Source organism: Streptomyces sp. NPDC058086, assembly GCF_042885015.1.
In the GTDB taxonomy this organism is placed as follows: Bacteria; Actinomycetota; Actinomycetes; order Streptomycetales; family Streptomycetaceae; genus Streptomyces.
In genome coordinates this window covers 1-57,518 of the sequence record NZ_JBHVST010000049.1, presented here as the reverse complement: position 1 = coordinate 57,518, position 57,518 = coordinate 1, and the positions used below count along the sequence as shown (strand labels likewise).

General features: G+C 69.3%; 52 protein-coding genes and 3 pseudogenes. 38 read left to right on the top strand and 17 right to left on the bottom strand.

Translation table 11 applies throughout. From position 1 onward, the window contains the following. Positions 1–292 precede the first annotated feature (292 nt). Together ACFVWD_RS31840 and ACFVWD_RS31835 are read left to right on the top strand one after the other, a co-directional pair. A complete protein-coding gene (locus tag ACFVWD_RS31840; RefSeq protein WP_389601067.1) occupies positions 293–1,741 on the top strand; it encodes a helix-turn-helix domain-containing protein in 1,449 nt (482 codons plus the stop codon). A gap of 9 nt (positions 1,742–1,750) precedes the next feature. Then, entirely contained in the window at positions 1,751–2,245 is a 495-nt protein-coding gene (locus tag ACFVWD_RS31835; RefSeq protein ID WP_389601065.1) for a hypothetical protein, read from the top strand. A gap of 102 nt (positions 2,246–2,347) precedes the next feature. Here the strand turns inward: ACFVWD_RS31835 and ACFVWD_RS31830 are convergent, their stop codons facing one another. Continuing rightward, positions 2,348–2,611, bottom strand: a complete 264-nt coding sequence (locus ACFVWD_RS31830; RefSeq protein WP_389601063.1) for a hypothetical protein — start codon at positions 2,609–2,611, stop codon at positions 2,348–2,350. A 466-nt stretch (positions 2,612–3,077) separates the two neighbouring features. Between ACFVWD_RS31830 and ACFVWD_RS31825 the strand changes: the two genes are divergently transcribed. Continuing rightward, entirely contained in the window at positions 3,078–4,487 is a 1,410-nt protein-coding gene (locus ACFVWD_RS31825) for an IS701 family transposase (protein ID WP_389601061.1), read from the top strand. A gap of 23 nt (positions 4,488–4,510) precedes the next feature. On the opposite strand, the gene ACFVWD_RS31820 is transcribed toward ACFVWD_RS31825, so the two are convergent. Both ACFVWD_RS31820 and ACFVWD_RS31815 read right to left on the bottom strand, forming a co-directional pair. After that, positions 4,511–5,770 (bottom strand): hypothetical protein, encoded by a 1,260-nt coding sequence (locus tag ACFVWD_RS31820; RefSeq protein WP_389601060.1) that lies wholly within the window; start codon positions 5,768–5,770, stop codon positions 4,511–4,513. A gap of 885 nt (positions 5,771–6,655) precedes the next feature. Further along, positions 6,656–7,492, bottom strand: coding sequence for a hypothetical protein (locus tag ACFVWD_RS31815; RefSeq protein ID WP_389601058.1), 837 nt, complete (start codon positions 7,490–7,492; stop codon positions 6,656–6,658). A gap of 447 nt (positions 7,493–7,939) precedes the next feature. On the opposite strand from ACFVWD_RS31815, the gene ACFVWD_RS31810 reads away from it, so the two are divergent. The 3 genes from ACFVWD_RS31810 to ACFVWD_RS31800 all read left to right on the top strand — a co-directional run bounded on the left by ACFVWD_RS31810 (position 7,940) and on the right by ACFVWD_RS31800 (position 13,396). Continuing rightward, positions 7,940–9,022, top strand: a complete 1,083-nt coding sequence (locus ACFVWD_RS31810; RefSeq protein ID WP_389601125.1) for a helix-turn-helix domain-containing protein — start codon at positions 7,940–7,942, stop codon at positions 9,020–9,022. 1,009 nt (positions 9,023–10,031) lie between these two features. Next, positions 10,032–11,621, top strand: coding sequence for a peroxidase family protein (locus tag ACFVWD_RS31805; RefSeq protein ID WP_389601056.1), 1,590 nt, complete (start codon positions 10,032–10,034; stop codon positions 11,619–11,621). Positions 11,622–12,373: 752 nt separating this feature from the next. Next, positions 12,374–13,396: an LLM class flavin-dependent oxidoreductase gene (locus ACFVWD_RS31800; RefSeq protein WP_389601055.1), complete on the top strand. Its 1,023-nt coding sequence runs from the start codon at positions 12,374–12,376 to the stop codon at positions 13,394–13,396. Between the two features lie 64 nt (positions 13,397–13,460). Here ACFVWD_RS31800 and ACFVWD_RS31795 read toward each other — a convergent pair whose 3' ends face one another. Genes ACFVWD_RS31795 through ACFVWD_RS31785 form a run of 3 tightly spaced genes read right to left on the bottom strand, consistent with a single transcriptional unit; the run spans position 13,461 to position 15,018 of the window. Next, complete coding sequence (locus ACFVWD_RS31795; protein WP_389601123.1) at positions 13,461–13,586, bottom strand: transposase; 126 nt, start codon at positions 13,584–13,586, stop codon at positions 13,461–13,463. A gap of 24 nt (positions 13,587–13,610) precedes the next feature. After that, positions 13,611–14,120, bottom strand: a complete 510-nt coding sequence (locus ACFVWD_RS31790; protein WP_389601054.1) for a hypothetical protein — start codon at positions 14,118–14,120, stop codon at positions 13,611–13,613. Then, entirely contained in the window at positions 14,035–15,018 is a 984-nt protein-coding gene (locus tag ACFVWD_RS31785; RefSeq protein ID WP_389601052.1) for an ISL3 family transposase, read from the bottom strand. Before ACFVWD_RS31785 ends, ACFVWD_RS31790 begins: the two co-directional genes overlap by 86 nt. Before the next feature lie 158 nt (positions 15,019–15,176). Between ACFVWD_RS31785 and ACFVWD_RS31780 the strand changes: the two are divergent. From ACFVWD_RS31780 to ACFVWD_RS31770, 3 genes and pseudogenes are all read left to right on the top strand, one after another. Then, positions 15,177–15,488 (top strand): annotated as a pseudogene (locus ACFVWD_RS31780) (transposase); the annotation flags it as partial. Between the two features lie 41 nt (positions 15,489–15,529). Beyond that, positions 15,530–16,186 carry a hypothetical protein gene (locus tag ACFVWD_RS31775; protein WP_389601050.1) on the top strand — a complete coding sequence of 219 codons (657 nt, stop codon included), beginning with the start codon at positions 15,530–15,532 and terminating at the stop codon, positions 16,184–16,186. Between the two features lie 120 nt (positions 16,187–16,306). Next, positions 16,307–16,768: a hypothetical protein gene (locus ACFVWD_RS31770; RefSeq protein ID WP_389601048.1), complete on the top strand. Its 462-nt coding sequence runs from the start codon at positions 16,307–16,309 to the stop codon at positions 16,766–16,768. An 808-nt stretch (positions 16,769–17,576) separates the two neighbouring features. Here ACFVWD_RS31770 and ACFVWD_RS31765 read toward each other — a convergent pair. Continuing rightward, positions 17,577–19,313: an immunity 49 family protein gene (locus ACFVWD_RS31765; protein ID WP_389601121.1), complete on the bottom strand. Its 1,737-nt coding sequence runs from the start codon at positions 19,311–19,313 to the stop codon at positions 17,577–17,579. A 254-nt stretch (positions 19,314–19,567) separates the two neighbouring features. Next, entirely contained in the window at positions 19,568–20,404 is an 837-nt protein-coding gene (locus tag ACFVWD_RS31760; RefSeq protein ID WP_389601046.1) for an IS982 family transposase, read from the bottom strand. Between the two features lie 169 nt (positions 20,405–20,573). On the opposite strand from ACFVWD_RS31760, the gene ACFVWD_RS31755 reads away from it, so the two are divergent. Then, positions 20,574–21,098, top strand: a complete 525-nt coding sequence (locus ACFVWD_RS31755; protein WP_389601044.1) for a MepB family protein — start codon at positions 20,574–20,576, stop codon at positions 21,096–21,098. Here ACFVWD_RS31755 and ACFVWD_RS31750 read toward each other — a convergent pair. Further along, positions 21,086–21,220 (bottom strand): hypothetical protein, encoded by a 135-nt coding sequence (locus ACFVWD_RS31750; protein WP_389601042.1) that lies wholly within the window; start codon positions 21,218–21,220, stop codon positions 21,086–21,088. The two genes, ACFVWD_RS31755 and ACFVWD_RS31750, sit on opposite strands and share 13 nt — an antisense overlap. Before the next feature lie 292 nt (positions 21,221–21,512). Here ACFVWD_RS31750 and ACFVWD_RS31745 point away from each other — a divergent pair. Further along, positions 21,513–22,033 (top strand): annotated as a pseudogene (locus ACFVWD_RS31745) (hypothetical protein); the annotation flags it as partial. Positions 22,034–22,049: 16 nt separating this feature from the next. Beyond that, the gene (locus tag ACFVWD_RS31740; RefSeq protein ID WP_389601040.1) at positions 22,050–22,211 is read left to right on the top strand and encodes a hypothetical protein; all 162 of its coding nucleotides are present in this window, start codon (positions 22,050–22,052) and stop codon (positions 22,209–22,211) included. Between the two features lie 121 nt (positions 22,212–22,332). On the opposite strand, the gene ACFVWD_RS31735 is transcribed toward ACFVWD_RS31740, so the two are convergent. Further along, on the bottom strand, positions 22,333–23,628 hold the full coding sequence (locus tag ACFVWD_RS31735) for an MFS transporter (protein WP_389601039.1): 1,296 nt from the start codon (positions 23,626–23,628) through the stop codon (positions 22,333–22,335). A gap of 179 nt (positions 23,629–23,807) precedes the next feature. On the opposite strand from ACFVWD_RS31735, the gene ACFVWD_RS31730 reads away from it, so the two are divergent. Then, entirely contained in the window at positions 23,808–24,329 is a 522-nt protein-coding gene (locus ACFVWD_RS31730) for a hypothetical protein (protein ID WP_389601038.1), read from the top strand. Positions 24,330–24,378: 49 nt separating this feature from the next. Here the strand turns inward: ACFVWD_RS31730 and ACFVWD_RS31725 are convergent. Both ACFVWD_RS31725 and ACFVWD_RS31720 read right to left on the bottom strand, forming a co-directional pair. After that, positions 24,379–24,577 (bottom strand): annotated as a pseudogene (locus ACFVWD_RS31725) (SDR family oxidoreductase); the annotation flags it as partial. 57 nt (positions 24,578–24,634) lie between these two features. Next, positions 24,635–25,639 (bottom strand): ArsR/SmtB family transcription factor, encoded by a 1,005-nt coding sequence (locus ACFVWD_RS31720; protein WP_389601036.1) that lies wholly within the window; start codon positions 25,637–25,639, stop codon positions 24,635–24,637. 140 nt (positions 25,640–25,779) lie between these two features. Between ACFVWD_RS31720 and ACFVWD_RS31715 the strand changes: the two genes are divergently transcribed. Together ACFVWD_RS31715 and ACFVWD_RS31710 are read left to right on the top strand one after the other, a co-directional pair. Further along, positions 25,780–26,160 (top strand): peptidase inhibitor family I36 protein, encoded by a 381-nt coding sequence (locus ACFVWD_RS31715; protein ID WP_389601034.1) that lies wholly within the window; start codon positions 25,780–25,782, stop codon positions 26,158–26,160. Between the two features lie 700 nt (positions 26,161–26,860). Further along, the gene (locus ACFVWD_RS31710) at positions 26,861–27,157 is read left to right on the top strand and encodes an integrase core domain-containing protein (protein WP_389601119.1); all 297 of its coding nucleotides are present in this window, start codon (positions 26,861–26,863) and stop codon (positions 27,155–27,157) included. A gap of 187 nt (positions 27,158–27,344) precedes the next feature. Here the strand turns inward: ACFVWD_RS31710 and ACFVWD_RS31705 are convergent, their stop codons facing one another. Beyond that, a complete protein-coding gene (locus ACFVWD_RS31705; RefSeq protein ID WP_389601033.1) occupies positions 27,345–28,793 on the bottom strand; it encodes a hypothetical protein in 1,449 nt (482 codons plus the stop codon). 25 nt (positions 28,794–28,818) lie between these two features. Next, positions 28,819–30,249 carry a hypothetical protein gene (locus tag ACFVWD_RS31700; RefSeq protein ID WP_389601031.1) on the bottom strand — a complete coding sequence of 477 codons (1,431 nt, stop codon included), beginning with the start codon at positions 30,247–30,249 and terminating at the stop codon, positions 28,819–28,821. 709 nt (positions 30,250–30,958) lie between these two features. On the opposite strand from ACFVWD_RS31700, the gene ACFVWD_RS31695 reads away from it, so the two are divergent. From ACFVWD_RS31695 to ACFVWD_RS31600, 20 genes are all read left to right on the top strand, one after another. Then, entirely contained in the window at positions 30,959–31,894 is a 936-nt protein-coding gene (locus tag ACFVWD_RS31695; RefSeq protein WP_389601030.1) for a conjugal transfer protein, read from the top strand. Continuing rightward, positions 31,891–32,232, top strand: coding sequence for a hypothetical protein (locus tag ACFVWD_RS31690; protein ID WP_351831264.1), 342 nt, complete (start codon positions 31,891–31,893; stop codon positions 32,230–32,232). Before ACFVWD_RS31695 ends, ACFVWD_RS31690 begins: the two co-directional genes overlap by 4 nt. 20 nt (positions 32,233–32,252) lie before the next feature. Beyond that, entirely contained in the window at positions 32,253–32,822 is a 570-nt protein-coding gene (locus ACFVWD_RS31685) for a hypothetical protein (RefSeq protein ID WP_389601118.1), read from the top strand. Next, positions 32,819–35,503, top strand: coding sequence for an ATP-binding protein (locus ACFVWD_RS31680; RefSeq protein ID WP_389601028.1), 2,685 nt, complete (start codon positions 32,819–32,821; stop codon positions 35,501–35,503). The genes ACFVWD_RS31685 and ACFVWD_RS31680 overlap by 4 nt, the downstream gene beginning before the upstream one ends. After that, the gene (locus tag ACFVWD_RS31675; RefSeq protein ID WP_389601027.1) at positions 35,500–35,853 is read left to right on the top strand and encodes a hypothetical protein; all 354 of its coding nucleotides are present in this window, start codon (positions 35,500–35,502) and stop codon (positions 35,851–35,853) included. The genes ACFVWD_RS31680 and ACFVWD_RS31675 overlap by 4 nt, the downstream gene beginning before the upstream one ends. Before the next feature lie 3 nt (positions 35,854–35,856). After that, the gene (locus ACFVWD_RS31670; protein WP_389601026.1) at positions 35,857–38,610 is read left to right on the top strand and encodes a hypothetical protein; all 2,754 of its coding nucleotides are present in this window, start codon (positions 35,857–35,859) and stop codon (positions 38,608–38,610) included. Then, positions 38,607–39,758: a C40 family peptidase gene (locus tag ACFVWD_RS31665; RefSeq protein WP_389601024.1), complete on the top strand. Its 1,152-nt coding sequence runs from the start codon at positions 38,607–38,609 to the stop codon at positions 39,756–39,758. The genes ACFVWD_RS31670 and ACFVWD_RS31665 overlap by 4 nt, the downstream gene beginning before the upstream one ends. Further along, a complete protein-coding gene (locus tag ACFVWD_RS31660; protein ID WP_389601022.1) occupies positions 39,755–40,396 on the top strand; it encodes a hypothetical protein in 642 nt (213 codons plus the stop codon). The genes ACFVWD_RS31665 and ACFVWD_RS31660 overlap by 4 nt, the downstream gene beginning before the upstream one ends. After that, the gene (locus ACFVWD_RS31655) at positions 40,372–42,993 is read left to right on the top strand and encodes an ATP/GTP-binding protein (protein ID WP_389601020.1); all 2,622 of its coding nucleotides are present in this window, start codon (positions 40,372–40,374) and stop codon (positions 42,991–42,993) included. The genes ACFVWD_RS31660 and ACFVWD_RS31655 overlap by 25 nt, the downstream gene beginning before the upstream one ends. Continuing rightward, the gene (locus ACFVWD_RS31650; RefSeq protein ID WP_389601018.1) at positions 42,990–43,916 is read left to right on the top strand and encodes a replication-relaxation family protein; all 927 of its coding nucleotides are present in this window, start codon (positions 42,990–42,992) and stop codon (positions 43,914–43,916) included. Before ACFVWD_RS31655 ends, ACFVWD_RS31650 begins: the two co-directional genes overlap by 4 nt. 290 nt (positions 43,917–44,206) lie before the next feature. Then, complete coding sequence (locus tag ACFVWD_RS31645; protein ID WP_389601016.1) at positions 44,207–44,821, top strand: hypothetical protein; 615 nt, start codon at positions 44,207–44,209, stop codon at positions 44,819–44,821. Then, positions 44,815–45,654 carry an ATP/GTP-binding protein gene (locus ACFVWD_RS31640; protein ID WP_389601014.1) on the top strand — a complete coding sequence of 280 codons (840 nt, stop codon included), beginning with the start codon at positions 44,815–44,817 and terminating at the stop codon, positions 45,652–45,654. The genes ACFVWD_RS31645 and ACFVWD_RS31640 overlap by 7 nt, the downstream gene beginning before the upstream one ends. A 21-nt stretch (positions 45,655–45,675) precedes the next feature. Then, the gene (locus ACFVWD_RS31635; RefSeq protein WP_389601012.1) at positions 45,676–46,383 is read left to right on the top strand and encodes an SAF domain-containing protein; all 708 of its coding nucleotides are present in this window, start codon (positions 45,676–45,678) and stop codon (positions 46,381–46,383) included. Next, positions 46,383–47,210: a hypothetical protein gene (locus tag ACFVWD_RS31630; RefSeq protein ID WP_389601010.1), complete on the top strand. Its 828-nt coding sequence runs from the start codon at positions 46,383–46,385 to the stop codon at positions 47,208–47,210. Before ACFVWD_RS31635 ends, ACFVWD_RS31630 begins: the two co-directional genes overlap by 1 nt. After that, the gene (locus ACFVWD_RS31625; protein ID WP_389601008.1) at positions 47,200–48,690 is read left to right on the top strand and encodes a CpaF family protein; all 1,491 of its coding nucleotides are present in this window, start codon (positions 47,200–47,202) and stop codon (positions 48,688–48,690) included. The genes ACFVWD_RS31630 and ACFVWD_RS31625 overlap by 11 nt, the downstream gene beginning before the upstream one ends. Next, positions 48,687–49,637, top strand: a complete 951-nt coding sequence (locus tag ACFVWD_RS31620; RefSeq protein ID WP_389601006.1) for a type II secretion system F family protein — start codon at positions 48,687–48,689, stop codon at positions 49,635–49,637. Before ACFVWD_RS31625 ends, ACFVWD_RS31620 begins: the two co-directional genes overlap by 4 nt. Beyond that, positions 49,634–50,518, top strand: a complete 885-nt coding sequence (locus tag ACFVWD_RS31615; protein ID WP_389601004.1) for a type II secretion system F family protein — start codon at positions 49,634–49,636, stop codon at positions 50,516–50,518. Before ACFVWD_RS31620 ends, ACFVWD_RS31615 begins: the two co-directional genes overlap by 4 nt. A gap of 47 nt (positions 50,519–50,565) precedes the next feature. Next, positions 50,566–50,781, top strand: coding sequence for a hypothetical protein (locus tag ACFVWD_RS31610; protein ID WP_389601002.1), 216 nt, complete (start codon positions 50,566–50,568; stop codon positions 50,779–50,781). Positions 50,782–50,787: 6 nt separating this feature from the next. Next, positions 50,788–51,213, top strand: coding sequence for a TadE/TadG family type IV pilus assembly protein (locus tag ACFVWD_RS31605; protein WP_389601117.1), 426 nt, complete (start codon positions 50,788–50,790; stop codon positions 51,211–51,213). A gap of 14 nt (positions 51,214–51,227) precedes the next feature. Next, complete coding sequence (locus tag ACFVWD_RS31600; protein WP_389601115.1) at positions 51,228–51,728, top strand: TadE/TadG family type IV pilus assembly protein; 501 nt, start codon at positions 51,228–51,230, stop codon at positions 51,726–51,728. Positions 51,729–51,748: 20 nt separating this feature from the next. On the opposite strand, the gene ACFVWD_RS31595 is transcribed toward ACFVWD_RS31600, so the two are convergent. The 3 genes from ACFVWD_RS31595 to ACFVWD_RS31585 are packed head-to-tail and all read right to left on the bottom strand — an operon-like array spanning position 51,749 to position 53,221. After that, positions 51,749–52,084: a hypothetical protein gene (locus tag ACFVWD_RS31595; protein ID WP_389601000.1), complete on the bottom strand. Its 336-nt coding sequence runs from the start codon at positions 52,082–52,084 to the stop codon at positions 51,749–51,751. Between the two features lie 57 nt (positions 52,085–52,141). Continuing rightward, a complete protein-coding gene (locus ACFVWD_RS31590) occupies positions 52,142–52,651 on the bottom strand; it encodes a hypothetical protein (protein ID WP_389600998.1) in 510 nt (169 codons plus the stop codon). A gap of 24 nt (positions 52,652–52,675) precedes the next feature. Continuing rightward, positions 52,676–53,221, bottom strand: a complete 546-nt coding sequence (locus ACFVWD_RS31585; protein ID WP_389600996.1) for a hypothetical protein — start codon at positions 53,219–53,221, stop codon at positions 52,676–52,678. A gap of 113 nt (positions 53,222–53,334) precedes the next feature. On the opposite strand from ACFVWD_RS31585, the gene ACFVWD_RS31580 reads away from it, so the two are divergent. From ACFVWD_RS31580 to ACFVWD_RS31570, 3 genes are all read left to right on the top strand, one after another. Next, positions 53,335–53,787, top strand: a complete 453-nt coding sequence (locus tag ACFVWD_RS31580) for a pilus assembly protein TadG-related protein (protein ID WP_389600994.1) — start codon at positions 53,335–53,337, stop codon at positions 53,785–53,787. After that, positions 53,787–57,233 (top strand): hypothetical protein, encoded by a 3,447-nt coding sequence (locus tag ACFVWD_RS31575; RefSeq protein ID WP_389600993.1) that lies wholly within the window; start codon positions 53,787–53,789, stop codon positions 57,231–57,233. The genes ACFVWD_RS31580 and ACFVWD_RS31575 overlap by 1 nt, the downstream gene beginning before the upstream one ends. A gap of 112 nt (positions 57,234–57,345) precedes the next feature. After that, positions 57,346–57,518: DUF2637 domain-containing protein (locus tag ACFVWD_RS31570; protein ID WP_389601113.1), on the top strand; the 173-nt coding region annotated here is incomplete at its 3' end.

Sequence of the window (57,518 nt, the reverse complement as noted above, 5' to 3'; positions counted from 1 at the left end):
ATAAGGCCCTGCCTCGTTACCGAGTAGACGCGCAATGTCATCGTGGAACCCTGAGCCTCTGGCTCTCGGGCGGTACCGTTCGTCATGTCGACGCTCCCTCGCTGGTTTGAGCGTTGGCCATGCCCCCGGGACCGGTCGCTCGGTTACCGGGGTACTTTCTGTTCACGCATCGAGATTCGCCCTCGGCGTGCAACTCCGCGATGACCGGCAGGTGTTACCGAGGCGGTAATACACTCGTTCCTGGTTCGGTATGGGCCGCCTCAACGCCTACGATCAACCCGGAGGTTGCACCATGGACGCCACCACCCCCGGCCCGCTCGCCCCTGAAGTCCTCGACAGGGAAGACCTCAGAAGAGCCTTGGCAGAGCACGACTTCGCAGCCGCCTTCGCACTGATCAAGAAGTGGGGCGGCCTCTCCCAGAACCGCATCGCGTCTGCCTGCCAGCTCACCCCCGGCAAGGTCTCCACGGTCATCAGCGGCCAGCAGCAGGTCACGAGCTTCGACGTCATCTGCCGCATCGCCGACGGACTGCGTATCCCGGGCCGAATGGTGGGACTCGCCGACCGTCCATGGGAGCAGCAACCCGACAGCCCCGAACCGCCAAACCCGCCAGCAGCAGAGTCGCCCGAAGACGACACCCCGTGGCGCCCCGACGCGACCGTGCAGCTGGCCTCTGACCTGACCCGGAGCGATCTCGTGATGGACCGCCGCGCGGCGACGCGCGCTCTGGCTGGTGCCGCGATCGGCGGTGCCGCTCTACTCGATCCGTTAGAAGCATGGCTCCTGCCCGCGGGTCCGACAGCTGAGCCGGGCCGGCGCGGACGACTCGGCAAACGCGACGTCGACGAGCTGGAGACGACGGCGCGCGCGTTCCGGGCGTGGGACCACAAGTTCGGCGGCGGCCTGCGCCGCAAAGCTGTCGTCGGTCAGCTCAACGAGGTCGCCGCCCACCTTGAGGACCACCAGTCGCCTGTCATCGAGCAGCGCCTCTACCAGGTCATGGCCCAGCTCGGAGGCACGGCCGCCACGATGGCCTGGGACTCGGGGCACCAGCGGCAAGCCCAGCAGTACTACAAGCTCGCCCTGCGCGCGGCGCACGCCGGGGGTGATACGGCGTTCGGCGCCAACGTGCTCGCGGGCATGGCCCGGCAGATGCTCTACCGAGACCGGCCGCAGGACGCTCTCGAACTGGTCCACCTCGCGCAGAAGGGCGCGCGCGACAGCGCAGGCCCACGGCTACTGGCGATGCTGCACACCCGTGAGGCATGGGCATACGCCGCACTCGGCAGAGCCGCAGCCTTCCAACGGGCCACCAGTGAAGGCACCGAAGCCCTCGCCGACGTCGGAGCCGGAGAAGATCCTTACTGGATCGCTTACTTCGACAGCGCCGAACTCGCCGGCGTCACCGGCGGCCGTCTGCTCGACCTCGCCCGCAAGGACCCGCAGCACCACGCCGAAACTGCCGCCCACTCCATCAGCGAAGCCCTCGCGGCGCGCGGCCCAGAGGCCGGCCGGAGTCACGCCCTGGACCTCATCGGCCTGGCCGAGTGCCACTTCCTCATCGGCGATACGCCGGCAGCCGTGACGCACACACACAAGGCTGCAGAAGCTGCGGCTCGTACGCAGTCGAGCCGGGTTCGTGCGCAACTCGGGCAGCTCTACCCGTACACGGTGGGTCGGTCTGCATCGCGTACGGTCGGCGAGGCGCGGGCAAGGATCCGCGAAGTCCTGTCGAGTTGAAGGAGCAACGTGACGACCATCGCCGTGACCGGGCACATGGACCTGGCAGACAGCAGTGTGCCCCTGGTGCGCGACGCCTTGCGGCAGACGCTGAAGCCGTACGCAGGGGACGGCGCCCTTGTCGGCGTGTCGTGCATCGCGAAGGGCAGCGACTCCATCTTCGCCGAAGTCGTGCTGGAACTCGGTGGACGCCTGGTAGCGGTCATCCCGTCACAGGACTACCGGCAGAACAAGGTCAGGCCCGACCACGCCGACACCTTCGACCGGCTCACCGAGGCCGCTGACGAGGTCCTCGTCCTGGACCACGAGACCGCGAACCGGTCCGCGTACGAGGATGCCAATCGGACCCTGCTCCGGCGGGCCGAGCGTCTCGTCGCCGTCTGGAACGGGGAGCCTCCGTCCGGGAAGGGCGGCGGCACTGCGGACACGGTGATCGAGGCGCGCGACGCGGGTCTGTCGGTCGATGTCGTCTGGCCGAGCGGCGCCGCACGGCAGGGCTCTTGAGTTCTCGGCCATCGCTCGCGCCCACGGCGCCGAGCCGCTGAACGAGTGACCCCGGACACAACGAAACGGCCCCCTCCCGCCCGAAGGCGAGAGGGGGCCGTTTCAACGGGCGACCAACGACAGCACACCCGTCGCCGCGCCAGCCACACCAGTCAGCGCGCCGACCGCAGCCAGCGGCCACCGGTTCTTCTTCAAGGCCTCGACATCGGCGCGGAGGTCGGCCATGTCCTTCTCGGTGTCCTCGCGGAGCTGCGCCAGGTCCCGCTCGTTGCGGGCTGACCGCTCGACGAGCACAGCCAGCGACCCTTTGACCTCGGCGAAGCCCGTGGCGACCGTGCCGCGGAGCCGCTCCAACTCCACGGCCACGGACGCCTCCGGCACGGTCACTCTCTGCCCGCCACGTCGTCTGTACGGAGCCAGCCCGGCAGCAGCAACTGCACGCTGGGCAGCGCCATGACGCGGGCGAACCCGCCGGCCATCGCTAGTGCTGGATTCCTCAAAGGAAGTACACATAGCGGCGGCGTAAGCGCCTGGTGGGTGGTGCGGGTCTGCCCCAGATCCAGAGTCGGGCGCGGGCGTTGAGCTGGGCTGTGGCCACTTCGGTGGCGTGGGTGATGTGGTCGCGGTCGCCGAAGGAGCGTCCGGCCAGGGCGGTCTTGCGGAAGATGCGCCACCAGCCCTCTTGGAGGTTGAGCCAGCAGGCGCCGACTGGGATGAATGCATGCTGGATGCGGGCGGTAGTTCGTTGAATCCGGTGGTGGCGTGGGTTGACGGCAGGTCGGGTTGGTCGTAGGCCGGTGGTAGGAGTCAACTGCCTTGCTGGGGGCTGAAGATGACCGCTCGCCGTCCGTTTCCGCCTGCGCCGGGTCCGTTGGAGGAGTACGCCGCCCGGTTCGACGACCTCTTCTTCAGCCTGGCTCAGCGGCGGGGGTTTCGCGAGTACCTGACCGGGCTCCTGGCGCCGCGGGAGCGGAACAAGACGATCACCTGCCTGGCAGGGGCGGAACCGATGGCAGGTGCGGGGATGCCGGGGGTGCAGCGGCTGCAGTTCTTCCTGTCCGAGTCGCCCTGGGAGGCCGAGCTGGTCAACGACCGGCGGCTTGAGCTGCTGCGCGAAGAGCCGGCGACGGCTCCGCACGATGGCGGGGTCATCGTGATCGACGACTCTGGGGACCGCAAGGACGGCACGGCGACCGCGCACGTGGGCAGGCAGTGGCTGGGCCGGCTGGGCAAGACGGACAACGGCATCGTCACGGTGACCACGGTGTGGACCGACGGCCGCGTGTACTACCCGCTGCACGCGACTCCCTACACCCCCGCCCACCACTTCGCCCGCGGCCGGTCCGATCCGGCCTTCCGTACGAAACCGCAGCTGGCCGCTGCCCTCGCGGACCGAGGCAAGGAGGCGGGCTTCGGCTGCCGCGCGGTGGTCGCCGACTGCGCCTACTCCGTCAGTGACGACTGGTACCTCGCACTGCGCGAGGCCGGCCTGGCCTACGTGGTGGCACTCAAGCCGCACCGCGGCACCTGGGCCCGGGCCGACCAGCCGCACACCCCCATCGAAGCCGCCCACGCCCTCACCTGGAAGGATGCCAGGCGTCCGGGCGACTGGACGGCTGTGGAGCGTCACTTCCGTGACGGGCATACCGAGACCTGGTGGGCGGCCGATGCCCGCCTGGGCGGCTACGGACCCGACTCGCCCTGCCGGCTGGTCGTGGCCACCACCGACCCGGCCCGGCTGCCGGAGAAGGCCACCTGGTACCTGGCCACCAACCTGCCCCACCCCGACGCACCCCACGCCACCACCAGCCCGCACCCGCCGGCCGACCTGGCCGAGATCGTCCGCCTCTACGGCCTGCGGCCGTGGATCGAGCAGAGCTACAAACAGGTCAAGGACGAACTCGGCTGGGCCGACTTCCAAGTCCGCTCCGCCCGCGCCATCCGCCGCCACCAGACCCTGGTCAACTGCGCCTTCTCCTTCTGCTGGGACCAGTGGTTCGCCCCACCCGGACCCCTGGATGCCACCGCGCCGGACCCGTGCCCCGACGAGGCGCCAGAGAGGGGGACCGGCCTTATCCCACCGGCCCCAACAGCCTTGCTGGCCCAGGGCCTTACGCGCCATCCGTTCCTGGCTCACCCCCGCCATCACCCTCAACCGATGGTGGCAAGCCTGGACGGACACAGACCCACCCACCGAGCTCCAGGCCCTGATCGACGCAGTCACCACCGGACACGGCCTTGACCTCTACCGCCGGATTTAACGAACTACCGGTAGCTGAGTGAGGTGAGGAGGGTGTTGAGTGCCTTGACCTCGGTGGCCTTGTCGGGGTTCGAAGCGCGCAGTGCCTTCAGGACGTGGTCGATCTCGCTGTCGAGGAAGTGCCAGGACTGCTCACTCTTGGGCTCAAGGGTGGGCTGACCATCGTCCCAGGCGGTCTCGAGGTCGGTCACTCGGGTGGTCGCGGCTTGCTGGTTGCCCGAGTTGAGTTTGGCCAGGGTGTCAGCTGTGATCGTGCGGAACTTCGCGATCTCAGCCGGAGGGAACGGCGACGTCGCCTGCTTCGGAGTGAGGTGGGCGGTCACAGGTGCCGGGGTGTCGGACTCGCTGGCCGCGGCCGCGTGGGGCTGGTGGTGTGCCCAGATGAGAAGAGCCGCAGTTGCGACCGCTACGACGGCGTAGTAACCGAGCATGATCCGCTCACGCGCTGGGTTCAGCGCTCGTGGGGTATCGGTGAGATCGTCGGTCTCGATGACATCGCTGCGGCTGAGCGTGAGGTACACGACCGTGGCGAGGATCGCGGCCAGGAAGATCACGCTGGTCGCCGCGGTGCCGAGGCCCAGGCCGCCGTCGCCGCTGGGCGAGCCGAGCCAGTCGCCGAGGTTGGCGCCGAGCGGGCGGGTGAGGATGTAAGCCAGCCAGAAGGAGAGCACCGCGTTGGCACCGAGGCGCCATGCGAGGACGATCGAGACAATCAACCCGAGAGGCAGGAGCACGGAGACGCCCGGGGTCCAGCCGGTCAGTTCCAGGGTCCAGTCGCCGGTCGCGGTGCCGAGGGCAAAAGTGACCAGGACCGCGAGCCAGTAGAAGAGCTCACGGGGGCGGGTGGTGATGGTGTGGACCGACAGGGTCCGCTCGCGGGCGTACCAGATCCCGAAGACAACGGCGAGGATCCCGGCGAACACGCTACTGCTCAGCGCGAGGGGAACGCCCTGGCTGTCGGTGAGGATGTCGGTGTAAAGCGTGCCGGTCACGCTCACCACCACAACGGTGAGCCAGTACACGAACGGGACATAGCGTTTGGTGGTGAGTTGCCAGCCCAGGACACCGGCCAGAACCGCGGTGAAGATCAATGAGGTGTTGATCAGGCCGACGCCGAGGTTCATGTTGATCCAGTCGGCGAAGCTTTCGCCGACCGTGGTGCACAAGATCTTGATGATCCAGAACCAGATCGTGACCTCGGGAACCTTGTTCAGCATCTGCTTGACATGCGTCCGAGAGCTCTCGGGCGTAGTCACAGTTGTCATGTAACCCTCACATAGAACGGCGACAGCACAGAGGGGGCGCCCCTCACGTCTGCGGAACGGTAACTGTCTACACCTGTGTAGACAAGCGCAGCCTCGGATCCGCAGGACGGCGGGATGACTTCGATTGCTCGCCAAGCCCGCCCGGGCCGCGCCGCCGGGGGGCGATATCCGCGGCACGGTTCGCATTCCCGGAATGATCTCTGCTTTTATTCTTTCCTTGGCCTGCGCAAGGACTTTCTGTACACCTGTTATGACCCGGGGGCGACATACCTTATAGGCGGGATCTCGAGATTGCCCCGCGTGATACAGGACACACCTATGGCCGAAATTCTGGGAACTTCGTCCCAGAATTCAATCTGCGGAGCGCGTGAATTCGCGTCGCCCGATCCTCCGTGCGGCCTGCCCCTCCCGGCCGCGCAAAGGCTCTCCTGTCACTCCCTACCCAGTGCCGGAGAGGCGGTGTGGGCCCGCCTCGGCCGGTTGCTCGCCGACTCGCTGCCGGTCTCCTTGCTGGGTGCCCGCCTCTGGAACCACCTGGCCCTCAGACGTTTCATTGGTCATACTGCTCGACTGTGCCAGCGGGAACCTGAACGCATCCTGACTACCACCGTGTATCACTCGTGCAGCACGAGCAGCATGGCTCCATGCACACACGCACCTCTCCTCCGTAACGGTCGTCCCCCACTCTCGGCGGGCCGAACTCTGGTTCAACCGCCGCCGACACTCCACTCTCCCGACGACCAGCAGCGCCGTCCTCTCGGCGCCTGTTGGCTGAACTCCCCTGCCTTCGCTCGACCACCTGTGCGTGCTTCTCCACGGGTGGGATGAACCAGCAGTCGAGCGCGGCCGCAGCTGATGGCAGGAAGTATCGGACTGGCTCGTGGCTCAGGCCGCGTATCCCGACGGGTGCTCCGGTTCGGCGACATCCCTGCGGGTGACGGAGAGGTAGGTGACCAGCCCGAGGATGACCGCCAGGAACAGAGCGCTGGTCACGACGGCGCCCAGGTCGAGGCCGCCGCTACTGGTGGGCTGGGAGAGGTAGTCGCCGATCGAGGCACCCAGCGGGCGGGTCAGGATGTAGGCGATCCAGAAACTCCACACCGCGTCCAGATCCAGCGCAAAGTGTGCGATGGCCACCGCGGCGATGGCCATCGCGAAGAGCACGGCGGACAGCCAGTAGCCGAGGTCTATGCGCTCGGACACCAGGTCACCGGCTGCGGTGCCAAGTGCGAAGGTGAACAGGACCGCCAGCCAGTAGAAGGACTCACGGCTGGTGGTGTCGATGTGGTGGATGGACAGGGTCCGCTCGCGCCGGTGCCAGACGGCGAACACGACCGCGAGGACGACCGCGAAGACCGTGGTGCTCGTCTCCAGCGGCACGCCCATGTTGTCGGTGAGGTTGTCGCTGATCAGCGTGCCGACGACGCTGATCAGCCCCACCGCCGACCAGTACACGCCCGGCCGGTAGGCGCTGGAGCGGAACTGGACCACCACGACGACGGCCAGCAGGGCACTCATCAGCCCCGACACACCGGTCAGCCCGAGACCCGCCTTCTCGTTCAGCAGGTCCGCCGCGGTCTCGCCGACCGTCGTGCACAGCACCTTGATGATCCAGAAGTAGACGGTGACCTCGGGCACCTTGTTGGAACGCAGCCGGCCCCGAGAACCGGAGGGCTGACCGGCCTGCGGAACCACCTGACTCTCAGACGTTTCATAGGTCACGTTGTCCGACCGTGCCACCGGGCACCTGAACGCATCCTGACTGCTGGCGCGCTTCACCCGCCCCGCCCGTCCCGCACGGGCACCATGGCGCCATGCATGCACATATCGCCCACTTCCCTATAGCGGGCCTGTGTCCCTCCCCTGCCCACGCGACGGAAGAGAACCGCCTTGAACACTCCGAGCACCGCTCCAGCGCCCACTGACCGCGCGACCGCCTGGCTGCGGCGTCGACTGGGTCGGGCCGTCGTCATACCGAGGCCCTGCTCCTGGCAGTCACCGGGCTGGCCGGAGGCATCCTCATCGGCTGGGCTCTGTCGGAAATGCTGGTCAAGGTCCTCACCGGCGTCTTCGACCTGTGGGTGCCGAAAACGCCATCCATAGTGTGTGACGTGCAGGTTCTTCCGAACGGCCGTTGATCGCCAGGCGGGCGTGTCAGGCTGGTTGATCGTGCTGCTGCGACTGCCCTACCTCGCCGTGTCGAGCGTGTTCGCCTTCATCCGGCTGCTGCCGATGAGCGACGTGGACAAGAACATCGAGATATTGACGCTACGTCACCAGTTGGCGGTCCTGCAGCGGCAGAGCGACAGGCCGCGCGTCACTTCAGCAGACCGCGCTTTCCTTGCTGCACTCCTCCACAGGCTGCCTCGCGCCCGACTACGGCAGCTGCACCTGATCGTCTCACCGGACACGGTCCTGCGGTGGCACCGCGACCTCATGCGCCGCCGCCACGCCCACATCTCCCACCGCAAGCAGCCCGGCCGTCCACCGACCCGCCGCGCCATCCAGACTCTGATCCTGCGCCTGGCCCGCGAGAACCCAGGCTGGGGCTACCGGCGAATTCATGGCGAACTCGCCGTACTGGGCATCAAGGTCGCACCCTCCACCGTATGGGAGATCCTCCGAGCCCACGGGATCGACCCCGCTCCCGAACGCGACCGCCACACCTGGGCCGCGTTCCTGCGCGGCCAGGCCCACGCGATCCTCGCCTGCGACTTCTTCACCGCCACCACCCTGAACGGCGCGACGCTGTACGTCTTCGCCGTCATCGAGCACACCAACCGCCGCATCCGAGTCCAGGGCGCGACCGCCCATCCCACCGCTGACTGGGTCACCCAGGCCGCAAGGAACCTCGTCATGGACGTGCAGGACACCGGCGCCACCGTCCGATACCTGATCAGGGACCGCGACAGCAAGTTCACCCGCGCGTTCGACGCCGTCTTCGAGGCCGAAAGCATCGAGGTCGTCACCACCAGCATCCGCGTGCCCCGCATGAACTCGGTCATGGAACGGTGGGTGCAGACCTGCAGACACGAGCTCCTCGACCGCACCTTGATCTGGAACCAGGCCCACCTGCTCCACGCACTCGCCCAGTTCGAAGCCTTCTACAACCAGCACCGGCGCCACCGCACCCTGCACAGCGCTGCACCCCTGCGGCCCGTCCCCGAACCGATCACCGACCCCGACCGACTGGACATCCATCTGCGTGACCGCCTCGGCGGCATCCTCCACGAATACACACACGCGACCTGACCTGCCCGGACGTAATAATCGGCACCCGCAAGGTGTGCGGCGGGCTGGCCCGATAGAGGACAACGTCGTCCAGGTTGCCCACCTGGTCGACACCGACACCGACACCGACAACCGGGTTGGGTGTGCGGAGGGCAGCGTCCCGCAGTGCTGTGACGCAGCCCTGCCAGGCCCATAGCCACTGGTATTTATCGCCGGCAATCCGCACACCGGTGGGACCGGGGGCCAGGAGTTCAGGCATGAAGGTCCGCTCCGTGATCTTGGAGGTGAGCCGGAGCTCTCCATCAGGGTGGCCGAATATTCGTCGTTCACGAGTCGCCCTGGGCATCGCAGCAACTCCGGGCTGCACGCTCCTGACACGTCAATACGGGCACGTTCCTCGAACACTTCACCAGACACGGCTCCGCTCTTCCCCTCCAGCAGCACCCTGCGAGTGATGGGGTCAAAGGATCTTGGAGCGTCACGGCCTATGACGCGACTCTGCCCTCACTCTGTGTCCCTATCCTGTGCTCCCGAAACCCGAGCCGCTCTGCAATCATGCAGGTTCGAGGACTTCGACTTCCCATTGCACGGGGTGGTCGATATCGAAGCCGTAGCGGCGGACGACGGTCGGCCATCACAGGTCGTCGCGCTCTGCCCGCGGCCGCGGGCAGAGCGTGCTGCCGGGCCTGGTCGTGGGTGAGCAGGCCCCGAGGGCCCCGGCTCCAGCAGCCGGTGCGTTCCACCCGGTCGCGTTCGACGTCCTCGCCTGAACAGTCGAGGTCGCCGACGTTTCTCCGGGGCGCCGTAAGCGTGCGGTTCGAGTTCACGCAGCTCAGAAGCGGTCAACACGACCTTAGCCGGTGCAACACCTGTGGTGCACGCTTCAGCTGACGAAGTTCACTCGTCGGATGGACAAGGGCTGGCGGCGTCTGTTCACCGGCGCCGGTGTGGCGCGCCTCACGTCGCGCGTGCGGCGCTTAGGCTTCCCCCAGCGCGCTCGGCCGACGACCCATCGAGGAGACGCGACATCATGCTCGTTCCCCGCCTGCCGTCGCTGGTGAGCCGGTACCTACCAAACATCGTCGGCCCCCTCGGCCTCAGCGGCATCCCGCCAATCCGCCGGTTCGTCAGCCGGGCGGTGACCAACAATTTCGGCTATATGACGACCCTACGGCCGCGGGCCCTGTCGCTGGCCGGCGACTACACCAGCTGGCAGAGCCTCACCGATCGCACGTTCTCCGGGCGGCACCTACCGCCCGTCACGCCTGAGGCGCAGGCAACGCTTCCGCCAGAGACCGAGGTCGTCGCGCTCTACCGGCGCGAGCACTTCGTCGCGTCGACCGACACCAGCGTGATGTTCATGTTCTTCGCGCAGTGGTTCACCGACAGCTTCCTGCGCACGAGCCTCACCGACTACCGCAAGAACGAGTCCAACCACGAGATCGACCTCTGCCAGATCTACGGCGTGAACCGCGACAAGACAAAGTTGCTGCGCGCACATCAGGGCGGACGCCTCAAGAGCCAGATCATCGCGGGCGAGGAGTACCCCGTCTTCCTCTTCAAGCCGCGCAAGGCCGGCGACCCGCTGGTGTTCAAGACGGAGTTCGAGGGACTCCACGATCCTGCGTTTATCACCGACGTGATCCTCCGCAGCGCACCGGAGGAGCAGAAGGACACGTTCTTCGCCGTCGGCCTCGAGCACGGTAACTCGACCATCGGCAACACGGCCATGAACATCGTGTTCCTGCGTGAGCACAACCGCGTCGCCTCCATCCTCGCGGCGGAGAATCCCGATTGGGACGACGACCGGATCTTCGAGACGACGCGCAACATCATGATTGTCGTGCTGCTCAAGCTCGTCGTCGAGGAGTACATCGTGCACATCGCACCCTTCGAGTTCGCCCTCGAAGTGGTCCCGTTCCTCGCCGACGAGGAACGCTGGAACCGGACCAACTGGTGCGCGATCGAATTCAACCTGCTGTACCGCTGGCACCCGCTCGTCCCGGACACGATCGGCACGGAGTCCGAGCAGCTCGATGCCACGGGCTTCCGCAACAACAACCCGCTCGTGCTCTCCGAAGGCGTGGAGGCGCTGATGGCGCGATGCTCCAGGGCGAGCGCTGGCAAGATCGCACTGGGCAACACGCCGGCCTTCCTGGTCGACCGCTCGGCCCCGGACTGGCCCTCCGTCGAAGAGGTCACGGTCGATCTCATGCGCAAGGCCCGGCTGCAGTCGTTCAACGAGTACCGCAAGGCATACAACCTACGACCGCTGAAGAGCTTCGAGGAGCTGACGGCCGACGCAAAGATCCGGGAGCGCTTGAAGGCGCTCTACGGGCACATCGACCAGCTCGAATGGTACGTGGGTATCTTCGCCGAGGACTATCCCGACTACATGATGATGGGCGAGCTGATGACCGCCATAGTCGCCAACGACGCCTTCACGCAAGCACTCACCAACCCACTGCTGGCGCGCAACGTCTTCACCGAGGCCACCTTCACGAAGACCGGCATGAAGGTCATCGCCGATACCGGCTCGTTGCAGAAGATTGTCGCCCGGAACTCCAAGTCACCGACATCGGCGCACGTCAGCTTCCGCCACGACTCCACGCAAGCTTGAACCGACTTACGTCTGAAGACCGCCCCACCCCCACCGCAGCATGTCCGCACCCGGCGCGACGACGGCGTCCTCGGCCGATTACACCGGTCGCAGCGTGACGCGGCCCTCCGCGATCTCCCGGGTCCGGTCCACGACGACCGGCCACCGGATCCGTTCACGCGCCATACCGGTACTTGCACCCCTCGCCAGCGCGAAACTCGGGCCGGCCGCCGAGGTCGAAGCAGCCGTAGCCAAGGCTCACGCGCGCGGACGATGTTGTCGCCGACGATGACGCTGCCCGGCCGGGTGAGCTGCGGACGGCGGCACCTCTGGAACCCGACGACGAGGATGTGGAAGGCGGTCGCCTGATTGCCTCAGCCGACGACGCTCTTGACGCGCTCATCGCTGCCGAGACCAGCACAGGGGCAGTGCGACGACGGTGGGTGAACGAAAGCGTCGCTCAGGATGAGTGCCGGGACTTCGTACGCGCGGGGCGCCCGCCCGACGCTTCACCCCAAGCGCACCCTTGGCCTGCACCGCAAACCGGCCGCTGAAGGCCAGCATCACCTATGGCGGCCGGAGCCCCCTTCGAAGAGCGCCAACACCCCGGTCGTATCTCCACTCACCTCGACCGCCACAAAAGCAATCACTCGCTTTCGGCGTTGCAAGCCTGCCCGTAGCCGCAGAGCTGGTGGAGGTCACCGGCCGTTCGGCCTGGCCGCACCGTGCCAACGCGGGGAATCAAACACGGCCGCCGGACGCTTTGACCTCGAGTGAAGAAGATAGGTTTCCTCTCGTTCGGCCACTGGTCGCCGAGCGCGCACTCCCAGACCCGGTCCGCAGCCGACTTCCTGCACCAGTCCATCGACCTGGCGGTCGCTGCGGAGGAGCTCGGCGTGGACGGCGCGTACTTCCGAGTGCACCACTTCGCGCAGCAGGCCGCCAGCCCGTTCCCGCTGCTCTCGGCCATCGGCGCACGGACCTCGAAGATCGAGATCGGCACCGGCGTGATCGACATGCGCTATGAGAACCCGCTGTACATGGCCGAGGACGCCGGCGCTGCCGACCTCATCTCCGGCGGCCGGCTGCAACTCGGCATCAGCCGCGGATCACCGGAACAGGTGATCGACGGCTGGCGTCACTTCGGGTACACCCCCGCGGAGGGCGAGACCGGCACGGACATGGCCCGCCGACACACCGAGACCTTCCTCAAGGTGCTCGAGGGCGAGGGCTTCGCGAAGCCGAACCCGCGGCCGATGTTCCCCAACCCGCCGGGACTGCTGCGCATCGAACCGCACTCCGAGGGACTGCGCGAGCGGATCTGGTGGGGCTCCGGCTCGAACGCGACCGCCGTCTGGGCCGCGAAGCTGGGCACGAACCTGCAGAGTTCCACACTGAAGGACGACGAGACGGGCGAACCCTTGCACGTCCAGCAGCGCAAGCAGATCGAGGCGTACCGCGCGGCGTACAAGGAGGCAGGCCACACGCGAGAACCGCGTGTGTCGGTCAGCCGCAGCGTCTTTGCCCTGACCAACGACCTGGACCGGGCCTACTTCGGCCACGACCGCAACTCGCGGGACCAGCTCGGCATGATCGACGACACGACCAGGGCGATCTTCGGACGCTCGTACGCCGCCGAACCGGACGTACTGGTGAAGCAACTCCAAGAAGACGAGGCCATCCAAGCCGCGGACACCCTGTTGCTGACCATCCCGAACCAGCTCGGTGTCGACTACAACGCCCATGCACTGGAGAGCATCCTCACCCACGTAGCACCGGAGCTCGGCTGGCGCTGAGTGTTCTGCCACCCAGCTGTGGACAACGGCGTTATTCGGCTCTGGCGACGATCACGTGACGCGGTCAAGGTGTCAGCAGTATTCGTAGTCTGAGAAGGTCGAAGTTCGCTCGCCCGTAGCACTGGCGTTTGAGGGCCTTGATGCGTGTCACGGCGCCCTCAACTGCGCCTGAGTTGTGTTCCAGGGTCAGTCCGTTGATGACGGCATTCAGGTCTCAGCGTAGGCCGGTGGCGAGCGTGTGCAGTGCCGGGAGGTCGTCGGCGTCCACGGTGTCCAGCCAGGCCGGAAGAGCGGCGCCACGGCGCTGCTTCATGATGGTTGCGAACGTGCGGATGTGGCTGTGCAGGCGTTCGAGATGCTCGCAGCTGGATACTACGGTTTTCAGCCCGAGCGCGTCGTCCTCGTCGAGATGGTCGGGATGGGTGAGCATCCAGCGGCTGACCAGGCGTGGTTTGGGGATCGCCGGGGTGGTCTGTGCGGACTTTCCGGGGCCGCGTTTGCGTCCGTCGCCGTGCGGACGTAACGGCCGTAGGTAGCGGCGGACGATCTGAACGCTGCCGGTGAAACCCAGGACGCGGAGTTCGGCGGTAATGTCCTGGGCGTTGGTCACTCCGGCGTTCCAGCACTGGTTGACCACGTCACGCCACGGATCCAGCTGACTCGCCCGGTGCTCGGCCTTGGCCAGCAGTTCCTCGACGGTGGTGGCGTCGGCGAAGCGGCGCACGGTCTGGATGTCGAGGTTCAACTCGCGGCCGACCGCAGCCCTGGACAAACCGCGGGCCAGGTTCCTCCACGTCGGCGTAGCGTTGTCGGGTTCGGGCGGCCAGCGGATAGTCACGGCTCGGCGGACCAGTGATCTCCGGCGAAGGCGCGTGCTCCTCAGGTTGGACTTCGGCCTCGGCGCGAACTGCCTGCCGTAGGCAGCCGTGGTGTGCCACGACCGTCTTCTGCGCTGCTTCGCAGAGGTTCTTCCACAGATGAAAACGGTCCGCGACCTGTAGAGCGTCCGGTGCACCGGCCCGGACGCCCTCGGCGTAGGCGCCGCCGCGGTCTCGGCACACGATCTTGACGCCGGGATGTCTTGTCAGCCAATCGGCCAGCGTCTGAACCTCGCGGTCCGGCAAGACGTCGATCGGCCGGTGCGTTTCCATGTCGATCAGGATGGTGTTGTAGGTGTGCCGGCGCCGGATCGCAAAGTCGTCGACGCCGAGCACGGTCACCGCCGGAACCTTGGGCGCAGGCTGTTGACGGATCAGTCTAATGAGCAGGTCACGCCCCCAGGGCATACCCAGTTGAGTGGCGAGCCGGGAGCCGGCACGGCCTGCCAGCGACAGCGCTATCGACACCAAAGCCTTGGTCAGCGTCGGCGTCCGCCGGGCGAACAGCACGGTGAGTTCCGGGATCTGCTCACTGAACGTCGTCTGGGAGCACGCATCGTTGACGCATTTGAAGCGGCGCACCGTCACTACAAGCTTCGCCCCGCGTCCGGCAACCGGCGAGTCCGCCAGCGAACGACGGTAGCGACCGTGGACTCGCGAGGACTTCGCTCCGCAGCCGGAACACCCCGCGACCGACGCGGAAGACCGCACGGACAACGTCACTGACACCCCGTCGGACTCCATCCCATCGACGACAACAGCGTTCAGATGCGGAAACAGATCCTCAACACACCGCGATAAGCACGCCGGTCATCCTCTCCGATCACACAAGGCCCGGTGCGCCACGGCGCCTCGACCTGGGCACTTCACGTGATCGTCGCCAGAGCCGAATTACATGACCGCTGACAAATTACGGCACCCGCAAGACACCGGCGATCAAGTCCTGGCTGGCCAAACACCCGCGGTTCGAGCTGCACTTCACCCCGACCGGCTCCTCCTGGATCAACCAGGTCGAGCGGTGGTTCGGCTACCTGGACCACCAGATGATCCGCCGAGGCGCACACAAGAACATCCAGGCCCTCGAAGCCGACATCCGGGCATGGGTCAAGGACTGGAACGAAGACCCCAAGCCGTTCATCTGGACCAAGACAGCCGAAGAGATCCTCGACTCCCTCGCCCGCTTCTGCCGACGGATCTCTGGCTCAGGACACTAGCTGGAAGGGGTTTCCCTTCTCCCTCGCGATACGGTGCTGCCATGTCTCGATCAGTCGAAACCGGATCAGTCTTGTCTCCCGTCACCGCGAACGACGTCGACCTTGCCGTGCGGCTCGCCGTGGGCATCCTTCGTGACGCACCCCCGGAGGGGTGGGCCGGTAAGGCCGGTTCGCTGGAGTGGGACTGCTGGGAGACCGTCGAGCACCTCGCCGATGACCTGTTCTACTACGCCGTGCAGCTGGGGCCGCAGAGCCCGCCGCTGGACACCCCTGTGCCTTTCGCGTTGAGCCAGAAGAGGCCGGACGGACCCGCGAACTTCCTCTTCGCGGACCGTGATGCGGGTCCGGCCGGCCTGGTGCAGGTGCTGGAGGCGTGCGGCGCGCTGCTGGTCGCCATGGTGCGCACGACGCCGCCCCGGGTCCGCGCCCACCACGGCGCCGGGGTGTCGGACCCCGAAGGCTTCGCGGCGATGGGGGTGGTAGAGACACTGGTACACATGCACGATGTGACGGAAGGCTTCGGGCTTGCCTGGACCCCGCCCTCCGCTCTCTGCTCGCGGGTGCTCGCCCGTCTGTTTCCAGAGGCTCCGGGCGGCGCGGATCCCTGGCTCACCCTGTTGTGGGCCACCGGCCGCGCCGAACTGCCGGGGCACCCTCGTCTCACCACGTGGCGCTGGGACAGCACACCGCGGTCATAGGAGCGGATCGGCTTCAGCCGCCGGCAGGCTGATGATCGTGCCCTTACCGAGGCGAGAGCGCACCGGGCCACCCGTCCCAACCCTGACAACGAGCGGCAGCGGTGGACGCTGGATCCGTTCGTGAGCGTGGGCCCGCTGAGTTTCGGCATGAACCCCGACGAGGTATCGCAGGCTCTGATGGCCGTCTCGGCCGTCGGGCGCTTGGGGCTGGTCGGGCATCAGCTGACCATGCGGGTCACGGACTGCGAAGCGTCCGCGCCGGCCACGACATCCTGGGGCGGCGGTCATCCCGACCTCGATTGCAGGGGGTTCGTAGATCCAGCGCAGACCTCTGACGGCGGGAAGCACTGGATCACGGCGACCGGTTTCCCCTCCAAGCCCGTCTTCGGCGCGCCCCTGGAAGTGGCCAAGGAACCGTGGGGGTCTTGGGTGCCGGTGGATCAGGGCGGCTGGAACCGGCTGGGCCGCGCGCTCTCCCCGCTGATCCCGCTCGCCTTCGCGGGCTTGTTCGCCAAGGTGGCCCTGGCCGCTTACCGCGGCTGGAGGAAGTCAAGGCGGTTGCCCGCGGGTGCCTCGGCGTAGAAGGGGCTGCGCGCCCGAAGTTGGCGCAGGGCTCATCGGGCAGGGGCGACGTCCGGCGACGTACTCGGTCGCCTGGGGAGCCCCAGTTCGTCGGTTGCCCTCAGCAGGCGGCAGGTGCGACGGCGGCCTCAGGCCTCCTTCGGCGGTGGCTCGCGCTCACGCGGTGGATCGGCGGGCACGGCGCCGTGTCGTCCCCGCCCCCGCGGGGGCATATCGGAGGTACCCCATCTTGCCCGCCGAACTCACCGCGTAGCCTCAAGACGAGATCACCGAGTGGCCGTCGATACACCATTCGAGCGGACGTGCCCCGAGGGCAGCATCGCCTGCCCGGCCCTCGCGCGCGGCCCCGCCGTCGCGCGTGAGAAGACAGAACGGCGCCCGATCCCCTCGCCCGCCGCCCAAGCTCCCGCCCCACCTCCCTTTCCTTTCCTCCTGGTGTTCGTGGCGGTCGTGGGTGGCGTAGAGGGGATGTCAGGGGAAGTGGAATCGCCCGACCATGCGGGCCACCTGGAGCGACAACACGCACCGGACTCCGGACACCGCAACATTTGTGGCAACACTCAACACAACGGATGCCGCACCCCCGACCACGGCGGCGCGACACGGTCTTCGAGCGTCCGGACGAGGGGAGCCCTGCGCCACCACCACGTTCGCGATTGGCGCCTCTGCCGCGACAGAGGCCGAGCTTCGCGTGCTGGCGTGGATCCACCACCGCTACGAGGACGACCTTCGCCAGGCGGCCGCAGCTGCAGAGAGCCAGGCCGGGCGGCGGAGGGGCCAGCAGGGCCGTTCCGCCGTGGACCCGCCTCTAGAAGGGTTCGGCGGCGCGCAGGAGACCCTGCGGAAGGTAGGGGGATTCGACGCGGATGTCCCAGCCGCGGCGGCGAGCGTGGCAGGCCAGGGCGAGGACGTCGAGGTTGACGGAAGCATCCGGATCGTCGGCGCGGTCGGCGACCTGGTAGTAGTCGCGGTGGGCTTCGAGCGCGTCGGCCAGGGCCAGGTTGAAGCTCTCCTCATCGCCTTCCACGAGCTGCGACAGCAGCACGGCCGGCGGCATGGCGAAGCCCCAGTCCTTGGCCCTCTCTGCCTGCTGCAAGGCCCGCTGCGCGGCCGGTTCGGGATCGGTGCCTTTCAGGTAGGCGTGGAGGGCTTCGCGGTACGCGGTGAAGGCGGAGCCGTCCGGGCGGGCGAAGGCAGGGCCGGTGAGGACCAGTGGGGCGAGGTCTTCGCGTGCGCCGGTGATGAGGGCGAAGGCAGTGGCCGTCTGCCAGTTGCCGGCTCCGGCTTCCTCGTCCCGCTGGGCCGGGTAGCGCAGTTTGCGGCCGTCGATGGTCACCTCAACCTCGGTGCCCGGCTCCGCCAGTGCGATGCGGAAAAGGGCCGCCCCTATCTGGGAGGCCAGCCGAAGGTTCGCGAGCTGGGCGTCCGTGACGCCGCCGGGGTTCCCCGCGCGCCACTTGAAGAGGCGCTCCTGGTCGCTCATGACGCTGCCGAGCTGCCAGACAGCGAGGGGTTTGCCGTCGACGGGGGTGAACGCCTCCCGAGCGTGTTCCTCGTAGATGGCCTCGATCTGCGGGCCCACCGTCCAGTTGAGGGCCGGCCGCTCCACCACCAGTGGGCCTGCGGCGAGCGCGGCCACCGCGTCCGGCCGCCGGTTCCGGCCGAACCCCGCGACCCGCGGGCCTCGGCTCTCGAAGCCGGTGATCAGTGCGTGCGGGAGGTAGTCGGTGTGGACGGCAGGCGCCCAGCCCAGGGTCCGGTACGCGAGCGCGGCGAGGGCCATGGGGACAAGCGGGAGAAGGGTGCTCGGGGAGGCTGCGGGGCCGTACAGGGTGGTGTGCCTGACCAGGAGGTCGGCCAGCGCGGCATCGAAGGCCTCCCGGTCCTCGGCGGCCAGGGCGCGCAGCGTGTGCAGCGCTACGCTGTCCGGCCGGTCCAGGAGGAGCTCGCCCGTCTCCCGGGCGCGGGTACGGATGCGGTCCAGGGCCGCGTCAATGGCGGCGAGCTTGGCCTGCGCGCTCGGCGGGTACTCCTCGTCGTCACCGGTGTCGTCCAGGACCACGGCCATCAATCCTGTGGCGAGCTCGCCGGTGGGCGTTCCCTGCGCCTGCGCGGCGAACTTCTCCCGGGCGAAGTGGAAGGCCTCGCCGTGCCAGTTGGCTTTGTCCCTGAGGACCGACAGGCAGAGCGCGTCGATCCACTCCCCGGGCGTGACGCTCTCCTCGGGGGCATCCTCACCCGGGTCGTAGCTCATGCCGAAGTTCACGTACTCCAGGAAGACTTGGAAGCTGCAGTGCGGGTGGTACGCCGCGTAGGCGACGGCGCCGGCCGCGGCCTCGGAGGCGTCCTTGAGGGCGGCCTTGGCCTCCGAGGTGTCGAGGTCAGGTGTCTCGACGGAGAGGGCGCCCAGGTAGTCGAGGAACTCGTCGGCGATCGACTGCCACTCGTAGGTGGCCATCCGGCCGGCCCGCGACATGGACCGCACCTGACCCCCGATGCGGTTCGTGAAGTCCTCGCGTGCTGCCGACACGACGGACCCGCCCACCTGGTGACGCTCTATTCGCACTGCCCTGCTCCTTGATCGAATCTCTGCGGACAGCCTAGGCGCGGGATCTGACAGGCCAGCTGCTGCCGGGTACGGGGCTCTAGCCGGGCCGCGCCGAGAGATTCGTGGCGGGTGGCGGTGCGACTGCCGTGCCGCGCCGGGGGCTCACGGGCCCTAGACGAGTTATTCCGATGTGATCAGTGGTCGTAGGCGATCAGGGATCGCATGACAGGCTGCCGGGTCTTGTGGTTGTGTCAGACCGCTGCGGCCAGCGTGAGGACGTGCTGGGCGACGCGGACGGCAACGCCGTCGAAGGTCCGGCCGCCGTGCTGTTCCAGGTCGAGTTGGCCCTTGTGGGTGTCGTTCACCGACTCGATCAGCTGGCGTACCGACTTCAACAGGGACTCGCCTGTGCGGGGTTTCTCCCGCTTGAACGACGGCCGCAGCCATTCCGCCCCGCGCAAGGCCAGATCGGCCTCGAACTCCTTGGAGGCGAAGCCCTTGTCCGCGATCAGCAGCAGGCCGGGTCGGTCGGTGACCGTTTCCGGCTCGCGGTCCAGCATCGCCGTCAGCACCTCGCGCCCGTCCAGCTTCGGGTTCGCCAGGGCCCATAGGATCGGCATCCCAGCCGGAGTGCATACCAGGTAAAGCCGCAGGCCCCAGAGGAAACGGGAGTGGGAGGCGCAGTATCCGTATCCGGCCCAGCCGGCCAGGTCCGACCGTTTCACCGTCGGCCTCGACATACCGCACGGCACCGGGGTGGAGTCGATGATCCAGTGGTTGTCGGACCAGAAGTCGGTGTCGGTGGCGAGAAGTCGTATCGTCCGCTTGACCAGCGGTAGCGCGGCCCGCAGCCGCTTGTTCCAGCCAGGCTGCTTCGGCACGTACGGGAACATCGAGCCGAGGCGGGAGCGGACGAACCGCAGCCACCTGGACTCCGAGGCAAAGCCCAGCATCACCTGGGCAACAGCGAGGCAGACGAGCTCGGAGTCCGTCAACCGCGGCGGGCGACCCAGCCATCGGGTATCTCCGATTTCATCGTCGATCTTCACGTACAGTGCGGTGAGCAGGGCGTCCAGGTCATTCATCACAGATCGATCTTGGATGCCCTGTCCGTGTTCCCGGACACACCGTCAGCGTTCGGAACGACTCGCCCGGGCTCTGCCCGGAGGATGTACCTCGGGTTCGAGGGGGGCGGTGCGCGGCTGGCGGCATGAGGGGCCAAAGCAGTGCGCACGGGTGCGATGGCAGGATGACGACATGGTTTCGAATCAGCCGTGGACGGGGTTTCACGGTGACCTGCTGTCAGCGAAGGCATTGGTGTACGACCCGAGCGGTTTCGTCTGCTCGCTGCCGGTGCCCGAACCGGAGAGTGCCGAGTACGCGGCTTGCGCGTTCACGCTCGATGACCGCTCGGTTCGGTTCCGCGTGGCCAAGACCACCCCGGCGAAGGTGGGCCAGTTCGTCACCTTGTGGCAGCGGTCTGAAGAGGGGCCGATCCGGCCCTTCGACGCCGACGACGGAGTGGACCTCTTCGTCATCAGCAGCTGCGACGACGACGGCTTCGGACAGTTCGTGTTCCCGCGCGAGGTGTTGTGCGAGCACAACATCGTCTCCTGTAACGGCTCCGGCGGGAAGCGCGGATTCCGCGTCTACCCGCCGTGGGTGACCACGACCAACCGGCAGGCCCGCAGCACGCAGGCATGGCAGGTGAACTACTTCTTCAACCTCGGTCAGGACGGGCTTGCCGACCTGCCTCTCGCCCACGCCCTCTACCACCCATAGGTGCCCGTTGCGCGACGACGTCCGGCGACCTGGAACAGCACGGCGGCCGGACCTTCGAGGGCGTTGCCGTCCGCTGCGCCCAGCGCGTCCTCGCGCTGGGCGCAGCGGTCTGGCACAACCACAAGACCCGGCAGCCTGTCATGCGATCCCTCATCGCCTACGACCACTGATCACATCGGAATGACTCGTCTAGGGTGGCCGGCCGCCCCGGGCCCTGCCGGAAGCCCAAGCCCGCCGTAGAGCAGACCTCCGTGTAGGCGACGGGGAAGGCGAGCCGCGCGCGTACGACTTTCATGGAGCTACTCCTCGAAGCGGCGAACGTCGATCTGGGCCGCTCCGGCAGCACCGACCTCTCCGGCTCGGGCAGTTCGGGGATGCGCCCCTGGCGACGCCCTCGCACCAGGCGCGGTGGCCAACTGGGGCGACCTGAACTGGGAACGCTCCTACCACGGCCGCCGCGCGTACAGCCAGTCCAAGATCGCGTTCGGCCTGTTCGGACTCGAACTGGACCGGCGCAGCCAGGCCGGAGGCTGGGGGATCACCAGCAACCTCGCCCACCCCGGCATCGCCCCCACCAGTCTCCTGGCCGCGCGCCCCGAGGTGGGCCGGGCAAAGGACACCGCTGGCGTGCGCCTCACCCGCGCTCTGTCCCGCGGCGGCTCCTCGCCGGGACGGTCGAGACCGCGCTGCTTCCGGCCCTGTTGGCCGCCGCCTCGCCGGACGCAAGCGGCGCCCGCCTGTACGGTCCCAGCGGTCTCGGGCACTTGTCGGGCGCGCCCGCCGAACAGGCCGTCTACTCCCGGCTTCGCGGCGAGGACGACGCGAAACGCATCTGGCAGATCTCCGAGAACCTCACCCACACCTCCTTGCCAGCCGACGAGCGTGTCCGCCCCAGCCTGGGATCGACAGGTCCTGGCAACCGTCGACCTCAGTGATCAGAGTGGGCAGCACTTGGAGTCCCTCGAAGGCGACCGCGAAGCCCTCATCGCGCTCGCAGAGCGTCTCGCCGACACGCCCACTCCTGCCGGTCCGACGCCGAAGCAGCTGGGCACCGAACGCGCCTTCATCGCTCTCACCGGCCTGCGGAGGAAACCGCGCGATGGCCCGGAGTGACCGCCACCACGCGCTCGCTGCAGTGAGCGCTCAAAGCACCCTGATGACCGGAAACCCACTGATACGCCTCCTGAACTTCCCTCACCACCCCAACATCACGAAGGCGGGCCATAGCGACGGGTCAATCACCGTTCCGGTTGATCTCGATCCGCCGAAGGGAAGGCACCAGCAACGGCACGAACATCGCCACCGCGGCTATACCGCCGCCGGTAACCGCGACCGCCGCGGTTCCGAAAGCCATGGCGAGGAAGGGCGTGGACAGCTGGCCAATGGGGATGGGCAAGAAAGACCAGAACTCGTCGTGGGCGCCGACCCGGGAGAGCAGCCGTTCCGGGATGTGGGTGTTGTTGACGGTCTCCCACACGACGGTGAAGAACTCGCCGGCCACTCCCGCCACGAATGAGGCCGCTGTCAACCAGATGATGTTCGCGCCAGCGCCGAGCAAGATCAGCGGGACGGCAGCCAGCGACATCGAGGCCAGCGCTGGCCCCATCGGCCGTCGCACGGTCAGCCTCACCATGACCACGCTGGCCAGCAGCGCCCCGACACCGCGCGCGCTCAGCACCAGGCCCCAGCCCTCGGCACCGATCGTGTCGTTGGCGATCACCGGGCCGAGGATCTGCCAGACCCCCATGTTGAGGGCGTTGTTGACGGCGAAGGCCGCCGTCACCGCCCAGATCCACGGCTGGGAGGTGAAGTAGCCCCAGCCCTCCCGCAGCGCGCTGAGCATCGTCGGGTCGTCCGCGCTGCGCGGCGACAGCTCTGGCAGCGACATTCGAGCGAAGCATGCGGCCGCCAGGAGGAAGGACACGGCGTCCGCGACGATCGCCCAGCCGCCGCCCACGGAAGCGGTCAACAGACCGGCCGCCGTCGGACCGAGGATCTTCGTGGTGTTCCTGACGGACGCCAGCCAGGAGCTGGCCCGCTGGATGCCGCGTCCTGCCGCGAGATTCGCGACGATGCCGCGCAGTGCGGGCTTGGTCAGTCCCTGGAAGACGCCGTTGAGGCCGGACAGCGGCAGCAGGAACGCCGGGTGCTGGTGGGTCAAGAGGACGAAGGCGACACCGGCCTGGGTGAGGCCGGCACCCAGGCTGGTAAGGCGAAGGACGGTGTCGCGCCGGTAGCGGTCGGCGATTCCGCCGCCGAGCAGGAGCGCCGCGACCATCGGGACCAGGGCCGCGGTGGTGACCGCGGACAGCCAGGCCGCACTGTCTGTGGCCTCCAGGACGCCAAAAGCCAGAGCCACGGGCGACATCGCACTGCCGGCGAGAGAGATCGACTGCCCACCCAGAAACCACCGGAACGCGGCGGACCGGAGCGGCCGCCCGGACGCGAGGCCGGTACCGGCTACCCGTAACGCCTCATCCGCTTCAAATGGTTCACGATCTCGACTCTCCGGCGCATCTGGTGCAGGCACAAGGGGCCACCTTGTCAGCGCAGGCAGGACGCCTCAAGTGGATTTCACTCAGCGATCGCGCCGCTTCAAGGCGTGGCCACAGCAGTACCGGGCCGATGCCCAACCTGACCCTGATCACCCTTAGTTGAAAGGTCACACCCCTGTCTCAATTCTCAATAACTTGTCGCTACCCGATCTCCATGGGTTCGCTGCCCGCCCACATGGAGCGCATACGCACCCACCCCGGCATCGCCGGTGAGGTGCTGCGGCTGGAGTATCCCAACGCCAAGCCCTACGGCAAGAAGACCCTCCTGGAGATGTTCGACCCCACCAAGGCGCGGGACCGGGCCTGCCTGGAGGCCTTAGAGCGCGAGCTCGGCATGCCGTGGGCGCTGTACCGCGTCCGTCGCCTGTTCCTGCTGTCCGGCGACGGCGGGCACCGCCCGGTCATGCGCTCAACCGAACGCGCGACATCGGCCGCCCCCAGCAACTCGCCCCTCGGCTCGTCAGCGTGTCCCAGCGGCACGGCATCGAGGTCGAGCGCGACCACCTGTACGGGCGGGCCCGTGCCTGGCTTCGCCCCCCGCCGCGCGGCCTGGCCAATGGCGGAGGACCTGTTCACCACCGCTCCCGCCCGCGTGGTCGACAAGCAGGACAGGAACTTCGACACGGAGTGGCGGGCCCGCCTCGCGGGCGCCACCGCGCAGCTGCCCTTCGCCTGACCGCTCAAACGGCTTCGGCATGGGTGCGGCCCACGCCTGGACGAAGGCTCTGTCCGAAGGCTTTCACGGTGCAGTCGACGGCGGCCGCGATCTGGTCTTCGTCGGTGACGTCACAGCCCAGGGCGAGGGCCTGGTGGCCGGCGTCGTTGAGGTTCTTCGTCGCCTCGTTCAACCGCGGCCTCGTTGATGTCGGCGAGGGCGAGGGCGGCGCCGGAGGCGGCGAAGGCGCGGGCGGAGGCCAGGCCCATGCCGGAGCTGGCGCCGGTGACGGGCCTGCCCGGGGCGGCGGCGTCCGGGCCTCGGGATCACTGCATCAAGAAGGGCGGCGGACCGCACTCACCGTGGAGCAACGCCGCTCCCAGGGCCGTGACCGTGTGGATCACAGTGTTGCGGTGACGCCGGCTGTGGATCAGGTTCGCCTCGCGCAGCACCGCTGCCTGGTGGCTGGCTGTTTGGATGGGCACGCGCGCGCGTTCGGAGAGCTGAGTCGTGGTGCACGCCGCCGTCGCGACGACTTCCAGGACGCGCGCCCGCGTCTTCCCCAACAACGCGGCCACGGCCTGCTGCCGGGGCGTGTGCGGTGACGCCGACCAGTCGAGGCTGCGTTCGACCGGATACACCAGGACGGGCGGCAGATCCGTGTCCAGAAACGTCGTGGGCGCGCCCCAGCAGAAGAACGACGGCTGCAGCGTCAGGCCCCGGCCCTCGAGGTGGACGTCATGGTCGGCGGGAAAGGCGAGTTCGAGCACGGGGTAGTGCCAGGTCGCGGACGGATGCAGGGTGGTGAGCACCCCTTCCCACCCGGTCGCGTCGAGGGCGCGGGTCCGCCATTGACGATCACGCTCCACCTGCCGCCGCACCTGCGGCCAGAACGGTTCCAACGCCGCCGCGAAGTACGCGGTGACCGCGTCGGACACCGCCGACACCGCCCCCGGATCGCCCTCCGCCAGACCACGCGTCCAGGCGGGCAGCGGGCGTCCGGGGTGGCGGTCGTGCAGTTCCTCTAGGTCGTTGCGTAATCGCGTACGCGGCGTCCGCCGCAGGGCCTCCATGCCCACCGCCAGCGACGGGCCCGCGCCCGTCGGGGTCAGGAAGTCGACGGCGTAACCGGTCGGGGGAGCGAGAGCGGCCAGCAGATGCGCCGAAGGCGCCAGGCGCGTCGCGACCGTCCGCCGCCAGTCACCGAAGTACAGCGCCCCGTTCCGATGCCGCAGCCGGTACGAGCTGAGCAGCACCTCCCACAGCGGGTCGGGCGCCGGGACCATCCGGATGCGCGCCAGATCGTCGCTGGTGAAGTGGATCCGAAGCATGGCAGGCGCCTTCCCGCATCCGTCTTCCCACCTCTCTGGGAAGATGTTGCCGGGGGTTCCCGGCCCGGGACAGTCTTCTTTCGGCACTTGTCAGGCCACGTCCGCAACGGACACACAAGTGTCTCAAAGGGGGTAACAGCATGCGTATGAACAAGAAGTTCGCGGCCATCGCCGGCGGCATCGTGCTGACCGGCGGCCTGCTGGCCGGAAGCGCGAGTGCAGCCAGTGCGGCACAGAACTCTCCGTCGGCGGCGTCGGACTGTCCGTCGGGCTACTACTGCGTCTGGTCCGGGGAGAACTACACCGGTCACCGGCAGCAGGTCGCAGGGAACAACTCGGACCTGACCATCTACTCGGTCTTCCAGAACTTCAAGTCGTGGTACAACCACGGCGCTTCCTGCGACTTTCGGTGGTACTCGGGGAAGAACTACAGCGGAGACACCGGAGTCGACACGAGGGGATCCAAGGGGTCCCAAAGCGCGGCCATGTACATCAAGTCCAACAAGTGGGTCAACTGCTGACCAGCGCCCCGCCGAGTACAAGAGGGCGGCGCCCCACCAGGGGCGTCGCCCGCGCGGTACGGCCGCAACGCGGAAGGCGATGGCGAGACGCTGCTGGTCGGCGGCGGCACCGCGCCGGTGGCCACCCGCCGGCGCGCCGTGTGACACCGCCTGCACCCCGCCGAACTGCACGCCCGACTTGCTGAGGGCGCATCGCTCGCTCTGAACAGCGTCGACGAACTCCACCCGCCCCTCGCCCGGCTCGCCGAAGTGATCGAGCGTGACCTGCGCACCAGGGTGCAGGCGAACCTGTACGCCTCATGGACTGGGGTCCGTCTTCAAAGATCATCGAATGGTGGATCACGATGGGGTGATACGCCGCCATGAACTCACCGATCAGGAGTGGGAGTTACTCGCTCCACTCATACTGCGGGCCGCGACAGGCCGACCGCGCGTGGACGATCGGCAGGTCATCAACGGGATGGTCTACAAGATCGTTCGTCGCGTTCTCCCGGTCGATCGTGGGCTGGTCCGCCGCCGCCAGCAAGCGGGCCAAGCTCGTCCTCGATGCCCTCGACATGGCCTTGTGGCGCCGCGACCGCGCTGGAACTCCCGCTGGACCAGGGTTGGTTCATCATTCGGAGGCGGGCAGTCGATCTGGGATTCCATGAGCGCGTTGTCCAGGGCGTCGCCGACGGTGACGATCGAGGCATCGACACCGGTGTCGAGGAGGTGCGCGGTGAACGCGAAAGAGGTGTATTGCGGCCTCTACAAGACGGAGTTGATCAAGCCTCGCAAGCCCTGGCATAGCCTAGCCGACGTCGAACTCGCCACTGCGGAATGGGTCGACTGGTTCAACAACCAGCGCCTCCACACAGCGATCGGAGACATCCCGCCCCACGAGCACGAGACCAACTACTACGCTCACGTGCCGGGCCAGATATGCAAACCGACGCGCGACACCGGCTGCACCGCCGCGGACTTCCGCCACGACGCCGAGCAAGGACACCGTCGATGAAGCCCCTCGAAGCGACGTCAGCTCCTTCCGCGACCGCCCCGGTGGCGGCCCCGCACTTGCCGCTGGGCGAACTCGCACGCGGTAACTGGACGGAGTTCGCCCGGCGGCACGGCGCCCCAGTCTTGTCTGGGGCGCCGTCTGTGTCACCGACAGTCGATGTGCTTTAGCCACAACTGGGTTGGTGGTGTCATGCGGGGCGGGTGGGCGAGGACAGCAGTCCGTCGCCGGGCCAGAGGTCCTGCTCGGCCACGATGCAGGCGAAGAACTTATCGACCTCGGCCAGGACGGCGGCGCGTTCCGCCGGCCCGTATGCGATGAACTGGTCGGCCGCCGCGTCGTAGGTGCGCAGGTGGCTGTGCGGTCCGGTGCAGATGAGGGCCCGCGGGATCTCGGACAGGCCGAGGCTGAGGGCGTCGCACTCCCCGTCGCGGACGAGCCGCAGCAGGTCGGTGGTGACGCTCTCCCAGTCGCCGACCGTCGGCCAGTCGGCGCCGCCACCCAGTTCGTGAGTGAGGGTGGCCAGCGGGACGATCTCGCCCGGATGGCGTCCTTGGGTGAGGCGTTCGTGGATCTGGGCCCCGTCGGGCTGCCGTACCCGGGGGTGAAGCAGAGAGGCAGCAGCCACCAGGGTGGTGTTGATCTCCTGGGCGCCGGGGCCGGGGTAATACGGCTCGTGCGCGAAGAGCAGGTAGACGTCCGCAGTACGGCCGGCGTGATCGGGCTGAGTCTGGGGCATGGGGTGGAATCCCTTCAGTGGTGACGTGCCGGGTGTGCGTCGGGATGCTGGCTGTGCCATCTGTTCGAAGCCGGGCGGGTACGGGCCCAACGGCCGCTCGTGCCAGCCGGACTGGTCCGCGTCGGCTGGCCCGTCCTCCGTGTGGGTGCGCTGGGCGACCTGATCGGCGAGCTGGACCATCAGCCGCTCGCGGGCGATGAGGTCGGCCGAGGCCGAGCGGGTGTCCTGGGTCTGGAGCAGGCCGGCGGCGTCCCACAGCAGGTGCTGGCCGATCTCGGCCGCGCGGCGCAGCTTGTAGCGGTCGCTGCCGGCGGCGGCCTGGACGAGGGATGTGTGCAGGGCGGCGAGGCGCTGCAGGTATTGGCAGGCGCCGTCGCCTTCGACGCTGCGGACGTGTTCGCGGGCCCGGGCGTCCAGCTTGCGCGGCAGGTGCTCGGCGAGTATTGGAGCGAGCACCATTCCCGGCAGCGCGGCCTCGACGGGAACGCCGTGGCCCATCGCGAACAGGCCTGCGAGCAGGCTGATGAGGGCAACGGCAGCGGCGCAGAGTCGCAGGGACCCGGGGATGGTGGGGGCCAGGGCGAGGCGCTGGGCGGGGTGCCTGGTCAGCCAGCGCAGGGCCAGGCGTTGCGTACGGCTCGCGGTGGGGGTGAGAACCCCGATCTGATGGGGTTGATCGGGCGGGGTGCCGTCACCGGGAACGGTCCAGGCGAGCCAGCCCCACCGGGTGCGTTCGTAGACGAGGACGGGTTCGCACTCGGCCGTGCAGGTGTGGTCGCGGACGTGGCCGGTCCGCAGTGCGCGTGAGCGTTCTGCCTCCCACCGGTCCGGGTCGAGGGTGAAGGGGCGCCGGTGCTGGCCGGCTGCGGTCGGCGGTGGTGTGCGGAGCGTGTCCGTCACGGGCTGCTTCCTTCCAGTGGGTCGGTCAGGCGGAGGCGCACGTCCTGCAGCGGCCGTTGCCGTCGGGGTGGGCCCGCCGGGGCGTCGGGCCCGGGCAGGTGCGGCACAGCGGCCAGCCGAGGCAGGCCGGGCAGAGGTCTTCACCGGGGGCGGTTGCGGGCACCCCGCAGCCGGCGCATTCGACGAGGGCCCGGTAGGTCAGGGCCTCGGGCACGGTGCGGGCGGCGACCCCTGTCGATGACCGCCCTGTTGTCGCCAACGCGTACGGCTCGTCCCACGGAGGCGCATCGTGGTGGTCCGCTGCGGTGGCGGGCGGCGGGTAGGCCTGGGCGGCACGGAGCCGGGCAGCGATGATCGCGCCGACCGAGGTGCGCACCGGGTTGGGCAGGGGCCGGTCGGTGATGACGTGGCGCAGCTGCTCGCTGCTCCAGCCGGACTCCAGCATCACAGTGGCCACGCGGCCCTGATCGGTCAGCACCTTGCCGGTCAGCAGGAGTTCCGGACGGCTCGCTCCGATCTCGAGCAGCAGCCGGATCCCCGGATGCATCTCGTCCGCCGGGAGCGCAGCCGACGGGGACGCTGGTGCGTCGGGCTGGTCCGTCCCTTCGGGTGTGCGCGCGATGTCACTGCGGTCGCACGGAGGGACGGTGCTGGTCTTCTGCTTGTTGGTCTTCTTTCTGTTGGTGTTCTTAGTGGGGCGATTAACCGACGTCGGGTTATCCACCGGTGGAAAACCCGACATCGGTTGCGACCTGCTGTTTTGCAGGCTGGGCAGATCGGTGATGAAGTACGCGGCCGCGCGGAGGGTGCCGTCGGGGTGGCGCTCGCGTTCCCGGAGCAGGAAGCCGTGCTTCTCCAGCTCCTTGAGGCCGCTCTTCACGGCCGCCTCGCCGTCGCGGCTGCGGCGCGCCGGGTCCGTGACGCTCATCCGCCAGCCGTCCCGGTGCGTGCTGATGAGCCCGAAGATTCCCTTCGCTTTGAAGGAGAGCCGTGCGTCGCGGAACAGGCTGTTGGCGATCTGGGTGAACTGGTCCGCCGCCATCACCCCACGGCGGATCCCCGCCCCGAAGCCGGGCGGCGCCTCACCCGCCGGCGCGGAGGCGAACGCCGAACCAGCCGCCGCGGCAAGGTCGGCGTCGACGGGCGCGGGACGGTCCGTGATCGAGTAGACGATCTCGCCGAGCGTCCCGTCGTCGTGCCTCAGCTGTTCGCGGATGAGGTAGCCGTGCCGCTGCAGTTCGCTCAGGCCGCCGCGTACGGCGTCGCGTCCGTCGGGTCCGGCGCGCACGAGGTCGGCGACCGTCACATGCCAGCCGGCGCGGTGGGTGCTGATGTAGCCGAAGATTCCCTTCGCCTTGAAGGAGATCTTGGGGTCGCGGAACAGGCCGTTGGCGATCTGGGTGAACTGGTCCGCCGCCATCACCCCACGGCGGATCCCCGCCCCGAAGCGGCTCATCGTGCTTCCTCGCGCGCCATGTGCGCACGGCCGCCGATGCCCTGGAGCGGACGTGCGGGAGCGAGGTGGCCGGGGCCGCTGTTTGAGGTGCCGTGAGCGAGATCCATTCCGTCAGCTCACCCGGCGCCCCCGACCAGGCTGACGGCCACAGCCCCCGACCACCGGTCACGATCCGGCAACATGCGCACTGGGCTGGCGTGGTCGGGCTCATGGTCGGGCCGACCACGGCCCTTTCCCGGTGCCAGCCGAAGGATGCGCAGTCTCGGTTGCGCAGCGGCGGCGTCGCTCATTGCGCAGGCGGCTGCGCAACGGTTCCGGGTCCTGCGCATTCGGCATGTGCAGCCGACTGCGCACAGCGGACAGGCGCCGTCGACGTTGGTCTGCGCACCCGGCCAAGACGTGCGCAACCGGGCCTTCCACGGCCTCCTTCCTGGAGCCGGCGCGGGCCCGGTCCTTCGGCCGCTTCTCCCTCTGTGTCCCCTGGGCCAGTTCCCCGTCCCCACCGTCTTCACGGCGATGTTCGGTTCAGGCGTGCCCGGTCGCCGTCTGGGGCCATGGTCGGGGCTGTGGTCGGGCCGACCATGACCCCGACCACGGGCTTTGTGTCCCCATCGTGACCGTGGTCGGGGGCTCATGGTCGGTGGTCGGGTCGGGGTCGGCGGGTTGTCTCAAGGTCAGCAAGTACACGTTCTGACCTGGGAGTTTGACTATGTCCCCTGGCAAGCAGGCCTCGGAGAGCGACGCGGCTCCCCCGATGGCCGCAGGCGCCCGGCTGGAGAAGATGAGGCGGCGCGTCCGCCTGTCGCGCCTGGCCCTGTTCACCGCGATCGCGGCCGGCCCCGTCGCCCTGGGCATCGCGGTGATGTCCGGCCCGACCACCGTCGCGGCCGCCCCCTCGGACAAGCCGACCGCCGTGCGCACCGCGGCCGCCGCGGTCGACCCTGCGGGCTATGCGCAGGTGTTCGTCGACGCGTGGTTGCGCAGCAGCGCCGGCGACGCGAACAGTGCGCAGGCGCGGCTTGCGCAGTCCCTCGCGCCGGATGTCGATCTGCCGGACCCGGTCGCCAGTGCGCAGCCGGACCCGGCAGCGGTGGCCGCCGTGCGCAGTGCGCAGCGCGAGGACGGCGAGTGGGCGGTGACCGTGGCTGCGCAGTACGCCGACGGACGGCTGCGCTACTTCGTCGTCCCCGTGATCACCGACGCGAGCGGCGCCTCGTTCACGGTGACCGGCGCCCCCGGGGCGGTGGCCGGCCCGGCGCGCGCCGCGGTGGGCAAGTCGCCGTACGGCGTGAGCGTGCCGTCCGACGGCGATCTGTCCTTGGCAGTCGGCGAGTTCTTCGGCGCGTACCTGGCGGGGGCCGGGGAGGTGGACCGCTACCTCGCACCTGGGGTGAAGCTGTCGCCCATCTCCCCCGCCCCGTACACGGCGGTCGCGGTGCAGCGGGTGTCCGCCGTCGAGGAGGCCGCGGCCGCCGGGAAGGTACCGGCCGACGGCACGGCGGTGCGTGTCCTCGTCCAGGTGGAAGCCCGGGACTCCGGCGGTCGCTGGCCGCTGGGGTACGAGCTCACGCTCAAGGCCCGCTCGGGCCGGTGGGAAGTCGCGGCGCTGGAGTCCGGAACCGCCCAGGACGGGGGTGCCCGGTGAACACGGTGCACAGCCTGATGCTCGCCGGGCAGCTCAACGACCTCGGCAACTCGTGGATCAACATGTTCAAGGAGTGGGCGACCAAGGGCCTGCAGGCCGGTCTGGTCTGCCTCGTGGTCGTCATCATGATCCAGAAGTTCAGCCTCAAGGCCGGGATCGGCGCGCTGCTCCTGATGGTGATCGCGCTGGGCCTGTACAACGCGCGCAACGACCTGGCGAACATGTTCACCGACGAGGTGAAGAACCCGGCCAAGGGCGCACCCGCCATCCCCGGCATCGTGCACAGTACCGATCCCCTCGTGCGTGACCACTCCGCCGGCGCGGGAGGCTGGCTGTGAACGCCGCCGCCCCGGTGCGGATGGGACGCTTTTACACCTCCGCCCGCCGCCACCCCTGGGTACTGGGCAAGGTGGCGGACTGGCGCATCCCCCTCGGCCCCTACACCCCCGCGCAGATCGCGGTAGCCGTCGGCGGCGGCTTCCTTCTGGTCAAGACCATCAGCTGGTGGTCATGGATGGGACCCGTGCCGATCGCGGCCTGGCTGCTGGCGATCTGGGCGGTGCGCCGGGCGAAAATCAACGGCCGCGCTCCGATGCAGGCGGCCCTGGGCTTGGTACTGCTCGGCTGGCAGCCGCGCGGCGGACGGATCGGCGGCCGGGCCGCCCGCGACCACGCCCCCCGCGCGCTGCTTGGTGGCTTCACTCTCGAGGAGGCGCTCGCCCCCACCGCAGTCCTCACCCCCGCCGTCGCGGCCGCACCCGCCCGCGCCCCGGGGTGGCCTGCCCGCCGGACACCGCGCCGGAGCACAGCAGCGCAGCCCCCGTCCGCTCGCCGGCGCCCGGCGCCGGCTGCTCCCGCAGCGCCGGTGCGGCCGGTGTCGGGTGTGCAGCAGCTGCTCGCGCTCGCCCAGCAGGGGGGTGTGCGATGAGGGTGCCGATCCGTCACATCGCCGGGCACCTGGTCTGGTCGACGCACGGCAGCGTGTGGGCGCTCTACCGGCTGCACCGCGGACCGGACGCGCACGGCCGCCGCGAAGAGACCGTCCAGGGCACCTACGTCCCGGCCGCGGTCCGCGACGAGCAACTCGCGAAAATCACGCACTTGATCCGATCCCTGACGGGGGCGCCGCGCCTGTTCGGGCTGTGCGCACAGGTCGACCCGGGCGAGATCGCCCTGCGCATGATCGAGGGCATCGAGCCCGGCGACCAGCCCCCCGGCAGTACGCATCCGTGGGTGGAGAACGTCGAGGCCACCCTGGACCTGCTGGGAGAGCAGGAGATGCACCGCCGCACGCTCTGGCTGACGGTGCCGCTGCAAAGCGACACCGCCGGCGGGCAGGTGGCCGCGTCGCTCGGCGCGATGTGGGCAGACGTCGCGCCGATGCTGGGCATGCGCGCCGCCCCCGTGGCACGACGCGAGGTGACCTCCTACCGCGAGCAGGCCTCCCGGGTGGAAGCCGCGCTCGCCGGCGGCATCACCTTCCGCCCCGCACGCCCCGCGGAGATCGTGTGGATGATCCAGCACGCCCTCCACCGCGGTCTCGCGGAGCCCCTGCTCACCGAGGCCGAGACCAGCGAGCTGTACGGCGGGCAGATCCGTGACGGCGTGCTGCGCTCCCCCAGCTACGCCGACCTCGGCCAGGTCCGCCTGCAGGAAGGCGGCATCGACTCCGGCCTCGACGACGTCGACGAGCTCAAGAGCGCGAGCGGGATCACGCGGTCGGGTCGCAAGGCCTGGTGGCGGCTGAACACCGGCTCGCCGCTGGGGCGGCGCTGGCTGCAGGTCGAAACGGACGCAGGAGTCGGCTACCAGGCACAGTTGGCACTGGCCGAGTGCCCGCCCGCGGTCAGCCAGGACGCCGCGGATCTGTTCGCCCAGCTGGAGATGCTCGACTTTCCCGTCGACTACACCGTCGACCTCGCCCTGGTGCCGGCGGAGAGGGCCCGCGACCAGGTGCGGCGCAAGAAGAATGAACTGATCGACCAGGCCGACCAGTACGACGCCCGCCCCACCGGCATGCCCGCCTCCCTGACCGACGCCGCCCGCGACCTGGGCGAGCTGGACGCACGCCTGTCGCGCACCAGCGTGGAGGTCGAGGTCCAGTCGGTGACGGTCCTGACCGTGTGGGGGCCGACCGCCGCAGTCTGCGACGCCCGCGCCCGGGCCCTGGCCGCCCTGCTCGGCGGCGCCGACTACCGGGCCGTGCGTCCGGCCGGGCTGCAGGAGGCCTTGTTCGCCCTCGGGCTGCCCGGCACCGCGCGGCCCGGTGTGGTGCGGGAGTTCACCCAGCATCAGGTCAGCGAGGACTGGGCGTTGGGCGGGGCCTTCACGGCTGCGGAGGTCGGCGACCCCAACGGCATGTTCCTCGGCATCGACCTGGACTGCGGCACCACCCGCCCCGTGATGATCAACGTGGCGGATGCGCCGAAGCAGGACGCCTCCGCCTCCATGGGGATCATCGGCGATCTCGGCGCGGGCAAGAGCGTCCTGGAAAAGCTGATCTCCGAGTCGGTGTGGGCGCGCGGCGGGGTCGCGATCTGCATCGACCGCACCCCTGTGCGGGAGTGGGCGACCTTCGCCCGCACCGCAGCTGCGGGCCGCTGCCAGATCATCGACGCCGCCCAGGCCGAGGTGTCCATCGACCCGCTGCGCATGTTCGACGGCCCCGAAGGCCGCCACTACGCCCTGTCCTACCTCACGCTCCAGCTCGGCATCGGTCCGATGAGCACCAACGGGGAGGTCCTGCACCATGCCGTCGAGCGGGCCGCCGCCGGTGACGCCCCCTCCATGCACCGTGTCCTTCAGGTCCTCGACGAGATGGCCGGGGCGGAGGCGGGCAAGCGGCAGGACGCGGCCGCCACCCTCGCCGGCCTCATCCGCGTCGTGGCCGGCAACCCTCTTGCCGCGATGGTGTTCGACCCCACGCTGCCGCCCGTGCGGCTGGACGCCTCCAGCGCCTCCGACATGATCGTGATCACGACCACCGGTCTGAAGCTGCCGCCGAAGGCCGCCTTCGACAAGCCCGAGGTCCTGCACCAGCAGCCGCTGGAAGCCCTGATCGGCCGCGCGGTCCTCTACCTGATCGCGGCCATCGCCCGGCAGACCGCGTTCGAGGACCCCGAGCGGTTCACCGCCGTGGTGCTGGACGAGCTGTACTGGCTGACCTCGTCCGCCGAGGGCACCGCCCTGGTCCACGAGATCCTCCACGACGGCCGCAAGCACGGCGCCGGGCTCCTCGCCGGGTCGCACGACGCCGCCGAACTCGGCCCTGACCGCGGCCTGATGGCCTACCGCGCGCTCGCCCGCACCGCGGACCGCGAACGCGCCCGCCGCGGACTGGAGTTCCTCGGTCTCGACCCGAACGACCCCGAGCTGCTGCGGCTGGTGACCACCGGCCTGTCCCCCGTCGGACAACGCGGCCGCGAAGGCGAGTTCCTCATCGCGTGCCCGCGGCAGAACACCGGCCGCATCAAGGTCGTCATCCCCCGCATCGCGCGGATCTCCTCCTCCATCACCACCACACCCGGACGCCGCACGAGCGCTGCCCCGCACTCGGTACCTATAGCCGGTGAGGCCGTGGATGCGCGCCCGAAGGAGCACATCTCATGACCACCTCTTCCTGGGACCGCTCCCGGCACGTCACCGCCGCCAGCATCCTCATGGCGATCGCCGTCGCCGCCGGCGTGCTCATCCTGGCCCTCGGGACGAACATGCCGGAGCCGTGGTGGCCGCACACCGGGCAGGCCTTCGCCACCGACGCCCACTTCGCGCACCAGAACCCGTGCGACCGGATCGTGGGGCCCGCCAAGGAGTACTGCCAGCGCGGCACCAAGAACTCCGCCTCCGCCGGACACCGCAGTGTCGCCGGTGCGGCGTGGCGGCTGGGAACGGCCTGCGCGGGTCTGGCCGCCCTCGTTGTGTGGCGGCGCCGGAGTGCCGCTGGGCAAGGGCGGCGCTGACACATGTGGCGTCCAGACCGCGGCACCCTCCGCTCAGCCGGCTTTGTCCTGCTGCTCACCGGCGTGTTCGTCATGGTCAACAGCCAGGTCGTGTATGCGGCGAGCAGCAGCAGTGAGACCGGTGATCTGCTCTCGCCGCTGAACATCACCTCATCCGAGGGGGTGCCGATCAACGGGTACGAGCTGAACGCCGAAGGCGGGTCCATCGTCGCGTTCAGGTCCCAGGCGCTCGCGTTCGCCCTGTCCGGCCTGTTCACGCTGATCCGGCTGCTGGTGGGGCTCGCGGGATGGGCGATCGAGCTGGCCTTCCGCTTCCCGCTGCTGAAGATCCTCATCCAGCCGGCGCAGAAGGTCGCCGACTCCTACACCCACGTGGTCGTCGACACGCTCGGGCTGAAGGGGCTGCTGCTGGCCTGGGCGTTCGTGTTCGCCGGTTTCATGATTGTGCGCGGCCGGGTCGGCCGCGGTCTGGGCGAGATCTTCCTGACCCTGCTCATCGCGGCGCTCGCCGCGTCCGCCTTCGTCCGCCCCGACTACCTGCTCACCCAGGACGGCCCGTTGGGCCAGGCCCAGCAGGTGGCCGCCGAGGTGGCCCAGCAGACCGTCAACTCCTACGACTGGGGCGGCAAGCTCGCCAGCCGCGGCCCGTGCGACGGCATGGCCGGCAACCAGGAGCTCAAATGCCTTCAGCAGGAGGGGGAAGACCCCGTCTCCGCGGCGGAGGTGGCCCGCCCGATCCAGGACTCGATCACCAACGCCTTGATCGTCAAGCCCTACATGCTGCTGGAGTACGGGCGCATCCTCGACCCCGCCAAGGCGGCCGACCGGACGGCGTATGCGGTCCACCTGAAGTGGATCACCGGCGGGTACAAAGCCAGCGCGCAGAACAAGGGCAAGGGCGCCAGGAACGATGCCTGCCGGCGGATCAAGGGTGAGGCGAAGAAGTACTGCGAGCGCTCCACCAGCGATGTCCCCAGCGGAAGCGGCACTCTTCCGGCCCTGACTCCCGGGGGCGAACTGCTGGACGCCTCCAATGCCATCGTCACCGACGACGACCGGGAATTCTCTTCCTTCCTGGCCGACATGAAGCGGGCCGGCCCGGTCGGCAAGGCGTGTGCCGCCTATGCCGAGAAGCCCACCTGGTGGCGCGTCTGTGGCGCCGGGCTGCTGCTGATCGCCGCCCTGTTCATCTGCGGCATGCTCCTGTCGAGCGCGATCGTCCTGCTCGGCACTCAGGGCATCTGCGCCGCCGCCGCAGCGGCGGGTGGGGTCGCCTTCGTCGCCGGGATGCTGCCCGGGCCTGCCCGCCAGTCGGTGTGGAAGTGGCTGTCCCTGTGGGGCATCGCGATCCTCGCGCTGGTCGGGATCTGTGCGTTCGTGCCGTTCTTCGGCATCGCCGTCGACGCCACCATCACCAACGGCCCCGACCTGGTGGTCGAGCGGATCCTGCTGATCGACGTGCTGGCCATCGCCGGGGCGGCCGGGCACCGCAGGCTGCTGACCGGCATCACTTCCTTCGGCCGGCGCATGGCCATGCGGATGCGCTACGCCAAGGTCGGCGGCACCCACCTGCCCGGCGACACCTCCGAACTCGGCGCCGCCCTCGCCATGAACTCCCCCGCAGCGATGGGCGGCTACGGCGGCGGGCTGCGCGCCTTCACTGGAGGTGGTGGCCGGTTCGGGATGCTCGGCACCCGCCAGCGCCTCATGGGCGCCCTCGCCTCTCTGGTCGACGGAGCTGGCATGCCCGTCGACGCTGGGGGGCTGCTGGCCGACGCCACGGCCGAAGCCGGACGCGGTCTCGCACCGCTGACTGCCGCTGCGGCCGTCGGCGGCCTCGGAGCACGGCTCGGCGCGAAGGGCGCGCACTGGCTGCTCATCGGCAGGCGGCCCGACCGAGACAAGCTCCTCAAGTGGCGCAAGCCCACCGCCGACGGCGACCCGCACCCTGGCGGCGCGTCCCGAGGCGGACCGGGCGGGGGCGGACCGGGCGGTTCAGGCAGCGGCCGGCCGCTCAGGCCCGGCGGCCCGCCCGACCGGTACCGCAACGAGGACGGCCAGGTCGTCGACCGCAACTCCGGGCAAGTGCTGCACGACCAGAACACCGACCGCACCCTGCTGTCCACCCGCGCGCACAACCGGCTCGTCCGCTTCCGCGGCTACCGCATCCTGCACCGCGGCGGCCGCGCCGCCTACGGAGCGACAGTCGGCCTGCCCGCCACCGTCCGCGCTACGCGGACCGGCGGCTCGCGCTACTCCCAAGACGCCCGCCAGCAAGTGCAGGTATGGGGCAACACCGTCCGCCAGGACCTTCACGCCTGGGGAGACACCGGACGGCTGATCCGCCGCAACAACACCCCTGCCGTCCGTACCCAACCGCCGCCACCCAGGCCACCATTCCCACCCGGCCCTTCATCGCCCCCCGGCCCTTCGTCACCCCCAAGGCCGTCCTCATCTCCCAGGCTGCCCCGGTCCGGTGGACCCACAGGCGGTACGGGCCAGGCCTCCGCGCCGCCCAGCGCGCCAAGTTCCCTGGCCCCGCGGCCCACCGCTCCGGGGAGAATCAGCGACACCACGCGCAGCGAGGCAGAGGCCCGGTTCCAGGAGCTGCTGCGGCGTACCGCGCCCGATGCCGAAAGGCTCCGCCAGCAGCAGGAGCAGGCGCAGATGGCGCGAGCCTATAGGGAGGCGCGGCGCATGGGGGCCGAGGTCGACTGGCTGGCCCCGGCAGAGCCCGAGGACGGTGACGGCCCGTGACCCGCCGCCGCAGCCGGAAGGCCAAGTGGGGCTGCCTGACCGTGATGCTGCTGTTCACCGCGGTGTGCTGCGCCGCGCCCATATCCGGAGCGATCAGCGCGGTCGTCGCGCTGCAGAGCGCCGCGAGAGACGACGGCGGGATCGCCGAGGGCGGCACGGCCGCCGACATCCCGCCGCGCATGCTCACCGCCTACAAGAAGACCGTCCAGCTCGTCGGCCAGTATGTGCCCCGGTGCCGCGGCATGCGCTGGCCCATCCTTGCCGGGATAGCCAAGGTCGAGTCCAACCACGCCATCGGCCGCACCATTGCCGGCAACGGCGACATCCGCCCGCGCATCTACGGCGTGCTGCTCAACGGCTCCGGAGCGGGCGGCAACACCACTGCCTTCCCGGACACCGACAACGGCCGGTGGGACGGCACCGCCAGCGGTGAACGCGCGGTCGGCCCCTTCCAGTTCCTCCCCTCCACCTGGACGTCAATTGGCAAGGACGCGAACGGTGACAAGACCGCCGACCCGCACAACGCCGACGACGCTGCCCTCGGCGCCGCCGTCTACCTGTGCGGAAACGGCCGCAACCTGGCAAAGCGGCCCCAGCTCGAGTCGGCGATCCTGCAGTACAACCACTCCACCGAATACCTCGCGAATGTGCTGGGCTGGATCGACCAGTACACCGCGGCCGCCAAGAGCCCGGACCTGAAGAACGTGTCCGGGAGGGTCCGCACCGTCCTCGAGGTAGCGCTCTCCCAGCGGGGTGTCCCGTACTCGTGGGGCGGCGGCAACGCGAGCGGGAAGTCGTACGGGATCTGCTGCTCGCCGAGCGGGAAGAGCGGCTCGGACATCAAGGGCTTCGACTGCTCGGGGCTGACCTTGTACGCGTACGCCAAGGCCGGCATCAGCCTCCCGCGCACCGCGGCCGCCCAGGCCTCCGTAGGCCGACGGATTCCTGCCGGCCTCGGCAAAAGCGTCCTCAAGCCCGGTGACCTCGTCTTCTACGCCTACGCCCCGGGCCGGGATTCCACGATCTACCACGTCGGGATCTACGTCGGCAGCGGCCGGATGGTCAACGCCGCCCGCCCGGGCACCCTGGTCCGTCTGGACGCGGTCGATGCGATGTCCGGCTACGCGGGAGGGGCCCGATTGCTGTGACCACTTCCATGCCGCGCTCCCCGCGCATGCTGGTCATCGCCACCGTGCTGCTGGCCGTGTGCGGGCTGGGCCTGCTGGCCATCCCCCAGGCCAGGGAGCCGTCGGACTCGCCGAAGGCGCCGGGCTCCTCAGCCCCGGTGCCCCGCTCTCCGGCGGCCTCCCCCGCCAAAGGCTCTGCGGCGAACGACATGCCCGCACCGACCCACGCAGCAAGCAATCCCACCCAGGGCGCTGCCGTGTCTGTGCTGCCGCCGCACGGCGAAGGCGTGGCAGGCGACCGCGCTATTCAGGAGGCACTGGACGCTGCCTGGCCCGCGGACCTCCCGCCGGGTGACGCGCGGCAGCTGCTGGCGATGGGCCGGTCCCTGCTGCGGGCGGACGCCACCGGCGCCGGCCGCGGGAGGTGGCCCACGGTCTTCACCGCCGAAGGCCGGGCGCTGGCACCGGCGTTCGCCCGGTTCCGCATCCAGGCCGCGATCGCCCGCCAAGGCGGCGGAGGCGGCCGGGCCGTGGTGCACCTGGTGTGGGCCGGGGCCGACCGCGGCGGCACCTACACCGACGGCCGCATCACCGACTGGCACTTCACCCACACCACAAGGAAGGGATCGCCCACGTGGACTCCGCTGCCCCGCACCTGAACGCCGGTGCGACAGTGTCCGGACAGGTGCCCGGCCTGCTCACCACGCTTGCCCACGGCGCCGGATGGCTCACCGGCCACTGGTATCTGTTCGTGCTGGCCCTCGCCGCGGTCTGGGGTTTGGGTGGGATCGTCGTACGGCGGCTGGCGCTGAAGGCGTCGGCCGAGCGGATGGCGCTCGAACTCGCAGCGTCCCGGCACTTCGACCCGGGCCTGGAAGAGATCTTCCGCCGCGGGTTGCAGCTGGCCCGCGCCTCCACCAGCCTGCCCTGGTGGGCGCCGCGAAGGTCGAAGGCGGTGCAGATCAGGCTGCGCGCCGACGGCTCCAGCCCGCTCCGCTACCGGATCGAAGGCCCTGCCGGTGCGCAGCGTCTGCTGTCCATCACGCCGTTCGGCCCGGACGTCACCGTCAGCCGGGCCCGGCCGATCGCCGACGAGCCGCGCGAGCACACCGTGCGGGCGGAGTTCATCCTGCGGGGCAGGCCCACCGCTCCGCTGCGTGAGGTGCCGCTGGATCCGGACCCGCTGCAGCCCCTCGTGGACGCGGTGTCCGATCTGCGGGCCGATCTCGGTGACCTCGCCGAAGTCCGCCTGGACATTCAGCGGGCGCCGAAGTGGGCGTTGCGGGCGCGCCGTCTGCAGCTGATGCAGGCCGCGCGGCGCGCGGAGCGTCGCGAGACCGCGCGTGCTGCCCGCTGGGTGCGGCGCGACGCAGCGGGGTTCGAGGATTCGCTCGGCTGGCATCTGCAGCAGCTCATCAGCGGCAGGCAGGGCGGGGCCGCCGGGCGGCGGCTGGTCATGCCGCCGGTGCCGCGCCGGGTGGACCGGGCCGAGGCGCTGGGCAAGCTCGCCGAGGACGACCACCTGGTGCGGGTGCAGCTGCTGATCATGTGCGCGTCCAGGGTGGAAGGCCGCGCTCAGGCCCGGCTCGCGCAACTCCAGGCCGCTCTGGACGTGTTCGGCGGGCGCTCCCGGTGGGCGATGCGCGGGCTGCGGGTGGGTCCGTGGCGGCTGGGCGCCGATCACTGGCCCAGCCGCCGTGCTTTCGAGCGGCGCTGGAGGCATGGGTACTGCCAACCGCCGCGGGCCAACTGGGTCCGGCTGGAGGAGCTCACCGGTCTGCTCAAGCCGCCGACCGTGCACTGCCGGGTGCCGCTGCTCGCCGGTGACCTGCCGTCATTCACCTTCGGTGACCCCGAGTTGCTGCTGCAGGGCCTCTACCGGGGCCCGGACGGACGCCGTCGCATGGTGGCCACCTACGCGGCCGAGACCCTGTTCGAGTGCGCCGTGGGCAAAGCGGGCGGCGGCAAAACCGAACGCGCCCTCGCCCAGGCCATCGGCTGGGCCCATGCCGGTGGCGGGCTGATGTTCCTCGATCCGCACCGCGACTCCTGGCCGCGCGCCGCGCCGTTCCTCGCCCACGACCACCTCATGGACCGGATCGCGCTGATCGATCTCAACGCCAACGGCCCAGCGCCCCAGGTCAGTTCGTGGAATCCGCTGGGGATGCAGCACGGGCCGGCCCCGCACGAGGTCGTCGAGGCCCTCACCGATGCCTTCGCCGCCGCCCTGGGATGGGACGACGCGAACGCCCCCCGCGCGATCACCATCCTTACAGCCGCGCTGTCCGTGCTCGTCGCCGTCAACCAGGCGGCCTGCCAGGCAGGCCGCCCCGAGGACCAGGCCACGGTCTTTCACACGCGGGCCCTGCTCACCGACCCCGACTTCCGCGCTGCGGCCCTCGCCGCCACCGCCGACCGGCTCGACGAAGAGACCCGCTCCTGGTGGAAGACCGTGTTCCCGGCCCTGCCCGCCGACGCCTTCGCCGTCGTCCTCAACCCCCTCGCCCGACTGGCTGCCAACCCCGTCACCCGGGCCTTCCTCGGCCAGGGTGCCGGCGTCTACAACGCCCGCGCCGCGATGGACCACCGGATGATCGTGTGGGTGTGCCCGGCCGGGAACGGGCCCACCGACCGGCTGCTGACCGCCCTGCTCGCCCGGGACCTATTGCGCGCGGTGCGCTCGCGCCGTGACACCCCCGAAGAGGACCGGGTGCCCTTCCGGCTGTACTTCGACGAGCTGATCACCCTGACCGGCGCAGCCCCGGAAACCATCGCGTCGATGTTCGAGGACTTCCGCAAGTACAAGGCCACCGTCCACGGCATGACCCAGCTCCTCGCCCGCCTCCCGGCCCCGGTGCGGCTGTCGCTGACCCAGAACGCCTCCACGCTGGCCAGCACGGCCGGCTCCACATCGGCCATCACACCCATCACCGCCGAGTGGGGCGACAGCCCCACCCCCGCCCAGGTCGCCGTCCTGGACCGCTTCGAACACTACGTGTCACTGACCGTCCGCGGCCGCCGCGTCGGACCGCTGCGCCTCACCGGACCCCATCTCGACGAGGTGTTCGCCGACCAGGCCCGCCCCGGCAAAGTCGCCGCCCTTGAACACGCCGCCCAAGCCACCGCCAGCGCCCTTCCCCTCCATCAGCTCACCGCCCGCGCGGCCGGCCAACTCGGCCGCGTGGCCGCCTTCCTCGCCCAGCACACCCCCGCCAGCGCTCCATTGCGCCTGAACAAGCCGAAGGGATACCGATGACCATCGCCCCGCTCTCCGCCCGGTCCGAGCCGTCCGGGCTCGCGCCCAGTCCCGTCGAGCCGCTGCCGCACCAGCTCATGGCCGCGCTCGCCCAGCACCGCATGGCCACCACCAGCCAGCTCCACACCCTGCTGCGGCCCCACGCGACCCGGCAGACCCTCTCCAACCCGCTCAACAAGCTGCGCCGCAAAGGCCTGCTCGACTACACGGTGCTGCCGCAGTCCAACCGGTCCCGCGCCTGGTTCCTGACCTCCGGCGGCGCCCGCCTCACCCGGGACTGGCCGGCGCTGCGCGGCCGTCCCCCCTACCCCATCAGCTCGGCGACAGCCGCCTCCCTGCGCACCCCGCACACCCTCACCGTGGTCCGCTCCCACCTGGCCTTCGTCGCCGATGCCCGCCGCCGCGGTGACGAGCACGGCCACCTGGACTGGACACCCGAGGTCTCCCACCCGCTCAGCGACGGCGAGAAAGTCATCGCCGACGCGGTCATGCACTACACCCTCGCCGGTAGTGAACAGCGCACGAAACTAAGGGCGTTCATCGAAGTCGACCGCGCCACCATGGGCAGCGAACGCCTCGCCGCAAAGCTGATCGAGTACGCACGGCTGTGGTCGTACGAACCGCAGCCCATCGGCCGCGCACGCTCCCGACGCCAGCAGGCCGGGGCAGGGGCGGCCTGGCTGCGCTGGTATCCGGTCTTCCCGCGCGTGCTGTTCATCCTGACCGGCGCCACACCGCACGTACTGGCCAACCGGATCAGCGACTTGCAAGCCATGACCGAACAGCATCCACTCGTCGCCGCCCTGGCTCGCGAAGTGCCCCTCGGTGCCGCCGTCCTCGACGACCTCGAAACCCACGGCCCGACCGCGCCGCGGTGGGTACCGCTCGCAGGCGGGAAGCCACGGCCGTGGACCGAGCTGTGATGTTCCAAATTGCAGGATCAGGGCCGTTTGAGGCGCCACATGCATGGCTGACGCGTACCAGCACCAGCACCAAAGGGTGGGCTGGGAGGACGCCGACAAGGATGATTGTCGATTGCAAAGACAAGATGTGACTGAAATTGAGCCAAGTTACCTGTGTTGTTGGCAAATTAAGACAGAAACCATCTGGCATATGCGTAGCCTTCTCGCTACGCAAACGCACCAGATCGCGGACCTGGGGCTGCCACATAGAGGCCGCCAGCGACTGCGGTGACGTCACACGGGGAGACAGCGTGACACGAGCTCGACTTCAATTGAGGACTTCTGCCGTTCGCGCACGAAACAGCGCAGCGCTCATTTCGCTCATCGGCTGTTGCACCGTCGCCCTGACCGCGTGCAGCGACAACGGCAGCACGGATAGCAAGGCCAAGGGGACGTCTTCCCCGTCAGCTTCTGCGCCGTCGACGCCAGCCGAGACCACGGTGTCGCCCAGCGTAGATCCCGGGGCCCCGATCGAGACCGCCTACCGCAAGTACTGGGACGAGAAGGTCGCGGCGTACGCGAAGGCCAGCGTCAAGGGCACAAACTTGAAGAAGTACGCCGTCGCCGAGGCCTATTCCGCGGCGGAGACTGAAGTCAACGCGCTCAAGACCAAGGGGCTCGTTGCCACCGGCAAGCCGGTGCTGGCCCCCAAGGTCACCTCTGTCGACACGAAGCGCCAGGTGCCTCAGGGCTCGCTGACCGATTGCACGGATGTCTCGCAGTGGAAGCTCGTCAAGCAGGCCAGCGGTGAGGAAGTCACGCTACCCGAGGGCCGGTTGACGAAGTACGTCACCAAGGTGGTCGCGGAGAAGTGGTACGGCCACTGGGTGATCGTCAAAGTCACTCCGGAGGAGCGGACATGCTGAGCCGTCACGCCGTCTCCTTAGCGTTGGCTTCCGCGTTAGTTGTCGCAGGCGTCGCCTCCGCCCACGCAGGCGACGGCCCGGACATCAGCAAGGGCAACTGCGACCTGATGTCGTTCTGCGTGGGCGTCGGAACCAACGGGAGCAACGGCGGCAGTGACCGGGGCTCCGGGGAGGGAAAGCAAACCTCCAGTGGGGGCAAGAAGCCCGAGTGCACGGTACGCAAGGCGGATCCGCAGCCGCCTCCCGGCAGTCTCTTCTATGGGGGCGAAGGAAAGATCGTCTACGAACGGACCTGCGGCACCGGATTGACCACCTTCTTCGCCGCGGCTCCTGGCGCGAACGTCCCAGCAGTGGATCCAGCGGTGCTTGCCCAGCAGGCCGTCGACAAGATGCAGCTGATGGGCCCCGACATCGCCAGCCCGAGGGCGGCCGGAAAGTACGCCGTGGGCGTGCCCATGTGGATGTGGGTCAACCAGAGCGCCACGACGTTCGGGCCCAACACGGCCTCGGCGACGGCCGACGGCGTGACTGTCACAGCGACCGCGAAGGTGTCGAAGATCGTGTGGCGGACGGGCGATGGCGCGGCGGTGACCTGCACCGGCGCCGGGACCGCTTACAAGGCCTCAGATGGGATGTCGGAGTCGCCCACGTGCGGGCACGTCTACACCACGACCTCGGCAGGTGCGCACGGCGGCAAGTACGGGGTGACTGCGACATCGACGTGGACGATCGACTGGCAGGTCGCCGGGGGCGGCAGGGAGACCGGTCAGCTCGCCGAGACCCGGCAATCCCAGATGCAGGTGCCGATCGGTGAACTTCAGGTCGTCAGGTAAAGCCGCCGAAAGGACAGAGCGTTGAGCAAGACCAAAGAACGCACGCACTCGGTCGCCGCCAACGGTGTGCCCCCACAGCAGCAGGGAGCCGGTCCCGTGGCGCCGCCGCGGGTCTCGGCACGTCGCCGCCGGCCAGGCGTGATCGCCCTGTCGCTGGCGCTGATCGCCGCCGGTGGCGCCGGTGTCGCAGTGCTCCTTTTGCAGGTCGGCCACCGCACGCAGGTGGTAACGGTAGTGCGCGACGTCCAGGTCGGGCAGGTGCTCACGGAACAGGACCTGGGAAAGGCCTCCATTTCCCTTGATCCAGCGGTAAAGGCAGTTCAGGCCAACGAATTGGATTCGGTCGTGGGTAAGCGGGCTGCCGTCGAACTCAAGCCCGGCTCGCTGCTGACCCGTTCGCAGGTCACGAAGGACTCCCTGGTGAAGGCTGGCGAGCAACTGGTGCCGATCGGGCTCAAGCCCGAGCAGGTCCCGGCCACCGCGCTGGTGCCGGGCCAAAAGGTGGAGCTGGTGCACGTCCCCGCGCAGGGCGCCACGGACACGGGCAAGACGTCCGACACCCCGCCGCAGACCATCGCGGGACGGGTCGTAAAGGCCTCCAGTGCCGCCCCCGGTACCGGAGTTGTGGTTGTCGACGTCGCCACCTCCGCCAACGACGGCCCTACCGTCGCCTCCTGGGTCTCCTCCAGCACTCTGCGGCTCGTCCTCGATGCGCAGGACGGCAACTGATGAGTGTCATCGCTCTGGCCGGCTGCAGCGGAGCTCCCGGCGTGACCACCAGCGCCCTCGCCATGCTGCTGTCGTGGCCGCTGGAGGTGGGCAGGAAGATGGTTCTGGCCGAGTGCGACCCAGACGGCGGGGCCGTGCTGCACGGCCTGCTGCAGGGCACGCTCGGCGATCGGTACGGGTTGCGCAACCTCTCGGTCGCTGCCCGTAAGGGCGAGTTCGGGGACGCATTCTGGCGCCAGCTGATCGACCTGAGCGGCGAGGACGGCAAACAGGAGTCGCCGCGCGACCGGTTGCTGTTGCCGGGTATTACCGATCCCGCGCAGGCTGCGAGTCTGGGGTCAGTGTGGAAGGCCCTGGGGGTGACCTTCCACGGTATCGAGGCCGAGCACGGCCACGACGTCCTGATCGACCTCGGCCGCAGAGGCGCCTTCGGCCCGCCGGGCGTCCTGGCCGAGCAGGCCGACGCCGTGCTCGTAGTGGTCCGCAACACCCTGCGCTGCCTGCAGGCAGCGCAGGCCCGGGTGAGCCAGCTGGAGGAGCGGGTCGGCGACGTCGGCCTGCTGGTGATCGACGAAGGTCCCTACCCCTCGGGCGAGGTTCAGCGGGTGCTGCAGGTACCGGTGGTAGCAACCCTGCCGTACGCGCCGAAGGACGCACGTGTGCTGTCTGACGGCGCCGAGCAGACGCGTCACTTCACCAAGTCGCCCCTGATGAAGGCCGCCCGGACGTCCAGCGCCCTGCTTGTACAGCGCGCCGCTGTACGGCGGGCCCGCCTCGATCCGCGCAGCGCGTTCGCCGCGGGCGGGGAGGTGACCCGTGCGCGGTAGGCCTCTGCACACCGATCCCATCGTGGCTCCGCCGCCCGGCCGCCCCCCACGGGCGCCGCACCAGGCGAACTGGACACCCGCCGGTGCTGCCTCGAGTACGCATGCGCTCGGTGCCGCGGCGCCTCAGGTCACCGTCGATTACCGGGTCGCCCGGCACATCGCGGCCCAGGTCGCCAAGCAGCGCGAGGAACTGCTGAAGACCTCGCCGGATATGGACCGGGCCAGCGAAGAGCAGCGCTGCCTGGACTGGATCAACGAGGCAGTCGCGCTGTGGTCGGATGCCCAGGCGATGGCGCCGCAGGAAGACGAAGCACTGCGGCGAGCCGTCTATGACCTGCTGTTCCGTGCCGGGCGGCTCCAGCCGTATCTGGACGATGATCGGGTCGAGGACATCATCATCCAGGGGCCGAACGAAGTGTGGCTCGACTACGGCGACGGCCAGCGCCGGCTGGTCGGCCCGATCGCGGACTCGGAGGAAGAACTGCTGGAGTTGCTGCGGGAGTTGGCCCGGGGGTCCGGGCACAGCGAGCGCACCATCTCCACAGCGAACCCCACCCTCGCCCTGTCCCTGCAGGACGGCTCCCGGCTGCAGGCCATCACCGGGCTGGGCCCGATGACCTATGCGGTCATCCGCCGGCACCGGGTCTCTCACGCCGATCTCGACGACCTCGTCCGGCTGGGCACGATCGACCATGTCTTGCGGGAGTTCCTCGGCGCGTGTGTGCGCGCCGAGAAGAACATCATGATCGCGGGAAAACAGAAGGCGGGGAAGACTACGCTGCTGCGGGCGATGCTCAAGGAGTTCGACCAGGAGACCCGGTTTGCCACCATCCAGACCGAGGACGAGCTCTTCGCCCACAGCAACGGCTACCACCGGCAGGTCGTCTCCCTGGTCGGGCGCGAGTCCAACGGGGAGAAGGATGTCACCGGCCGCGGCGCCGGCGAGGTCACCCTCCTGGACCTGATGCATCCGGCGCTTCGGATGTCGCTGGAGCGGATCGTGGTCGGCGAGGTCCGTGGTCCCGAGGTCGTGGCGATGATGCAGGCGTTGACGAACGGCTCGGGCGGCAACCTGTGCACGATCCACGCCCGACGGCCCGACATCGTCTTCGACCGGATCGCCGAGCTCTACGCGCTCGCCCAGGAGAACCTGTCCGAGCAGCTCGCCTACCGGCAGACCGCCAACGGCCTCGATTTCATTGTGTACGTCGACATGACGGATGAGACGCGGATCGGGGGCCGCCGTCACCGGTATGTCAGCCACATCCTGGAGCTGACCGGGATCGGCGAGTCCGGCCGTCCCGCCACCAACGAGGTCTTCTCGCCTGGTACCGAGTTCGGAGAGTTGCGTGCCGTGCCGCGGATGGACCCGGGCTGCATCGATGATCTGCGCCGTGTCGGTTTCGATTCCGCCCTGCTGCAGCAGCCCTACGGCGCCTGGCAGGCGCCACTGCCGCTGATGGTAGGGGTATCGCGATGATCCTGTTGTGGGCGCTGCTGAGCGGGATGGCCGTCATCGGCGGGCTGATCGGCGTCGTTGCAGGTCTCGTGGGCACGACGGCGCCGCGTCGGGTCCCGCTGCGGCACCGGTGGCAGACCCTGCGCGCCGGGAAGGACCAGGGTGAGGATGTCCGGCTGCGCCGGCGGACCCTCACAGCCGCGGCGATCGTGGTCTTCGTGACGGCGTGGCTGGTCTCGGGGAACTTCGTGGGCGGTGCGCTGCTCGGTGCGGCTGTCGTCGGCGTGCCCTGGCTGATCTCTCCCGCGCAGATCGCGCAGGAGCGCATCGGCCAGCTGGAGGCCCTGAGTGAGTGGACCCAGCGGCTGGCCGGACTGCTCCGGCTCGGGATGGGCCTGGAGCAGGCGATGATGGCCAGCCGTCAGGGCGCGCCGGACGAGCTTGCCGCGCAGATCAGCAACCTGTCCGACCGGCTGCGTCTGGGGTGGCGGCCGGAGGGGGCGCTGCGCGCGTTCGCCGATGAACTGGACGATGTGACAGCGGACAAGGTGGTCGCCGCGCTCATCCTGTCCGTCAACGACCGTGGCCCGGGCCTGGCTCAGGCTCTGGAGGACCTGGCGGGCACGGTCCGCGACGAGGTCGCCAAGAAGCGCGCCATCGAGGCGGACCGGGCGAAGCCGCGCACCACGGTGCGGTGGATGACCGTCATCACCGTGGGCGTCGTGGTGGCCGGGTTCTTCGTGCCGTCCTACACCAAGCCCTACTCCACACTCCTCGGCCAGCTGGTGCTCGCCTTCCTGACCGCCGGGTTCATCGGGGTGCTCGCCCTGATGCGGCAGCTGGGTAACTTCCGCCGCATCCCCCGCTTCATGATCACCGACCCGTCCAGCACCGTCCGGCTGCCCGCGCCCGCGACGGCCCCGGACGTACCGGTCGCCGGCCGCGAGCCGGAAGGAGTCACCTCGTGAACCTGCTTCCCGTCGTCCTGACCGGCGGCACGGTCGGCGCTGGCGTCGCCCTGCTGGTGCGGGAACTCCTGCGTCCTCAGCCCGCGTTGGGGCCGGCCCTCGCGCGCAGCGGCCCGGCCAGCTTGACCATGCCCGAACCGGAACTGGACCGCGAGGAAGTGTGGGGCCGGTGGCTGCTGGCCCGCCTCGAGCGCCTGCCCGGCGTCCGGATGCCCACCACCAACCTGGCGCTCCTCGGCCAGGGCCCGGGCCAGTTCATGCTAAAGAAGACCGCGCTTGCCGCTCTCGGCCTGCTCTGCCCCGTGATCGCGACGATTCCGTGGATCATCGCGGGCGTCTCCCTGCCGTTCTACGTGCCCGCCGGCGTCGGACTCCTCATCGCGGGGCTGCTGTTCATCACCCCGGATCTCGCCGTGCGGGACCAGGCCAAACGGGCGCGTGAGGAGTTCGCACACGCCCTGTCCGCCTACCTCGACCTGGTTGCACTCAAGCGGGCCGCCGACGCCGGGCCCGCGGAGGCCCTGGAGAAGGCCGCCGAGGTCGGCCGCGGCTGGCCCTTCCTGTATCTGCAGGGCGCGCTGCGACGGGCCCGGATGGAGAAGATCCCGCCCTACCAGGCGCTGACGGAACTCGCCGAAGAATACGAGCTGCCCGTCCTTACCGACGTCGCCGACATCATGCGGGGTTCGGCCACCGACGGCGCCGCCGTCTACAAGGCGCTGCGGGCCCGCACCGCCGCGCTCAACGCCGAACTGCTGGCCGACCAGGCCGCTGAGGCGAATGGCGCCAGCGAGAAGATGACCGCTCCGGGAGCCCTGCTCGCCGTCCTGGTCATGCTCCTGATGGCATTCCCCGCGGTCATCCGCATGCTCACCGTTTAAGACCACTTCGACTCGCTGAACCGCTGAAGGAGCAAGGAGTTCCGATCATGAATCACACCGCAGCCCGTACCTACCGTGCGGTGCACTGGGCGACCACTCGTCTGCAGGAGAGCCTGGAGGAGGCCAGGCGCCGACCGGACCGCGGGGACATCAGCACGACGACCGTCATCATCTGGGTCGCCGCCGTCACCGGCGCTGTACTGATCGCCGGGACCATCGCCGTCGTGATCGCCAAGTACAACGGCAAGCTCAACGGACTGTGACCCGTGATGATTCGTCCCGAGCGGCTGACGGAGTGGTGGCAGGGGCGAAGATGGCGCGACGACCGAGGTGACACCAGCATCCAGATGGCGATCATCTTCCCATTCGTGCTGCTCGCCACGGTCGCCGTCATCCAAGCCTCCATGTGGTACTACGCACGGCAGATCGCGCTGACCGCCGCCCGCGAGGGGGCCACCGCGGCCCGCGCCTACCAGTCGAGTCCGGCCGACGGTGCCGCCCAAGCTCGGAGCGTGCTGGAGCGCACCGCGGGGGACAGCCTGGGCAACTACAGCGTTTCCGCCAGCAGCAACGGCCAGCGTGTACAGGTACAGGTGTCGGGAACGGCCATGTCCATGATCCCGGGCGTTTCCGGCCTGCAGGTCACCCAGTCCGCGTCCGGGGCCGTGGAGCGCTGGACGGTCCCGGGAGGGTGAACCACGTGCGATACATGGCCCCATGGGCTCGAAGGTTCCGCAGCGATGAGGGCAGCGCCGCGATCGAGGCCGCTATCGTCCTGCCGTCGCTGATCATGTTCATCTGCCTGGCCATCGCCGGCGGACGCCTCGTCACTTCCGGCGCGAAAATCGACGCAGCCGCCGAGGATGCAGCCCGGGAAGCCTCCATTCACCGCACGTCGGCTGCCGCCCAGGGCGCCGCGCAGTCGGCGGCCGCCGAGTCCCTGAACGACCAGGGCATCAAGTGCGCGTCCACCAGCGTCGCCATCAACACCGGCGGGCTCAACGTGCCGGTGGGTCAGGTGGGGACGGTCACGGTGACCGTGACCTGCACGGTCAACCTCTCCGATCTGCTCCTGCCCGGCACGCCGGGTTCCCGCACGCTTACGTCGACGGCCACCTCGGTAGTGGATCAGTACCGGCAGAGAGCTCTTGGGTTCGCGAATTCTGAAGTGCCGTGGAGTACGAACCGAAGTGTGGGTGCTGAGCAGTGAGCGCGCAGGGATGCTTGGGTTCACGTTCCGTGCGTCGAGCGTGCTCGGGCTCTTGTCTGGCAGGTTGCTCGTGCTGTGAGCCAGACGGTCTCAAACTCACCGGCGGTAAGGTCGTGCGGCTCGTGGGCGTCCCACTCGTGGACAGGAACCTCCGCCGTGGCGCCGAACGTGGCTTCGTAGTCTGCCAGGGTTCCGGCCTGTTGGGCGGCTTCCCATTCGGCCAACGAGGCTGCGGCGATGGGCTTCTCGAGCGGCCCCTGGAGTTCAACCTGGCGGTTGACCCAGCCATCGGCGTCGACCTCGAAGTAGAACCAGGTGTCTTCCTCGGCCCAGTAGCTGCGAAACCAGCGTGTCATCTCCCCATCCCTTGCCGTGCTGTGGCGGGCATTCCGGGTTCGTGTGCTGTCGGTGGCCTATATGACGGTCTTGCAGTACACGCCGTGTCCGTGATCACGAGCCCGGCGAGCCAGGGCGCGAAACTCGACGATGGTGTCTTGGACGTCGATGAAGTCGGCGAAGTTGGCTTCGGGGATGTCGAACCACTGAAGTGTGAGCAGCGGCAGGTGTTCGTCATGGATCTCGGCGAGCGTTGCGATCCACTCGTCGGGCAGTTGTTGGAGGAACAGGCCGGTCTCCCAGGGAGACTCCTGTCCTGGCCTGTCCTCTCCTTGCGGCCACAACCTCTCGTCAGGCCATGCGAGTGCAGGTGCGGTGGCATGGGCGTCGAAGGGGATTCCTTTGGCGAATGCTATGAGCTGCCCCAGCACGACGTTCGGATCGAGGCCCTTGGCGTCGAACCAATCGACGTCGTGCTCGTCGAGACCGGTTCCGGAGTGCTGATCCCAGTCTCCGTGGGGACCGACGGACCAGTCGATCGCGGCAGAGGTGTCCGGTGCCCGGAAGTAGTCGTGCAGTATGCCCATGGCCTGAAGCGTAGCGACTGCGTATCACGCGGAATCGAAGCCGGGATGGTCGACGACGTTGGTGTAGCGGAGCCTGGCGTTGATGGACAGGCCGAACAGGTCGTGCAGACGCTTGGCATCTCCGCGGCTGGCCATGGCTTCGGCGAGGATGCGGTCTTCGCGGATCGAGCGGCAGCTGACGCCTGGGCCGAGGAGCAGCTTGATCCAGCGGACGCCGACGTTGCGGGTTTCCATGGCGCTGCGGCGGTTGATGAACAGGTGCGGGTTGGCGGTGTTGGGCCAGGTAGCGGTGCGGTGGTCCAGGTAGGTGGCGATACGTTCGCGGACGGGCGGGGCCAGGGGGATCTTGCGGTCGTCGAGGTGAAGCCAGCCGGCGCTGACGTCGACGAGTTGGAGGTTGCACACCTGGCTCGTACACAGTCCGTAGAAGGCGACAAGAGCGGCGACCGCGGCGCGCGCGGGGTCGGACTGATCGAGCAGGGCTTTGATGGCGGCCGTGTCGGCCGGCAGGGGCTCGCGGGGTGGGTGGTAGCCCAGGCGCATCCGCCAGGTGGGGTCGGCGAACAGCACGTGATCCTGCTTGAGCAGGTGGAAGAGCGAGCGCAGACCCTGGCAAGCACCAGAGCGCGACCTGCAACGGCGACTGCTGCCGAACCTACGGCTTTTCCGACACGGGGTGACAGATGATGTTGCGTCAGATCGGTCTGCTCCGGGCACGGTTGGATGACCGGGGAGGCGTCACGGTGTTCGTCGCCGTGTGTGTCGTCGCGCTGATCGGCATTATCGGCGTCGCCGTCGACGGCGGCAGCAAAATGCGCGCCACCGAGCGGGCCGACTACATCGCCGGGGAGGCCGCCCGGGCAGGCGGGCAGGCCATCGATCCGGCCCAGGCCGTCACCGGCCAGGCGATCGTGGTGAACCCGCAGGACGCACAGGCTGCCGCCCAGGCCTACCTGCGCACCGCCGGCGCCACCGGCACGGTCAGCGTGTCCGGCGACGGCAAGACGCTGACCGTCACGGTCACCGACTCCTACGACACGAAGTTCCTCCCCGTGGTCGGCATTGGCAGCCTCGCGGTGACCGGCCATGGCAAGGCGACCCTCCTGCACGGCGTCACCGCTCCCGAAGGAAGCTGATGAGTACCCCCCAGTCCCCCGCCGCCGCGGGTTCCACCCTGGCCCGGATCCTCAAGGCCGCGGCCAGTCTGCTGGTCCTGGCCGGCACGGTCGCCGGGCTGCCGCTGCTGCTGGCCTGGGTCACCCCGGTCATCTGGGCTTCCAGCCACGACGACCTCAGACACCTGCTGGACCGGCAGGACACCGGGGCGGCGTTCCTGGTGCTGCTCGTCGCCGTGGGGTGGATCGGATGGGCGCAGTTCACGTTCTGTGCCGCACGGGAGTTGATCGCGCAGGTGCGCGGCCAGAGCTGGCATGCCCCGCGGGGGTTCGGCTCCTCACAGCGCGCCGCGGCTCTCCTGATCGGTAGCATCCTGGTCCTGCTGCCCGCGAGTTCGGCTCTGGCCTCCGACGCCCACGCCGCACCGGCCACCACCGCGGGCCGCCTGCCCGGCCAGACCCAGGCACCGCAGGCCGCTGGGACCGATCAGGCCTCGACGACGGTTGCGAGCACAGCGCAGTCCCGTACGTACACGGTGCAAGATTCCCGGCCCGCGGAGAGCCTGTGGAGCATCGCCGAGCGGCAGTTGGGCGACGGCGAGCGGTGGCGTGAGATCGCCGCGCTGAATGAGGGCCGTGCCATGGCCGACGGCCAGGTCTTCAAGGCCAACAGTTTTCTGCAGCCGGGCTGGCAGTTGGAGATGCCGGATGCCGCCGGATCGACGGGAGGCGTCCGTACGCAGCTGGTTGACGGTGCCGGGGCTGCTGCCGAGGCGAGCGAGCACGTCGTCACGGTGCGCTCGGGAGACTACCTGTCGAAGATCGCAGAGGAGGAACTCGGTGACGGCAACCAGTGGCCGGAGCTGTTCGAGGCCAGCCGTGGCAAGCCGCAGCCGGACGGGCTGCCCACGATCTCCGATCCGGACGTGGTCTACGCAGGCCAGCAGGTCACCATGCCCGGCGCCCAGCCCCAGCAGCACGATCCGTCCCAGGGCAGCGAGCACGGCGACGAGGAAAGCAGCCCGCAGCCGGCTCCCCCGGCCACTCAGAAGCCGGACGGCAAGCAGAAGCCGGGCGCCGACACGGGCGATACGCCCGCGCCGAGCGACACCACCACGCCCGCGCCGGAGTCGTCGGCCCCCAGCACGCCAACCAGCCGTCCGGCCGAGCAGCCCGGGCAGGAGCAGGGTGCTCCCTCCACGACGACTTCCGCGACGCCCCGCCCCAGCATCAGCGCCTCCCCTTCTGCCGCCTCCCCGTCGGTGTCGGCTGAGCCGTCCGGCTCTGCTGTCTCCTCCCCCGCCGCCACGGCGTCCGAGGCGCCTGCACCGGCCACGGCCGGCAGTCCGCTGAACCTGCGCACTGTTCTCGGCGCGGGCGCGCTGCTGGCCGCCGCCGTCACGGGCGCTCTCGCCCTGCGCAGGATGCTGCAGCGCCGACGGCGCAGGCCCGGCGAGAAGATCGCCATCGCGCCGGAGACCTCCACGGCCGAGGCCCAGCTGGCGGCGGCCGCCGAACCGGGCGGGGCAACGCGCCTGGACGTGGCCCTGCGGACCCTGGCCCACCAGCTGTCCCAAGAGGACGACGCCGCACAAATCCCGCAGCTGCGGACCGCGCGGATCGGCACCCGCGCGCTGGAGGTGCTGCCCGAGGACCTCGCCCAGAAGCCGCAGGCACCCTTCGTGTCCGGGCAGGGTGGCTGGTGGGTCCTGCCCGCCGACGCAGTCCTCCTGGACGAGGAGACTGCCCGCGAGGTGCCGGCCCCCTATCCGGCGCTGGTAACGATCGGCAGCACCGAAGCGGGGGACCTCCTGCTGCTCAACCTCGCCCAGGTGCCCGCCGTGCTGCTGGACGGCAACCCGGTCCACATCACCGAGGTATGCACCTCCCTCGCCCTGGAGCTCGGCATGAGCCCGTGGGCGAGCGACGTCGAGGTCGTCACCATCGGGTTCGGCGAAGACCTGCCGCAGCTGCTGCCCACCGCGCGGATCGCACACATGCGCCACGCCGCGCACGCGCTGCGGGACCTGAGCGAACGGCTCCTGGAAGCGCACCAGATGCCCGAAACCCAGTATCAGCCGTACCTGCTGCTGTGCGCGTCCGCTCTGGACGCGGACCTTGCCTGGGAGTTCGCCGACGTCATCGACAAGGCTGGGCCTGTTCCTGTCACCTTGGTGGCCCCGGCGAGTACGGCGGCCGCACACTTCCCTGAGGCTAAGATCCTCAACGCTTCGCTCGGCGAGCCGCAGCAACTCGACTACCCCGGCACTGAGATCACGGTGCAGCGTCTGGAGCATGCCGCCTACCTGCAGATCACCACCGCGCTGAAGGTGTCCGGGCAGCCGCCCCACCCGGCCAAGGGGCCCTGGCAGGAGGTTCCGGACGAACCCGACAGCAGGCAGCAGCCCCAACGTCTCGCGCCGGAGGAACCCACCACACCCACGAGTAACACTGCTACGCGCCCCTCGCTAGCGGAAGCAGCGGACATGAGCGCCGAGATCTTCCCCGCCCTGCTCGCCGCCTCCACCGACCCGGCCGGACTGCACCTGCTGCCCACCGCCGAGGCGCCGGCCGAGGCCGAGGAAGACCCTGCCGACAACGGCTCCGGCACCGAGACGACGACGGATCCCGTCCCAGCGGCCCCGGAGACGGACGGGGGCGAGAACTCCGGCGATGAGAGCATGGCGCAGGAGGTTGAGGAGAGCGAGGCGCACGACCTGCACGCGCCGGAGATCCGGGTCCTGGGCCCGGTCGAGGTGACGGGCGTGGACAGCACCGGCCACGGCCCTCGGATCGCCCAGCTCGCCGCACTGCTGTATTTCCGGCCCGGACGCAGCGCAGACGTCCTGTGCGCTGACATGGACCCCATCAGCCCCTGGTCGGCGAGCACCCTCAATGCTCGGCTGCAGGGCCTGCGCCGTTCCCTGGGCAGCGATCCCGCCGGCCACCCCTACGTGCCGCGCCGCAAGTCCGGCGACGATCCCTATCGGCTCTCCCCCGGCGTGCGCTGCGACTGGACTCGCTTCCTTCAACTCGTCGAGCGCGCCCTGCCCCTGGGGCCGGCCGGCCTGCCGGACCTGGAAAGGGCACTCACGCTGGTGCGGGGCCGGCCGTTCGGAGGCAGGCCTCTGCCCTGGGCCGAGCCCTACCAGCAGGAGATGATCACCCGGATCATCGACGTGGCACACACCGTGGCCACCTACCGCACCTCCGCGGGTCCGCACCACGACCTCAGCGCGGCCCGACAGGCCGTCGCGACCGGCCTCGACGCCGACGACACGGCAGAGCTGCTCTACCGGGACTGGATGCGAATCGAGGCCGCCGCGGGGAACCGACAGGGCCTCCACACCGCCATCACCCGCGTCCAGCAGATCAACCGCGCCTTGGACTGCTCACTGGAGATCGAGACCGAGCAACTCATCAACGACCTCCTGATCACCAACGACAGACAGGCCCCGGCCCAGTGATCATCCTCCAACAGAACAGCCACTGCGGACCATCGCAAGGCCCGGCGCTCGATCTGCCCCACGGCACTGCTCAACGCGTACGTGTGACAGTCGTTGAGATACGAGGTCTTTGATGGGGAAAAGCCAGCAGCGCGGGACAGCAGGGAGCACGACGCCAGCAGCACAGCTTGGTCGGGCACACCGCATCTTGATCGGTGTGGTCGTCGCCGGTGCGCTCGTCATCGCGGGTATCGGCTTCGCCGGTTCGTACGCGGCCGTGCGCGAGCTGGCCCTCAAGAAGGGCTT

Bases quoted from the DNA above. Each gene is read 5' to 3' on its own strand.
- ACFVWD_RS31840 (WP_389601067.1), top strand. From the start codon at position 293: ATGGACGCCACCACCCCCGGCCCGCTCGCCCCTGAAGTCCTCGACAGG.
- ACFVWD_RS31825 (WP_389601061.1), top strand. From the start codon at position 3,078: ATGACCGCTCGCCGTCCGTTTCCGCCTGCGCCGGGTCCGTTGGAGGAG.
- ACFVWD_RS31820 (WP_389601060.1), bottom strand. From the start codon at position 5,770: ATGACAACTGTGACTACGCCCGAGAGCTCTCGGACGCATGTCAAGCAG.
- ACFVWD_RS31805 (WP_389601056.1), top strand. From the start codon at position 10,032: ATGCTCGTTCCCCGCCTGCCGTCGCTGGTGAGCCGGTACCTACCAAAC.
- ACFVWD_RS31785 (WP_389601052.1), bottom strand. From the start codon at position 15,018: ATGGAGTCCGACGGGGTGTCAGTGACGTTGTCCGTGCGGTCTTCCGCG.
- ACFVWD_RS31775 (WP_389601050.1), top strand. From the start codon at position 15,530: ATGTCTCGATCAGTCGAAACCGGATCAGTCTTGTCTCCCGTCACCGCG.
- ACFVWD_RS31755 (WP_389601044.1), top strand. From the start codon at position 20,574: ATGGTTTCGAATCAGCCGTGGACGGGGTTTCACGGTGACCTGCTGTCA.
- ACFVWD_RS31730 (WP_389601038.1), top strand. From the start codon at position 23,808: ATGGGTTCGCTGCCCGCCCACATGGAGCGCATACGCACCCACCCCGGC.
- ACFVWD_RS31720 (WP_389601036.1), bottom strand. From the start codon at position 25,639: ATGCTTCGGATCCACTTCACCAGCGACGATCTGGCGCGCATCCGGATG.
- ACFVWD_RS31715 (WP_389601034.1), top strand. From the start codon at position 25,780: ATGCGTATGAACAAGAAGTTCGCGGCCATCGCCGGCGGCATCGTGCTG.
- ACFVWD_RS31700 (WP_389601031.1), bottom strand. From the start codon at position 30,249: ATGAGCCGCTTCGGGGCGGGGATCCGCCGTGGGGTGATGGCGGCGGAC.
- ACFVWD_RS31695 (WP_389601030.1), top strand. From the start codon at position 30,959: ATGTCCCCTGGCAAGCAGGCCTCGGAGAGCGACGCGGCTCCCCCGATG.
- ACFVWD_RS31685 (WP_389601118.1), top strand. From the start codon at position 32,253: ATGGGACGCTTTTACACCTCCGCCCGCCGCCACCCCTGGGTACTGGGC.
- ACFVWD_RS31680 (WP_389601028.1), top strand. From the start codon at position 32,819: ATGAGGGTGCCGATCCGTCACATCGCCGGGCACCTGGTCTGGTCGACG.
- ACFVWD_RS31675 (WP_389601027.1), top strand. From the start codon at position 35,500: ATGACCACCTCTTCCTGGGACCGCTCCCGGCACGTCACCGCCGCCAGC.
- ACFVWD_RS31670 (WP_389601026.1), top strand. From the start codon at position 35,857: ATGTGGCGTCCAGACCGCGGCACCCTCCGCTCAGCCGGCTTTGTCCTG.
- ACFVWD_RS31650 (WP_389601018.1), top strand. From the start codon at position 42,990: ATGACCATCGCCCCGCTCTCCGCCCGGTCCGAGCCGTCCGGGCTCGCG.
- ACFVWD_RS31640 (WP_389601014.1), top strand. From the start codon at position 44,815: ATGCTGAGCCGTCACGCCGTCTCCTTAGCGTTGGCTTCCGCGTTAGTT.
- ACFVWD_RS31630 (WP_389601010.1), top strand. From the start codon at position 46,383: ATGAGTGTCATCGCTCTGGCCGGCTGCAGCGGAGCTCCCGGCGTGACC.
- ACFVWD_RS31620 (WP_389601006.1), top strand. From the start codon at position 48,687: ATGATCCTGTTGTGGGCGCTGCTGAGCGGGATGGCCGTCATCGGCGGG.
- ACFVWD_RS31610 (WP_389601002.1), top strand. From the start codon at position 50,566: ATGAATCACACCGCAGCCCGTACCTACCGTGCGGTGCACTGGGCGACC.
- ACFVWD_RS31605 (WP_389601117.1), top strand. From the start codon at position 50,788: ATGATTCGTCCCGAGCGGCTGACGGAGTGGTGGCAGGGGCGAAGATGG.
- ACFVWD_RS31600 (WP_389601115.1), top strand. From the start codon at position 51,228: ATGGCCCCATGGGCTCGAAGGTTCCGCAGCGATGAGGGCAGCGCCGCG.
- ACFVWD_RS31595 (WP_389601000.1), bottom strand. From the start codon at position 52,084: ATGACACGCTGGTTTCGCAGCTACTGGGCCGAGGAAGACACCTGGTTC.
- ACFVWD_RS31590 (WP_389600998.1), bottom strand. From the start codon at position 52,651: ATGGGCATACTGCACGACTACTTCCGGGCACCGGACACCTCTGCCGCG.
- ACFVWD_RS31580 (WP_389600994.1), top strand. From the start codon at position 53,335: ATGATGTTGCGTCAGATCGGTCTGCTCCGGGCACGGTTGGATGACCGG.
- ACFVWD_RS31575 (WP_389600993.1), top strand. From the start codon at position 53,787: ATGAGTACCCCCCAGTCCCCCGCCGCCGCGGGTTCCACCCTGGCCCGG.